Source organism: Deinococcus planocerae, assembly GCF_002869765.1.
Taxonomy (GTDB): Bacteria; Deinococcota; Deinococci; order Deinococcales; family Deinococcaceae; genus Deinococcus; species Deinococcus planocerae.
Genome location: NZ_PNOR01000033.1, coordinates 1 through 47301 on the forward strand (window position 1 = coordinate 1; position 47301 = coordinate 47301).

Here is a 47301-nt window from a genome sequence, read left to right on the forward strand (position 1 = left end):
CCGCGCCCCGGGCGCCCCCCCGCCGCCGCGCCCCCCACCTTCGGCCCACCCGGGCGTGGGCCGGAGGCGGACCGTCCCCCCGGCTCGCCCTCCGCGCGGGGAGTACGCTCGCGGACGGGCGCCGTGCTGTCCCGCGTCGCTCCCGCGCGTCCCTGCGCCGTGTTGCGCTTCGGGGGGCGGCCCTTAGGTCCCTTTTTCGGTCCGGTCATGGGGGAAGGATAGGGGAAGTGGTTCGTGGTCAGTGGAGACAGCAAGCAGGGGCGACAGCTTCAGCCATTGCCCCCACTCCCCACTTCCCACTGACCACTCACCGCTTACCTCGCCAGCCCCCGCACCACGCTCAGGTTCACGAAGCGGTTCAGGTCCGGCACGTCCCGCGCGAAGCCCGCCTCCTTGTTGAGCTGGGCGTACTCGGCGAGCGTCTTGAGGTTGATGTCCCAGGTGACCCGGGTCCGCGCCAGGGCCTTGAAGAGTTCGGCGGAGTTGGGCCGCTTGCCCGTGAACGCCTGAATCTGGTCGGCGATGGCCTTTTGCGCCCCCGCGTTGCTCTTGTTGATGAAGTTGATCGCGCCGAGGTGACCGCGCAGCAGGTCCCTCACGACCTCCGGGTTCTGCTCGGCGAAGCGGGTGTTCACCACGAACACGGTGGTCGTGTAGTTGCCGCCCTCCCAGATCGCCTTTTCGTTGGCGAGGAGTCTGGCGCCCTGCGTCTCCATGATCGCGCCCCACGGTTCCTGCACGAGGGCCGCGTCCACCTGCCTGCTGGCGAAGGCGGCGGGCATGTTCGCCGGGTCGATGGGCACGATGGTGACGGTGCCGCCCTCGTCGGTGGCCCTCAGGCCGTTGACGTGCAGGAGGTGGCGCAGGCTGATGTCTTGCGTCGAGCCGCGCGTGGGCACGGCGACCTTCTTGCCCGCCAGGCCCTTCACGTTACGGATGCCGCTGTCCCCCCGGCCCACGAGCACCGCGCCCGCGTTGGCCGCCCCCGCGTAGACCTGGATGGGCACCCCACGCATAAAGGCGTTCATCGCCGGGCCGGGGCCCACGTACGCCGCGTCGATGGCCCCCGCCGCGAACGCCTCGTTGATCTGCGAGCCGTTGGCGAACTCCTTGACCACGAGCTTGACGTTGCCGAGTTCCTTCTGAAAGAGGCCGCGCTGCACGCCGACCAGCCCCGCCGCGTGCGTCACGTTGGGGAAGACGCCCAGCCGGACTTCCTTGACCTGTTGCGCCTGCGCGCCGCCCAGTGCGAGGGCGAGCGTGGCGAGAGAGAGGAGGGTTCGCTTCATGGAGGTCAGTCTATCAAACAAATTGATCTATTTTGTAAACTGTATGGGCAAGCGGGCGGGGGAAGGGACCGGGGCGGGGTGAGCGTGAACCGGCCTTGAGCGAAATGGGAGACGACGCCCGCCCGCGCTTTTCGACAATGGGGCCGCAGAAGGGGGCCAATATGATCTCCAGAGCCGACGTGCGCCGCATCCAGGAGCTGCCCGACAACGCGATGGTCCTGATGGCCGTCGTCAACGACAATCCGGCCAACGTGGACAACGAGGGCGGGGCCCTTCAGACCCGCGTCAAGGGGGCGATGCAGGAGGCGGGCGTGCCCCCCACGGTGATGAAGCAGGTTCTCGACGACCTCTCGCAGCCCCGCACGCACCACGGCAAGAGCGCGCTGTATGTGGTGAGCGGCGACGGTGAAACGCTGGAGCGCTTCGACATCAACGCCGACCTGCCCGAACGCTTCCACTACGGGCGTCCCCTCAAATCTCTCGTGGCGAGCATCATGGACCTGCTGCCCACCGTGGCCGTCCTCGCGGTGGATCGAGAGTGGGCCCGCTTCTTCCTGCTGCGCCAGGGCGAACTCGCCGAGCTGCGGCGGCACGAGAACGTCCGCCTCGACGACGGTGAGCGGTGGGACACCTTGACCTCCAGTACCCGCCACGTCCCGGGGGCACCGGGAACCGGCGGCCAGGGCAGTGGCCCCCGCAGCGACAGCGGCACCGACCTCTTCGAGAGTCGCGAGGACGCCAACCAACAGCGTTTTTACAACCGCATGGCGGCGGAGCTGGGCGAGATGATGTCCCGGCGCGACATCAAAGCCCTGATCCTGGTGGGGCCGGTGCAGCGGGTGGCCGAGTTCAAGGCCGAGATTCCCGACAAGGCCCCCTACGAGGTGATCGGCGAGACCAACGTGGTGGGCGGCGCGGGCTGGGTGAACCCGGCGGAGATTCTGGAGAAGATCGGGCCCATCGTCGAGGGGTACCGCCAGAAGACGGAGGCCGCCCTCCTCGACCAGATTCAGGAGCAGGGCGTGATGGAGGTCGAGCGCGTGCTGGAGATGATCCAGGAGGCGCGCCTCTACCGGCTCGTGATCCCGGAGGACGGCTCGCAGATGAACCTCTACCGCAGCCACAACCGCGAGGTCCCCTACTTCACGAGCAGGAAGGATATGACCGAAAGCCCCCTCGACGGCAGCCTGATGGAGCGCGTCACGCTGGAGGAGGCGCTGCCCGACCTGATCGACCTCTACGGCATCGAGGTCAAGCGGGTGCACGGGGACCACGCCGAGCGGCTCGTGCGCGAGTTCGGCGGGTTGGCGGGGTTGCCCCGGTACTGAGCGAGGGGGATGGCGTGAAGACAGGTGCCGCCGTGACTCCTGGGGAGGGGGTGCGGCGTCTACGACGTTGAGACAGACGCCCAGACGGCTTTCCCCGGTCTACTGCCCTTGTCGGTTCTGAAGAGGCGGGGCCAGCACCACGGGCGGAATCCATCTCAGCCAGCGGCGCTCGCTATGCCAGCCCATACGGCCCGACCGTACACCGACGCGGGCATTCCCCGCCCTCTGCCGACGAACTGCAAGCTGAGACGCTAACCCCCGCCCAGCAGCCGCTTTAGCAGCATGAGTTGTCCCACGTGGTAGGCGTTGTGGTCCGCGACGAGCAGGAACTCGCGCAGCCACGTCTGCCCACCTCCTCCCGGTTTCGCACCGTTGGGCACGACGGCGAGGAGGTCGGTGGAGGGGTCGTCCAGCAGCGTCAGCAGCGCCGCCAGGTCTTCCTGGAAAGTCCGTGCCTCGGCGTGCCAGTCTTCGGGCGTCGCCTCGCGGGTGTTGTCGGGCCAGTAACCAGCGGGCCACTCCGGCTCCACGTACCCCTCGTCCCGCACGAAGTCGAGGATGTCGCGCTGGGTGAAGCGCAGGTGCCACAGGACCTCCCAGGCAGAGTAGGGCACTCCCTCCGGGCGGTCGTTGATGCGCCCCGGAGGAAAGCCTTCCAGCACGTCGTCGAGCAGGACGTGGGCCTGCCGCTCGGTGAGCAGCGCGCGAATGTGATTTCTCAGGGCCGCGTCCGCCGCCCCGGTCGTTTTGGTGGTCATGCCCGACTGTACTGCGCCCGTTGTCGTGTTCAGAGGTAGTCGAAGTACCGCTCGAACCAGGTCATCGGGTCGTTGAACGGACCTGAACACCTGCCATAGAAACCGTCATAAGGTCGGGCCAGTATCTCGGGTGGGATGACGTGGAAGCCGCCCTGCTCCACGAGGGGCAGAAGCTCAGGCTCCAACGGACTGCGGGTGGGCCGCCGCACTCCCTCACCCCACCAGAAGATCACCGCCATCCGCCCAAAGCTGGAGAAGCGAATTACGGCCTGGCATCCATCTTCGGTCTTGAGATAAAGGTCGGCGACACAACTCGCGTCCTGGTACTGATCGTCGTACTGCACGGGGACGCCCAATTGCTGCTCAATCCGGCGTGCGAGACTCCGCACCCCCACCAATAACGTCTCCCAATCCGTCTTAGAAAAACTGGGTGGGGCCTCCCACTCAGCGGGGTCGGGGCTGTCGTGTGCCATGAGCAAAGCGTGAATGTCCCCCGGCATGGGCAAACGGTATTCGCTTCCAGCGTCTTTTTCTTGCCCCGCGTACAATCCCCCCTGTGACGGTCGCCACCCCCAACCTCTCCAAACTGCTGCCGTCCGCGCCGGTCGGAAACGCCTTGCTCCTTCCGCAGGTGGCCCGCGCCGCCCTCTTCGCCGCTCACCCCGGGCCCGCCGTGCTGCTCACCACTCCCGACCGCGCCGGGCTCTACGCCTCGGCGGGCGTGCTGGGCGCCCCCGTGACCGTCAACCCCGGCCTGCGCGACTGGGGCGAGAAGCACGAGCACGTCGTCCTCGACGTGAACACGGCCCTCGACCTGTTCCCCGCGCACCCGGAGGACCACGCCGTCACCCTCACGGTGGGCCGTTCCTACCCGCGCGAGGAGTTGCTGGGCCGCCTGGAGAGGTTGGGCTACGAGCGCGGCGAGGAACCCGGCTTCGAGTTGCGCGGCGACACGCTGGAGTTGAGGCTGGAGCCAGGGGCGGGGGTGCCCCAGGACGCCGAAGCCCTCTGGATTCGCGCCGAGTTCTTCGGGGACGAGCTGGACACGTTGCGCCGCCTCGCCCCGGGGGAGCTGACGGGAGAGAAGATCAGGACCTTCACGCTGGAGCCCACCGCCGACTACCTGACGGAAGTGAAGTGGGACGCCACCCGCCTCGACCTCCTGCCGGGCCGGGTCTTCCTCGACGCGCCGGAGTTTTATGCCTCTGCCTTGGGGCCGCTCGCCGATACGCTCTGGCCCAGGTTACGTGACCGCGAAGTCACCTCTTTTGGCCGCTCTCCCTTGGAGCTGGCTGATTTCGACCTCGACCTGAAGGTGCTGCCCTTTTACCGCGCTCGCCTCTCCGACCTCGCGCGGGATGTGGACGACTGGCGGGGGGCGGGCTACCGCGTGCTCATCCTCGTGCGACATGACCGGACGGCGACGTATCTGGCGGAGAAGTTGCTCGAAACCCGCGAGGTGCCGTGGCTGACCATCCCGCGCGTCGAGGAGGGCGGCCTCGGCTTCCTGCGCGCGGGCGGCGAGGGCGGCTTCGCCATTCCCGAGCACCGCACCGTCGTCATCACGGAAGACCTGATCTACGGCTTCCAGGGCGGCTCGGCGCTGCGCGGCAAGAAGCTCGGCGGCAAGCCCGTCACCGATGCGCTGGGCCTCCACGTCGGCGACTACCTGATCCATCCCGAACACGGGATCGGGCAGTTTCAGGGGTTGGAGACGCGCACGGTCCTGGGCGTCACGCGCGACTACCTGAACCTCGAATACCGGAATGGCGCCCGCCTCGCCGTGCCCATCGAGCAACTGCCCGTGCTGCGCCGCCACCCCGGCACGACGGATGACCCGCCCGTGCTGTCGAGCTTCGACAAGAAGGACTGGGCGCGGGCCAAGGAGCGGGCGCGCAAGAACGCGGAGGAGGTGGCCGCCAAGCTCCTCGTGCAGTACGCCGCACGGCAGGTCACGCCCGGCAACGCCTTCCCCCCGCAGCCCGAGTGGGACGCGCAGGTCGAGAAGAACTTCGGATTTGAGCTGACCGCCGACCAGAAGACGGCGCTCAAGGAAACGATGCGCGACCTGGAAAAGCCGAACCCCGCCGACCGCCTGATCTCCGGCGACGTGGGCTTCGGCAAGACCGAGGTCGCCCTGCGCGCGGCGCACCGGATTGTCGGCCACGGCAGGCAGGTCGCCGTCCTCGTGCCCACGACCCTCCTCGCCGAGCAGCACACGTCTACGTTCGTCGAGCGCTTCAAGGAGCTGCCCGTCCGTGTCGAGGGCCTGAGCCGCTTCACCGGGGAGAAGCAGGCCCGCGCCATCCTCGCCGACCTCGCCCAGGGCAAGGTAGACATCATCATCGGCACCCACCGCCTGCTCTCGAACGACATTCAGTTTAAAGACCTCGGACTCATCATCGTGGACGAGGAGCACCGCTTCGGCGTGGGGCAGAAGGAGAAGCTGCGCGCCCTGCGCGGGCTCCCCCCCGTTCCCAAAGACGGCAAGATCGAGATTCCCGAGGGCGTGCGGGCCGTGGACACCCTGGCCCTCTCCGCCACGCCGATCCCGCGCACCCTCTACATGAGCATGGTGGGCCTGCGCGACATGAGCAGCATCCAGACGCCCCCCAAGGGCCGCAAGCCCATCCAGACGGTGCTCGCCCCCTACGACCCCGTGACCGTGCGCGACGCGATCCTCAGTGAAATCGAGCGCGGCGGCAAGGTCTTCTACATCCACGACCGCATCGCCTCCATCGGGGCGCGCAGCCTGTACCTGCGCAACCTCGTCCCGGAGGCGCGCATCGGCGTGGCGCACGGGCGGATGAACGAGGAGGAGCTGGAGGAGATCATGCTCGGCTTCGCGGGGGGGGCCTTCGACGTGCTGCTCTCCACCACCATCGTCGAGACGGGCCTGGACATCCCCGAGGCAAATACCATTCTGATCGAGCGGGCGGACCGCTTGGGCCTGGCGCAGCTCTACCAGCTTCGCGGACGGGTGGGACGGCGGCAGTCGGCGGCCTACGCCTATCTGTTCTACCCGCCGCGCATGACGGAAAACGCCCAGCGCCGGTTGTGGGCCATCGCCGACCTGCAAGACCTGGGAAGCGGGCACCTCCTCGCCGAGAAGGACATGGAGATTCGCGGGGTGGGCAACATCCTGGGGGAAGAGCAGCACGGGCACGTGCAGGCCGTCTCCATCGACGTGTACACCGAGCTGCTCGCCCAAGCCGTTGCCCGGTTGAAAGGGGAAAAGCTGGAGACGCCCGCGAGCGTCGCCATCGATCTCCCCATCAACGCCCGCCTCACGCCCGAATATTTCGACGGCAACGAGGAGGAGCGCATCGCCACCTACGGGCGGCTGTCGGAGGCGCGGACGCTTCAGGCCGTCAGCCGGGTCGAGCGCGACCTGCGCAAGAAGTACGGCCCGCCCACCCCCGAGGTCCAGAACTTCATCGACCTCGCCAAACTGCGCCTGACCGCCCTCGCCAAGCGGGTGCTGAGCATCGGCGAGACGATGACACATATTCAGGTCGCCTTCGCCTACAAGGGCCTGGACTACGACGCCCCCGGCCTGAAACGCTTCCCGCACAAGACGGAAGTGACAACTTTCCCGCCCGGCGTGAAGTTGGAGAAGCGGGGGATGAGGCCGGACGACTACGCGCGGGTGTTGATCGAGGTGCTGGGGTACTTTGGGTGAGGAACCCCTCCGCCCCCTTCGGGGGCACCTCCCCTTAAAAGGGAGGCTTTCGTGGGCCTCGTTCCTCCGGTGTCGTGCGTTCCAAGGCTCCCCTCTAAGGGGAGCTGTCGGCGTAGCCGACTGAGGGGTAGTCTTTTCCCATGCGCGACGCCTACACCCGGCGTCTGGCCCCCCGCGCCCGCGAACTCCGCAACAACCAGACCCCCGCCGAGCGCAAACTCTGGTTCGAGTTCCTCCGCACCCATCCGGTCAAGTTCCGGCGTCAGGTCCCGCTTCAAGGCTACATCCTAGATTTCTACTCACCTTCGCTAAAGCTGTGCATCGAACTCGATGGCCGCAGCCACGACGGTCGGGCGGTGGTGGAGTACGACGCCGAGCGGACGCGGCAACTCGCGGCGGCAGGCATCCAAATCGTGCGCTTCAGGAATGCGGAAGTGTTGGGGCAGTTTGAAGGCGTGTGCACGGGGATAGAGGCCCTTTGCCGAGGAGAAGCGCCGTTCTGAAGCCATAACAAAAACCGCCCACCCCACGGGCAGGCGGCTCCTGATTCCTTGTCCTTAAACGCTGATTTCCGCAAACCGCGCGTTCTCCCGGATGAAGTCCTTGCGGGGCGTCACGTCGGTGCCCATCAGGTCCTCGAAGATGCGGTTGGTGTCCATCAGGTCCTCGATGCTGACGCGCTTGAGGACGCGCGCCTCGGGATTCATCGTCGTCTCCCAGAGCTGCTCGGCGTTCATCTCGCCCAGGCCCTTGAAGCGCTGAATCTCGTACTTCTTGCCTTCCTTGTTCGCGCGGGCGACGTGCGCCTTCAGCTCCTCCTCCGTGTAGAGGTAGGTGCCCTTGTTGTTCTTCGTCTGCGCCCCCACCGTGATGCGGTACAGCGGCGGCTGCGCGATGTACAGGTGCCCCTGCTCGACGACGGGGCGCATGTAGCGGAAGAAGAAGGTCAAGAGAAGCGTCGTGATGTGCCCGCCGTCCATGTCGGCGTCGGTCATGATGATGATCTTGTGGTAGCGCAGGTTCGACAGGTCGAAGTGAACGTTGTCGCCCGTGCCCTCCACGCCCGCGCCGATGGCACCGATCAAGGAGCGAATCTCGGCATTCTTGAGAATCTTGTTCAGCTCGGCCTTCTCGACGTTGAGAATCTTGCCGCGCAGGGGCAGGATCGCCTGGAAGCGCCGCTCCCGCCCGCCCTTCGCCGAGCCGCCCGCCGAGTTCCCCTCCACGATGAACAGTTCGCTCTCGGAGGGGTCCTGCGAGGAGCAGTCCGCCAGCTTGCCGGGCAGGTCGTCATTCTCCAGCGGGTTGGAGCGCCGCACGATGTCGCGGGCCTTGCGCGCGGCCTCGCGGGCGCGGGCGGCCTCGGCGGCCTTCTCCACGATGGTGCGCCCGACCCTGGGATTCTCCTCCAGGAACTCCGCGAACTTCTCGCCCACGACGGCGTTCACGGCGGTCTGGGCCTCCGAGTTCAGCAGCTTGACCTTCGCCTGCGACTCGAACTGGGGGTCACCCAGCTTGACCGACACCACGCAGTAGATGCCCTCCAGCAGGTCGTCGCCGCCGGGCACCGGGTTCCCCGCCTTGATCAGGTTCTTGTCCTTGGCGTACTTGTTCAGGATGCGGGTGTACGCCGTCTTGAAGCCCGTCAGCGGCGTGCCGCCGTCGCGGGTGCGGATCATGTTCGCGTAGGTCAGGATGTTGTCGCTGGAGTACGTGTTCGCGTGGATGAACGCGACCTCGACCTCCACGTCGGAGTGCGTGCCGCGCATCACGATGGGCTGGTCGTACAGCAGCTTACCGTCGTCGATCACGAGCGCGCGGGCGAAGTTGGCGATGCCGCCCTTCTCATGGAAGGTCTCTTCCTTGACGTCGCCCGCGTGCAGCTCGGTCCGCTCGTCGCGGATGACGATCTTGAGGCCCGTCAGGTACGCCAGCTCGCGCAGGCGGCGGCGGATGCGGTCGTAGTCGAAGCGGTTCTCGAACTCGTGGAAGACGCCGGGGTCGGGGTGGAAGGTGACCCTGGTGGCCCACTGCACGTCCCCCGGCGTCTTGCCGAGGACTTCGAGGGGCACCGCGACCGCACCGCGCTCGAAGCGGATGTGGTGAAGTTTGCCGCCCTTGTTGACGGTCACGTCGAGGTAGGTGCTGAGCGCGTTCACCACGCTCGACCCCACCCCGTGCAGGCCGCCCGACACCTTGTACGCGCCGCCGCCGAACTTGCCGCCCGCGTGCAGCTCGGTGAAGATCACTTCGATGGCAGGGCGGCCCTCGGACTTCATCACGTCCACGGGGATGCCGCGCCCGTTGTCGGTGACGGTGGCGGAGCCGTCCGCGTGCATGATCACGTGGACCTCGTCGGCGAAACCGCCCAGGCCCTCGTCGATGGCGTTGTCGATGATCTCGGTCAGGAGCTGGTGGTAGCCGTCCACGCCCGTGCCGCCCTGCACGTACATGCCGGGCCGCTTGCGCACGGCCTCCAGGCCCTTGAGGATCGAGATGGAGCTGGCGTCGTAGTCGTGGGTCTGCGTCATGGTCCTCCTGGCGGCGCCCCGTGTCAGGGCGCGGCGGTCAAAGGGTCGATTCGGAAAAAACGGGCGCCAGGTGCGCCCCCGAAGGTCCTGACAGTATACCTCCCGGGTTGAAACGGGTCAAATATTTTACGTAAATGGCGTAATCGGGCGGTCCGAGTAGGGATCGGGCGGGTCAGGATGCAGGGCGTCCAGGTCGGGGAAAATCCCCGGGCGGGGTGGGAGGGGACGCCTGGGTTTGGCGTTCGGGGTCGCTCGGGGCACAATGGGCACCCGATGCGCCGCGTTTCCGTCCTCACCCTCCTGCTCGCGGGGGGCCTCGCCCACGCCGGGCCGAGCTGCACCCTGCCTGCCGGGCCGCTGCCGACCCAGACCCGCGCCGTGTTCATCCTCGACACGAGCGGGAGTATGCGCGGAATCGGGGACGGGAAGGCCGACATCTTCGGGCGGGTGAAGGCGGCGGTGAACCGGTATGTGCGGGGGGCGAGGCCCGATCAGGTCGAAGTCGTCACCTTCGACACCGGGCCGCGTCCGGCGCGAGGCTACACGCTGCCGGGGGAGGCCGCCCGCTGGAACGCCGACCTCGCCGCGCTGCGGGCGGACGGGCGCAACACGTACCTCTACCGGAGCGTGGCCCGGGCTCTGGCGCCGCTGACCGCCCGCGAGCGGTACGCGACGACCGTCTTTATCCTCACCGACGGCATCGACAACGACCCCGACGCGAGGCAGAACCCGGCCCGCGCCCTCGCCGCCTTCCGGGGACGGGGCCCCCTCGACACGCTGCACTACGTGGCCCTGGGGACCCAGATTCCCGCCGCCGCCCGCGCCGCGCTGGGAGCGAGCGGCTACGGGGACGGGCTGACGGTGCCGGTCGGGCAGGTGCCGGACCTGGGCCGCCTGGGAGGGGGGGTGCTCACGGTCCGAGACCCGCAGCAGGTGCCCGTTCCCTTTCCGGACGGGGCGGCCCTCACCCTCGCCGCGGGGGAGGCCGCAGACCGGGTGAGTCTCCCGGACGGACGGGTGACGGACGGCGCGGTGCGGTTGAACGTCGCAGGTCGTCTCCCGCCCGGCACGCCCGCTCTGCTCTGCGCGCAGACCGCCGGGGGGCAGGTGCGCCGGGTCCTCCTGCGCCTGAACGTGACTCCCGCGCCGGGGTTGACGTGGCTCAACCCCGGGGCCGACCGCACCCTCGCGCCCGGTGAGACGGTCACGCTGCGCTACCGGCTGGAGGAGGCCGCCGACGCCGCCCTGCGCCCCACGCCCGGCCTGAGGGGTGAGGTCGTGCGATTGCCGGGCGGGCGCGAACTCGGCGTGCGGCTGACGAACGTGGGGCTGGAGCCGGGACGTGAGGTCACGCCGGTCCTGACCTTCGCGGGGGGGCGCGGCGTTCCCCTGGCGGGCGTGACGGCAGCCGGGGGTGGGGGGGCAGCCCTTCCCCAGCCCACATCCCCGGCTCCGCCTTCCGGCCCGGCCTCCCCGAACAGCTCCGGTCCCCAGGGTCGGGGGCGCCTCCAGCCCTGGCTCCTCGCGGGGCTGCTCGGGCTGCTGGCGCTGGGTGGGCTCGCCCTGCTCCTGCTCGCCCGGCGCCGCCGTTCACATGCCCGCCCGCGCCGTCCGTCCCCGACCGCCGCGCGCCCTGTCCCAACTCCGGCTCCTCCCACCGTCGAGGGCCTCCAGTACCGCGAGGACCGCACGCTCGCCCTCGCCCACGCGGACGGGCTGGTCACGGGCGTCTCCACCCCGCTCGGCGGCCCCTTCGACCTCGGGCAGGTGGGGCGGGTGCCGCACCTCAGCGGGCTGCGGTTCGAACAGGCCCAGGGCGGCTTGCGGGTGCTGCGCGTGCCCGCCGACCTGGAGGTCAGCCAGGGGGCGAGGCTCCTGGAGGCGGGCGACGTGATCCGCCCCGGTACCCTGCTCGGCGTGGCGGTGGCGCGGCCCGCCCGCTCGCCGTGGCCGCCGCTGGGCACGCTGGTCGGGCTGGGGCTGCCGCTGCGGCTGCGCGCGGACGGGGGGACCCTGCACGTCGTCGGGCCGTACGGGGACCACGCCCTCACCCTGCCCCCCGGCGTCACCGACCTCGGGGAGGCGTTCGGGGCGCCCGTCCTGGCGGGGCTGAAGCTCACCCGCAGCGGCGCGCACATCCTGCTCGCCGACGTGCCCGCGTCCCTCGCGGTGCGGCGGGCGGCGGACGGTCTGCCCCTGCGGCCCGGCACCCACCTGCCCCCCGAGGCGCACCTCGACCTGCCGGGGGAGGGGTGAGACCAGATGGCGTTGAGTCGCAAGAATCGACCGAGCGGAGCGAGAAGTGAAAAAGACGGGATGGCGGAGGCGGACGAACTTCCGGTGCTTTCCCAGACGTTCGGGAACCGAAGCCGTCCCGGATGAGGGGCGCGTTACGCTGGGGCGCATGGACCTCCTGCGGCTGATTCACAACTACCAGTTCGGCAGCTCGCTCGCGCTGCTCTTTCCCACGCCCCTCGCGCTGGGCACGCTGGTCCTCTTTCTCTGGAGCCTGGGCCCGGCCTTGAGGGGCACGGTGCGGACGGGCTTTCTGGTGGCGCTGCGGGTGGTGTGGGTGCTGACGCTGCTCCCCGCCGTGACGGGCGTGATCCTCGCCGTGGGCGGCGCCAGGGTGCCTAGCGCCGTGAACGTGGGCGGCGGCCTGACGAAGTACGGCCTGCCCTACGACCCCTCCCGCGACCCGGAACACTGGATGTACACGGCCTTCGTGCTGCTCAGCCTGTACGTGATCGAGGTCCTCGTGAAGGGCCGCCTCGTCGAGCACCGCCGGGGCCTGCGGTTCCTGCCCGTCGTCACCCTCTTCCTGTACGGCTGCGCGTACATGGTGGGCCGCGTGGCCGTGCTTCCGGGCAGCACGCCGGGCACGTGAGGCAGCGGTCAGTTTTCAGCCGTCAGCAGGAGGAGCTTTCGCTCAGGCTTCCGGCTTTCTTGCTGACGGCTGACCACTGAGGGCTGACGGCTTATCCTCTCCCCATGATCGACATCTCCAGGCAACTCACCTCCGGGCACCCCACCTGGCCGGGCGATCCCCCCTTCGTGGTCGAGCCGATGGCGCAGATCGCCGGGGGAGACAGCGTGAACACGGCCCAGCTCCACGCGAGCACCCACACCGGCACCCACGTGGACGCCCCCTGGCACTACGACGACGCGGGCCTGCGGCTGGAGGAACTCGGCCTGGAGGCGTACGTGGGCCGCTGCCTCGTCGTCACGGCGCGCGGGCCCCTCGTCGGCCTGGAGGTGCTGGACGGCCTGCCCCAGGGCCTCCCGCCCCGCGTGCTCCTCCACACCGGCCAGCCCGCCCGCTGGGAGACCTTCCCGGAGGACTTCGCCGCCCTCGACCCGGCCCTGATCCACGAGCTCTACCGCCGGGGCGTGCAGCTCATCGGCACCGACAGCCCCAGCGTGGACCCCCTGACGAGCAAGACGCTCGACGCCCACGCCGCCTGCCGCGAGACCGGCATCCTGATTCTTGAGGGCCTGAACCTCAGCCACGTACCTGACGGCGAGTACGACCTGATGTGCCTGCCGCTGCCACTCAGCCGGGTGGACGGCGCCCCGGCCCGCGCCGTCCTCTTCCCTGCCGGGAGCCTGCCCGAGCCCCCTCCGGTGGGTGGGTGAGTCGAACCCGTCAACGGAGGAGCGTTGCCATCCTGAGCGCGAGCGTTGGGCCTCCCGCCACCCTTGGGAGGCCTCGCAGCTTTTCGAGTCAGTATGCCCACCTCTTTTTCGTCGAATGCCCCAAAGCGTTTGACACAAGGATGCGGTCATGTTGAGTGCAACGAAGCCTCCCGACGTCGCGTGCGAGACCCTTCGCTGACGCTCGGGGCGACAGGTCTTTTTCTGTCCACGGCTCTAGAACCCGAAGGCTCGCACGACCTCCGCCGGAGTCCGCTTAGGCCTCCCGCTGCCCGGGTCCACCCACACCCACTCGGTCTCGCACTCGGCGAGGCGGGTCTCCTGCCCGTCCTCGCCGAGGCGGTCGAGGGCGTAGGCGCGCACGCTCCGCACGCCCCCCGTCACGGTGAGCGCCGTGCGGACGCGCACCCGGTCCCCCAGGTACGCCGGGCGGTGGTAGACGATGGTGTGCTGCCGGGCGACGGGCACGGCCCCCAGGGCGATCAGGGCGTCCGTGCCCATCCCCAGCCGCAGGGCGTGGGCGCGGGCCACGCCTTCGCACCACGCGAGGTACACCGTGTTGTTGACGTGGTGGAGGTCGTCGAGGTCGCCGGGGCCCACCGTGACCTCCATCTCGTGCCGCCGGGCGTGCGGGAGCGAGTCCCACAGCACGTCCGCGTCCGGAATCTGGAGCCTCAAGGCTGGCCCGCCTCCGCCAGCCGGTCGACGGCGTGTGCCCCCTCGATGTCGAGGCCCGTCACGCCGCCCGCGTCGTAGGTGAAGTAGTTGACCCGCACCCGGCGGTAGGAGAGCCGGATGTCGGGGTGGTGCCCCTGCTCCTCGGCCAGCGCCGCCACCCGCACCACGAAGTCCACCCCCGCCTGGTACGTCTCGAAGGTGAAGTCGCGGTAGAGCTTGCCGTCGTCGCCCCACCAGCCCCGGGGCTTGAGGTCCTGCACGTCGCCGTCGGTCAGCTTGCGGTCCCGGTCGAAGGCCATGCGCGCGTCGTAGGGGTGGTAACTCATGCGGCCATGCTACGGGAGGGGGCGGGGGAGGGGGGGGGGGGGGGACGCGGTCGAAGCGTTCCGCCTTCTACGCGGAGCGGGGCTGGAGCACGGCTTAACGCAAGCTTAAGGTTGGCGGCGTCTCGGTTTTTCACGTCATATCTGCAACCTGGGATGGAGTAGAGCTTGTACCGTGAGCGGCGTATGAAAAAGGTTCCTGTTCTGCTGATGGTCGGTTCCGCCCTCCTGCTTGCGTCCTGTGACCGTAACAAGGCTCCTGCCGCCGTGGATGGCGTGTCCGGCACCGTTCTGGAGGGGGAATATCAGGTAGGAACGAACGACACGGCCACCTTGGTCACGTCATCCTGGAAGGGTGGCGCCGGTTCGGTCGTCGCCAGGCTCTCCAATGAGATCGGAACCGAGGTGGCGAGGACGGCCCTGACCGCCGACGGCAAGTTCAGCCTGACCCTGCCCCGTCCCACCGATGCCCAGCTCACCGCACTCGACCCGGGGGACCTGGGAGACCCGGCAGAAGCCTCCTGCCAGGGTACCGTCACAGTCAGCGACCGGGCCGCGCGTGGGACCGGGCTGGTGCTCAGCGTGGACGCGGATCAGGACGGCCTGATCAACCCGGAGACCGGAACAAGCAGCGTCAACGGCGACATTGTCGTGGGCACGTCCGCCTCGGGCGCCCTGATCTACGTGGACCGCGCCGTCACGATCAAGGGCACCCAGACCTGCACCGATAGCGGCCTGGCGGTGACCAGCGACGTGAACATGCCGCTAAGTCAGGGCTGGAACAAGGTCACGGTGACGACCAGACTGGAGATCAATCTCCAGACGGAGTCGGTCAAGGGCACGTTCACGATCCGCAGCGGTAGCTTCCCCACTGACAACTGGATCTACGTGAAGGAGAACTCCGCCGCTCCCCTGAGTGTCCAACGCCTGAACACCCTCAAGCGCTCTTTCTCCCTCTTCCGCTAACCTCCGCTTCCCAAGCCGCCCTGCCTCCCGCGCGGGGCGGTTTCCCTTGGCCCTCTGCCCGCCTGCGTGCCCGCGCCCCAATTGCGACCGCTGTTCCGCCGTGAACAGAACGGCGTGAGATATTCTCCATCCATGCCGGTGGGTGTGCCGCAGAGCGTGTTGAAGGGGACGGGATCGGGGGTGTTGCCGCCGATGCTCGAACAGTACGTGGCGCTGCGCGACAAGCACCCCGAGTTCCTCCTCCTGTTTCAGGTCGGGGACTTCTACGAGACCTTCGGGGAAGACGCCGAGCGCGCCTCCCGGCTGCTGCGCATCGCGCTGACGCACAAGAGCAGCCGGGACTTCTCGACCCCGATGGCGGGCGTGCCCGTGCGGGCGCTTGACCACAACGTCGAGCGGCTCCTCGCGGCGGGCGTGCGGGTGGCCGTCGCCGACCAGATCGAAGAACCGGGCTCGGGCCTGGTGGACCGCAAGGTGACGCAACTGCTGACGCCCGGCACCGTGACCGAGGAGCGGCACCTCACCGCCGACGAGAACTACCTCGCGGCGGTGGCGACCGGGGACGGCTACGCCCTCGCGCTCCTCGACGTGTCCACGGGCGAGTTCCGCTGCGCCGCCTTCCATACCCGCACCGCCCTCTACGACGAACTCGCCCGGCACCGGGCCCGCGAGGTGCTCCTCGCGCCGGAGCTGTCGGGGAACCCCGCGCTCCTCGCCGACTTCCAGACGCGCTTTCCGGTCATGCTCTCGCCCGCCAACTTCGACGAGGAGGCGACCCGGGCGGAGTTGAAGGAGACGCTGGGCGAGGTGCCCGGCTCGCTGACGAGCGCGGCCCTGGTGCGGGCGTGCGGGGCGGTGCTCGGGTACGCCCGCGTGACCCAGCAGGGGCGGCTGGAGATGGTGCGCCGGGTGGTGCGCTTCGAGCCCGGCGCCCACATGCGGCTGCCCGACGCGGCGGTGCGGGCGCTGGAGGTCTTCCAGGCGCAAGCTCCCCAGGGCATGACCCTGATGGACGTGCTGGGCGAGACCCGCACGGCGGGCGGACGGCGGCGGCTGCGGGCGTGGCTGCGCGCGCCCCTCCTCGACGAACTCAGCATCCGGGCGCGGCTCGACGCCGTGGAGACGCTGACCCGCGCCGCCGACCTGCGGGGGGCGCTGCGGGCGCTGCTCTACCGGGCGCACGACCTCGAACGCCTCGCCGCCCGCGTCTCCACCCAGCGGGCCACCCCGCGCGAGGTCGCTTCTCTGGCCCGCACCCTCGACCTGCTGCCCGAGGCGTCGCGGCTGCTAGAGGCGCAAGACGGCCTCCTCGGCGGCATTCGCGCCCGGCTGGGGGCTCTGCCCGACGTGGTGACGCTCATCCGCGCCGCGCTCGTGGACGACCCGCCCATCCGCATCGGGGACGGCGGGCTGATCCGCGACGGCTTTCACGCCGAACTCGACGGGTTCCGGAGCGAGGCGCTCGGGCACCGCGCCTGGCTCGCCGAGCTGGAGACGACCGAGCGGGCCCGCACGGGCATCGGCAGCCTGAAGGTGGGCTTCAATAACGTCTTCGGCTACTACCTGGAGGTGAGCGGCCCGAACCTCAGCAAGGTCCCCGCCGACTACCGTCAGATTGCCACCCTCAAGGACCGCGCCCGCTTCACCCGCCCCGACCTGCGCGAGCGTGAGCGCGAGATCGCCCGGCTGGAAACGGCGGCACAGCGGCTGGAGGTGGAGGTCTTCACCGACCTGCGCGCGGGCCTCGCCGCCCACGCGGACGCGTTGGCGGAGGCGGCGGGCGCGGTCGCCGAACTCGACGTAATTGCCGCCCTTGCGGAAATCGCCGTTGAGCGCGGCTGGGTGCGGCCCCAGACGGTCGCGGGAACGGAGGCGCGGCTGGTGCAGGCCCGCCACCCCGTCGTCGAGCGGGCGACCGGGGGACGCTTCGTGCCGAACGACGCGCACCTGAACGACAACCGGCACACCCTCCTCCTGACCGGGCCGAACATGGCGGGCAAGAGCACGTACCTGCGCACGGTCGCTCTTTGCGCCCTCCTGCATCAGGTCGGCTCCTTCGTGCCCGCCGACCACGCCGAACTGCCCGTGTACGACGCCATCCACACCCGCATCGGGGCGAGCGACGACCTCGCGGGTGGGCGCAGCACCTTCATGGTCGAGATGAGCGAGCTGGCGGGTATCCTCCACGGGGCCACCCACCGCAGCCTCGTCATCCTCGACGAGGTGGGGCGCGGCACCTCCACCCTCGACGGCCTCGCCATCGCCCAGGCGGCCCTCGAACACCTGCACGCCACCCGGGCGCACACCTTGTTTGCCACCCACTATTTCGAGCTGACCCGGCTGGAGGCCGACCACCCCGGCCTCGTCAACCTCCACGTCGCCGCCGAGGAGGACGCGGACGCCGGGGGCCTCACCTTCTACCATCAGGTCATCCCCGGCGCGGCCCGGCAGTCTTACGGGGTGGAGGTCGCGCGGCTGGCGGGCTTGCCCGCGCCCGTGACGACCCGCGCGGCCCGGCTGCTCACTGCCCTGAACACCGGGGGCGACGACCGCAAGCTCACCCGTGAACTCGCCACCCTCGACCTCAGCCGCCTGACGCCGATGCAGGCTCTGGAGATTCTGCACACCTGGCAGCGGGAGGCGCAACGGGCCGCCGAGGGCGAGGAGAAGGAGGTCAGGAGCCTGTGACCATCCGTGTCCTCCCCCCCCACGTCGCCCGGCTGATCGCCGCGGGCGAGGTCGTCTCCCGCCCGCTCGACGTGGTGCGCGAACTCGTGGAGAACGCGCTCGACGCGGGGGCCACGCGCGTCGAGGTCGAGGTGGAGGGGGGCGGCCTCCTGCTGACGCGGGTGCGGGACAACGGGGCGGGCATTCCGGCGGACGCGGTCTCTCTCGCGCCCGTGCGGCACGCGACGAGCAAGCTGGAGCCGGAGGCGGGGGCGGTCGAGCGCGTGACGACGCTGGGCTTTCGGGGCGAGGCCCTGTGGGCGGCGGCGCAGGCGGGGGACCTCCATCTGGTGACGCGCCCGGCGGCGCAGGTCGGCGCGGCGGAGGTGTTCGCCTCGGGCGAGGACGTGACTGTGCGCCGCACCTCCGCCCCGGCGGGGACGACGGTGACGGTGCGGGATCTCTTCGCCCGTCTGCCCGCCCGGCTGCGCACCCAGGCCCCGGCGGCGGTCGAGGCGCGCGAGATCACGGCGCTCGTGGGGCGCTACGTCCTGCACCACCCCGGCCTCCACTGGCGGCTGACGGTGGACGGGGAGCCCCGCCTCACCCACGCGCCCGCCGACCACCGGGGCGCGGTGGCGAGCGTGTACGGGCCGCTGAGCGCGAACCGGGTGTTGCGGGTGGATACCCCCGGTGTGTGCGGCGTCGTCTCCCGACCCGAACTCACCCGCGCCCGCCGCGACCGGATGCACTTCAGCATCAACGGTCGGCCCGTGCTGGCCCCGCCCGAGCTGGAACGGGCCGTGATCGAAGGCTTCGCCGAACTCATCCCCTCGGGCGTCGCGCCGCTGTGCGTTCTCGACCTCCGCATCGCCCCCGAGGACCACAACCCGAACGTCCACCCGGCCAAGCAGGTCGTCGCCCTCGCCGATCTCCCCGGCGTGGCGGCCCGGGTGCGGGAGGCGGTGACGGCGGCCCTGGCCGCGCATCCCCTCGCCCGGAGCGCGCCCAGCCTGATCGCTCCGTCCGAGCCGCAGGCCGCGCCCACCCGGGGCAACTTCCCAGAACTCACGCTCGTCGGTGTCTATCAGGAGCTGTACCTCCTCGCCCAGGGGGAGGGCGACCTGTGGGTCGTGGACGCACACGCGGCGCACGAACGCGCCCTCTACGAGCACTTCACCCGCGCGCTGGGCTCGGCGCCGCCCGTCGAACTCCCCGAACCCGAGCTGCTGCACCTGACACCCGAGCAGGTCGCCCGGTTGCACGAGCGTGGGGCCGAGTTGCGCGCCTGGGGACTCGTGATCGAGGACTTCGGGGCGGGCCTGGCGCGGCTGCGGGCCCTCCCCGCCGTCCTCGCCGCGCTGCCCGTGCCCCGGCTGCACGAGGAGATCGTGGAGGCCGCGCTGGGCGAGAATCCCGATTCCCGCCGTCACGTCCTCGCCCGGCTCGCCTGCCTGCCCGCGCTCAAGGCCGGGATGCTCGACGGAAACAGGGGAGAGGTCGTGCTGGCCTCCCTGAGCATCTGCGAGCAGCCCTGGTCGTGCCCGCACGGTCGGCCCACCACCCTGCGCCTCAGCGAGCGCGACCTCGCCCACGCCTTCGGGCGGCGGGGGGTGCGGGACGTGGCGCGGGGGCGGGACACGGGGAACGGGCAGCGGGTGGGGCCGTTCAGGGAGTAGGAAGAGGGGAGCGGTTGCGAGGTCTGGGAGGGGAACCCGGATGGTCGGTCCGCATGGCTGACGATGGCGGGACCCTCACCCGCGTCACGGCTCCCCGCGCTCCCCCTATCCTGTCCCCCATGCCTGTCGTCACCCGCATCGCCCCCAGCCCCACCGGAGACCCGCATGTGGGCACCGCCTACATCGGCCTGTTCAACTTCGCGCTCGCCCACCAAGCGCGCGACCGGGGCGAGAAGGGCAAGTTCATCCTCCGCATCGAGGACACCGACCGCAACCGCTACGTGCCCGACTCGGAACGCCGCATCTTCCAGATGATGCAGTGGCTCGGCCTGACCCCCGACGAGAGCCCCCTCCAGGGCGGCCCGAACGGTCCCTACCGCCAGAGCGAGCGCAACGACATCTACGGCGAATATGCGCGGCGGCTGGTCGAGTCCGGCCACGCCTACTACGCCTTCGAGACGCCCGAGGAACTCGCCGCCCTGCGCGAGGAGGCCCAGAAGGAAGGCCGCGTGATCGCCGTCCCCAGCCGCGACCTCGACCCGGTGGAGGCGCAAGGGAGGGTGGACGTGGGCGAGGCTGCCGTCATCCGCCTCAAGGTCCCGCGCGAGGGCGAGACGGTCGTGCACGACGCCCTGCGCCAGCCCATCGTCTTTCAGAACCGCGAGATCGACGACAAGGTGCTCCTCAAGGCCGACGGTTATCCCACCTATCACCTCGCCAACGTAGTGGACGACCGCCTGATGGGTGTCACCCACGTCATCCGCGCCGAGGAGTGGATCACCTCCACCCCCATCCACGTCCTGCTTTACGAGGCATTCGGCTGGCCGCGGCCCGTCTTCGCGCATATGCCCCTGCTGCGCAACGCCGACAAGTCCAAGATCAGCAAACGCAAGAACCCCACCTCCGTCGAGTGGTACATGGATCAGGGCTTCCTCCCCGAGGCCATGCTCAACTTCCTCGCCACGATGGGCTGGACCCACCCGGAGGGCCAGGAAATCTTCGACCTTGCCGAGTTCCAGCGCGTCTTCCGCCTGGAGGACGTGACGCTGGGCGGCCCCGTCTTCAGCCTCGACAAATTGAAGTGGATGAACGGCAAGTACCTGCGGGAAGTGCTGAGCGAGGAGGAGGTGGCGAAGCGGCTGCACGCTTACCTCGCCTCCCAGAAGCACGACCTCCCCGAAGACGATTACTTCCGCGCCGTCGTCCGCATGATGATTCCGCGCATGGACGTATTCTCGGAGTTCCTGGAGAAGACGCCCTACTTCTGGTCCGAGGACTACCCGGTGAACGAGAAGGCGCAGGGGCTCATCGAGGAGGGCCGCCCCTTCCTGAATGACCTCGCCGCCCGCCTGAAAAACCTCCCTACCTTCGACCAGGCCAACACCGAGGCCGGCCTGCGCTCTTTTGCGTCTGAGTTGGGCCTCAAGCCCGGCAAGGTGATGCAGCCCCTGCGCGCCGCCATCGCCGGGACGAGCGAGAGCCCCGGCATGTTCGAGATGTTGGAGGCGCTGGGAAGGGAGCGCGTGGTGGCGCGGGTGGAGCGGGCGGCACGGGGGTAAGGCTCCAAAGTCCCTCCCCCTTGAGGGGGGAGGTTAGGAGGGGGTGAACGGGCACGGGGTACCAGGGCCAATGGGAAGGGTGAAGTCATCTTCCTTGCGTTGTCGCCGGTCACACGCCCCCTCACCCCGGCCCTCTCCCACGAGGGGAGAGGGAGAACTGCGCTGCTTTTGCTCTCTAAAAACCGTCACCCTGGGCGACCTATAGAAGCAAGCCCAGCGGACGGTCCAGGCCACCACCACGCCTTGCTCGCGTAGCGAGACGGTGGGCAGACCAGACGGGCCGCAACAAGATCAAACCTTGCCAGCGGACGGCCCAGCCGTGTCGGCCAAGCCCACCTGAACCTGCCGAGCGCAGCGACCACTCCCCCTGCCCCCCCTGGGGGTAGGGGGCTGGGGGGTGGGGGCAAACCGGAGCAAGTTGCCCGGCCCCAAGACCCCACCAGAACACCTCTCTGCCCTCCGCCCGCCCCACCCCGTACAATGCCCCCAAACGACCGTTAGGAGGCAGGAAAGATGGAAGACCGCCGGATTCGGGTGCTGATCGCCAAACCGGGCATGGACGGCCACGACCGGGGCGCGAAGGTGGTGGCGCGCGCACTGCGGGACGCGGGAATGGAAGTGATCTACACCGGCCTGCGCCAGACCGCCGAGATGATCGTGAACGCTGCCGTTCAGGAGGACGTGGACGCCATCGGCCTGAGCGTGCTCTCGGGCGCCCACATGCACTACTTCCGCGAGGTGGTGGGGCTGTTGCGCGAGCGCGGCGCCGACGACATCCTCGTCTTCGGGGGCGGCATCATTCCCGATCAGGACTTGCCGAAGCTGGCGGAGCTGGGCGTTGGAAAGGTCTTCACCCCGGGTGCCAGCACCGAGGACGCCGCCGAATACCTGAAGGCCGCCGTCGCGCAGCGGTGGGCCTCGCAGGGTGCCTGACGTGAGCGAACCCGCCCGCGCCGAGACTCCGGCCCTCGCCCCCACCTTCTCGCTCGGGCGGCTCCTGCCCCTCTACCTGGCCCAGGCTCTCGCCACGGGGGCCACGACCGTCAGCACCATCCTCGCCTCGCTGGTGATGAGCAACCTGGGGCGTGAGAGCCTGTCGGGGCTGCCGAGCACGCTGATCTCCGCGTCGGCGGCCCTCTCGGCGGGGCTGTTCGGAGCGCTGATGCTGCGTTCGGGGCGGCGGGTGGGGTTGGGCGCGGCCTTCTCGCTGGGGGCGGGGGGGGCGGTGCTGGGCTTCCTGGGGGCCAGGGCGGCCCTCACGCCCGTCTTCCTGCTGGGGGCGGCGCTGATGGGCGCGGCGCAGGGCGGCTACCAGCAGGCCCGCTACGCCGCCGCCGAGAGCGTGCCCGAACAGAGGCGCGGCACGGCCCTGGGTGCCCTGATGCTGATGAGCGTCCTGGGCTCTTTTCTGATGACCGGCTTCTCCGGCGGCGTGGAGACCCTGGGAGAGCGTCTGGGCACCTCCGCCGAGGTCGCCGGGTGGCTCGTCGGCGGGGGGCTGCTGGGGGTGGCGGCCCTTCTGATCCTCGCCTGGACGCCCGCACGGGCTCCCGCACAGGTCGCGGCGAAGGTTCCGACCTCCGTCCGCGCCGCCTTCGGGGTGCCCGGCGTCCGCTCGACCGCTCTCGCGCTCGCCACCGCGCAGGGGCTGATGGTCACGCTGATGAGCCTGACCCCGCTGCGGGCGCACCACATGGGGGTGGATCACACGGGCGTGGCCGCGCTGATCTCCGGGCACATCGCGGGCATGTTCGCCTTCGGGTGGCTGACCGGCCCCCTGATCGACCGGCTGGGCGTGCGCTTCGGGTACGTGGGCGGCTCCATCCTCCTCGTGCTCGCCGCGCTCAGCGCCACGTTGCCCGGGGCCGCGTGGCTGGGCGTGTCCATGTTCGTCCTGGGGCTGGGGTGGAACCTCGCCTTCGTCTCCGGCAGCAAGGCCCTCGCCCGCCACCCCGCCGCGCAGGGCGTGACCGACGGCCTGGGCTACGTCGCCGCCGGGGCCGGAACCCTGATCGGCGGTCTGGTGATCGCCCACGCAGGCTTTCCCGTCCTCGCCCACGTTTGCGCCGTGCTGGCGCTGCTGCCGCTCGTGAGCGCGTGGAGGGTGGGTCGGCGGTAGCGGGGCCAGGGGTCAAAGCAAAGGGCGAGGGCCGCACTCCCGGGTGGGAAGGCAGCCCTCGCCTGGTGCGGTGGGCGGGTCAACTTGCCGGGGTAGGCTCCAGCACGGCGTCCATCAGGAGCTTGGTTCCCGTCACGCTGAGGAGCACGATGGACAGCACGCTGATGCCCAGGGCCAGGAACTCGGTGTCCAGGCCGCCCGTGTTGCGGTAGAGCAAGTTGCCGTCCACCACGTTCAGGTGCCAGGCCGCCATGCCGGTGTAGTGCATGGACACGATGGCCCCGCCCATGACCAGCCCCGCCGCCACCTTGAGCCCCGTCAGGGCCGCGCCGGAGAGCTTGCGCGCCCACGTGCTCGATACGAGGCGGAAGAGGTAGAACGCCGCCATGCTCGCCCCGACGGCGATGAGGACCGAGAGGACGAGGGGCACCGGGCGCACGGAGACGGCGGTGCCCGGCACCTGGAAGGCGAACATCCCCAGGTAGTGCATGAACACGATCCCGCTTCCGGCGACCAGCCCCGCCAGCAGCAGGCGGGCAAGGCGCAGCGGGCCCCCGTGCAGGATCAGCAGCGCCGGGTACATCAGGCCAATCGCCAGTACCCCCGACAGAACCGTCAGCGGCAGGTTGTAGGTGACGGTCGCCGAGACCTGATAGGCGAGCATCCCGACGAAGTGCATGGCCCAGATGCCGTACCCCAGCAGGGCGGCCTGCGCGAGCAGCCACGCCCGGCCCCGGTGCCCCTCGGCGGAGCGCTGGCCCGCGCGGGTGGCGACCTCCAGCGACACGTACGACGCCAGCGTGGCGATGACATACGACAAGACGACGTAAAAAACGCTCCAGCTATGCGACAGGGCTTGGTGCGTGTGGTCCATTCCTGGCCTCCTCTTTCTCGCCCCCACCGGAGCGGCTAGGCCGAGGGTAACCCCGACGGACACACGCGCCTCTTACAACGCCGGGGCCAGAGACCCGATGAACCATCCCAAAAGAACATGCCTGTGGTGTCCGGGCAGACACGCACAGGCACGGGCTTTGGCGGAACGGGAGAGATTCGAACTCTCGGTACGGTTGCCCGTACACACGCTTTCCAGGCGTGCCCCTTCAACCACTCGGGCACCGTTCCAGCGCAGAGCAATCTAGCGGAGGAAGGCGGGAAAATCAAACGGGCGCGGAGGGGGGGTGTCGGAAGCCGCCGCGTGTGCCGGAGGGCCGACCGTTCAGGCCAGCCGCGCCGGGACCGTTCGGCGCGTCTTTCGCCAGCATTTAACCGGGAAAGGGCACGTCGGGCTGGTCCCTATAGTGGGCAGATGGAAAACCTTCAGAAGCAGGTGCAGCGTTGGAAGATCATCGCTTTCGCCGGGCTCGCCTTCGGCGGCGGGATGTTCGTGCAGCAGTACGGCAACGCCAGCGCGCAGCGCGGGGCCGCCGCTCAGGTCGTGCGGCTGGACACCAGCAACTGCACCTTCGGTGTGGTGACGGGCAGCTCGCCCCGGCAGGTGCCCAACGGTGCTCTGCTCATGCAGGCTGTGCAGCAGGGGAGCAGCGCGGCCAATACGGCGTGGATTTATAACGTCTGCCGGTAGATCGCTGGGTAGGCAAAGCGGGGTCGAGAACGGAAGGGGAGATTGAAGAACGGCGCGGATGGTCATTGTAACCATCCGCGCCGTGCTGTCTTCAAGTGTGCCCACCTGTTGTTGCCCCTATACATGCTTTCCAGGCGTGCTTTTTCAACCACTCGGGCACCGTTCCAGCGGTGGACAGAGTAGCGGAGGAAGGGGGGAGCGCAAGGGGCGTCTTAGGAGGTAGAGCGTAGGAGTTAGATAGCTGGCTTTTGATTAATAATTCTCTTTATTAGTTCAACAATTTCACTAAAAACGTGTGGCTTATGCTTGACAAGCCAATCCGTTAAACTCAAAGAATGTGTCGTCTTTCTATACTCCTCGCGTCCTTCTGAGATTTGTGAAAACATAGACGACAATAATTTCGCAGCATCAACTCGATCTTTATATTCGTCGTTGCTGAGAGACGGTTTTTGATTGAAGTTCTTTATGTACCTCGCCCCATTGCTTTCAACCCATCCATTTAAAAAATCTTTAGTTACGTCCAAATCTATGAAGCCTTGCAGTGACATCATTAATTCCAATATAGCATCGAGGTCAAGCAAGTAATTCTCAAACTGCCTTTTTCCTATAAAATGTATTCTACCGTCGGATGCATTACTCAACTCCCTCATTTGTTGCTTCGTCTTTTCCTCCCTATCGAAAATGAAGCCAATCGGAATAGGTAGAAGCGCGTTGCTAGTCGTCAATTTTCTATATATTAGCGACACCAAACCGGCGTTCTTTTTGTTGCCGAAATCGTCAGTGTGAGCCACCGCAGCTATCGTTGTCCCTTCTAATAATGCATTATCCGATGCACCTAAGATAATTTTGAAGGCTTCCTCTTCAGTTGCTCCTTCCACCCATATAACTGAATCGGCGCCAAAAACATCAGAAAAACGAGCCCCTACTTCCAGCATACTCCTTCTTAAGCCACTCACGTCCCGATTTTTTAAAGTTTCGATCTGGCTTTGAGGTCTTTCCCATTTGACGAGATGAAGCATAGAGGGCTCGACTATTTTGATTATATCTGCTGAATGAGTAGTAATAATGTATTGATGTTGTGGATATAATTTTATTATTTCAAGCAGTTTCCTTGCCGCGCCAGGGTGCAAAAAATTTGTTGGCTCATCAATAACTATTACCTTTGAGATATAAGAGGTCAAAACTACATAAAGGATTGCAAGTACTTGACCAACCCCCGTACCACTTGCAGAGAGAGGAATTGATAAATCTTCTCGCTCAAGCTCTGGGTCTTCAATCCACGTTACTATTTCTAGCATTCCACCTTGAAGTTTAGAGGCCCGGACTCTAACGTCTGTTATCGACGGGAAAATCAGCTTAACGTAGTTTACCAGCTTTAAATATCGTACAGGATTGTTACCAGAAAGATTTGAAAGAACTTCAGGTAGATTGCTCGCATTATTTGCCAATACTGTTTGGCTACCAAAGGGCGAGTCGCTCACATTCAAGCGTTCTGCTTTGAATATATAAACTCTATTAAAAAGAGAGGGTAGTATCGCTGAAGTTATATCATCAGAATCACTTATTGAATATTTATTGGTATCAGCCAAACTAATAGATCCATCGTGTGGATTTACTTGTATTCTTGCTCCTTGTATACCGATACTTCCGGGCACTGCTTCATAACCGTGATGTCTAAGAATATCCACGGGCACGATGCGCGCATCCGAGACATCAAACTCTAAATCTATAAACTCCTTAGACACTAGTTGTTCATAAACGTCCAAACCGGTAAATCTAGCATTGTTAGTTGGGAGAGCTATATAAAACTGTGCTCCTCTATGTTGCCCTTCCACTACATCTCTTAATTCGGTCCCGGTAATTCTTAGCGAGGCCCTCAAAGATGATTTCGTCACGGGAGGAATATTTGGATTCGGAATGGAGACGGTACTCCTATGAGGAATGTTCTGTATATTGAACCCCAGAGTTTCTAACAGCGCTGTTTTACCAGCATTGTTTTGACCCACAATAATATTAAAACCCTCACTGAACTCGATCTCTCCTGAGTCGAGAAAACTTTTATAGTTGTACACGCGCACAGAATTTATTTTCATATATAAGTATACTAAACTAAAGTTTGAAGAAGGTGGCGTTGAGATGCCATTTCAGTTTAACGTTGGGTATAAAGTTCACGTATACGGGTCCTCCAAATACCGCCTCAGCACCCCCAGCGGCCCGTACGTTCCCGCTCTCAACTCCTCCTCCACCTTTCGCGCGTGGGTCCAGGCGGCCTCGGCGAGTTCCGGCGTCACCCCCCCGGCCCGCACCGCCTCCTCCAGCTCGTCGGCGTCGATGACGTGCGTCTCGGTCACCCGCCAGCCGGGCTGCCAGTCGGCTATCACGTCGAGGTAGAGGTCGTCGTGCCAGGGCAGACCGTCTTCGCCCAGCCCTTCACCCGCGTGGATGTCCACGTACAGTTGCTCGGGCCCCCCGGAAGGGTTGAGCATGACGGTCAGCGAATCACCCATGACGCCCTCGCCTCCGCCCGTCGGGTGGACACGCACCCAGCGGTAGCCCTGATCGAGAATGCGGATGGTGCGTTCCCCGAAAGGCACGTCCTTCGTGTTCACGACCTCGTAGGCGGTGAAGTCCACGATGACGAAGCCGGGAATGTAGGTGACCGTGTGCGTCCCCCGGGCCACACGCGGCCAGAGGCGGAGGTCGAAGACTTTGCGCTTCAAGCCGAGCCCACCGCCATCCCTTGCAGGGCGCGCAGCAGCAGTTCGCCCTCGGTCGCCTGCACCCGCGAGCGCAACGTCTCCACCGTGTCGCCGGGCCGCACGTCCACCCGCGACTGCGCCAGCACCGGCCCCTCGTCGATCCCCGCCGTGACGAGGTGAACGCTCGCCCCCGTCACGGCCTCCCCCGAGGCAAGAACCGCCGCGTGAACCCGGTCCCCGTACATGCCCCGCCCGCCGTGTCTCGGCAGCAGGCTGGGGTGGACGTTGAGCAGCCGCCCGGCGTAGGCCCCCAGCACGCGCGGCCCCAGTTCCCGCATGTACCCGCTCAGCACCACCGTATCCGCCCCCGCCCCCCGCAGGAAACCCAGGATCGCCCTGTCCAGCGCCTCCGGGTCCGGGTGCGTCGCCGTACTCAAGTGTGCGGTTTGAAGCCCCGCCTCCCGCGCCCATCCCAGCGCTGCCGAAGCGCTGTTGTTGCTGATCATCGCCACGGGCGTGGCAGCCAGCCGCCCGTCCCGGCACGCCCCCACCAGGAACCGCGCCGCGCTGCCGCCGTGGGAGGCGAGGAAGGCGAGGTTCACGGGTGGCGCTCCGCGCCGTCAGTGGGCAGTGGTGAGTGGTGAGTGGGAAAAGAGGGGGCCCACTCTGCTGGCGCACTCGGCACGACAAAGCTTGTCACCCTGAGCAAAGCGAAGGGTCCCCGGCATGGAAGGCGAGATGCTTTGCCGTGCTCAGCATGACAGCGTGTTTTTGCCCCGTCCACTAACCACTGCCCACTCACCACTACCCTCACTCCCCCAATTCCTGAAGCAGATACGCGCTCGTCAGAATCCCGTTGTGGTAATCCTCCAGCGCGAAGCTCTCGTTGGGCGAGTGCGGGGCGTCCTCGTTCAGCCCGAAATCCACGAGAAGGACGGGCGCACCCAGCAGTCGGCGGAAGTCGGCGACGATGGGGATGGAGCCCCCCGTGCGCGCGAAGGCGGCGGGCCTGCCGTACACCCTTTGCAGCGCCCGGTCGGCGGCCTTGATATACGGCGAGTCGAGGTCCACCTTCACGGGCTGGCCGCCGTGCAGGGCCCTCACCTCCACCTTCACCCCTTTGGGTGCGATGGTCGGCACGTACTCCTGCACCAGACGGGTGATGCGCTCAGGGTCCTGCCCGGGCACGAGGCGCATGGACACCTTGGCCCCGGCCTTCGCCGCGATCACCGTCTTGCTGCCCTCGCCCTGGTAGCCGCCCCAGATACCGTTCACGTCGAGGGTGGGCCGCGCCCACAGCCGCTCCAGGGTGGAGTACCCCTCCTCGCCGGGCAGGGCGGGCACGCCGATGGAGGCCGCGAACTCCTCGTCCGAGTGGGGGAGGCGGGCCCACATCTCGCGCTCCCCTTGGGTCAGCTCCTCCACCCCGTCGTAGAAGCCGGGAATGGTCACGCGCCCGTGTTCGTCCTTGAGCCCCGAGATGATCTCTGCCAGCGCGTTGATCGGGTTGGGCGCCGCCCCACCGTACGAGCCCGAGTGCAGGTCCCGGTTCGCCCCCTGCACGAGGATTTCCACGTAACTCAGCCCGCGCAGGCCGTAGGTCACGGTGGGCACGTCGGGCGCGAAGCGCGAGCCGTCGGAGATCAGGATCACGTCTGAGCGCAACTCGTCCGCGTGCGCCCCCAGGTAGGCGGCGAGGCTGGGGCTGCCGACCTCCTCCTCGCCCTCCAGGAGAAACTTGACGTTGACGGGCAACTCGCCCTGCGAGAGCAGGAGTTCGGCGCCCCGCACGTGCGCGTACGCCTGTCCCTTGTCGTCGGTGCTGCCCCGCGCGTAGATGCGCCCGTCCCTCACCGTGGGCTCGAAGGGCGGCGAGGTCCACTCCTCCACGGGCGCCTCGGGCTGCACGTCGTAGTGACCGTAGATCAACACCGTCGGCTTGCCCGGCGCCCTCAGCCGCTCGGCGTACACGACCGGGTGTCCGACCTTCCCGCCGTGCTCGGTGGCGTCCACCCGCGCCGCGAAGCCCAGGCTCTCCAGCTTGGCGCGCAGGAACTCGGCGGCCCGGTGCATGTCCTCCGCGTGCGTGGGGTCCGCACTCACGCTGGGAATCCGCAGCAGCTCGAACAGCTCCCGCTCGGCCTCCTCACGGTTCAGCAGGGCGGCGAGGTCCGTCTGGGATGTGGTCATGCCGGGATGATAGCGGCGGGGGTGGGGTGGGGGTGGGCAGAGGAGGGAAGCAGGCAGAGGTGGCGCTTTGAGCTCCTCCCCCTTGAGGGGAGAGGCTGGGACTCGCAGAGCTGCGCAGCAGCGGGGGTGAACCGCAGCGGCGTCCCAAGGCCACTGGAAGGGAGAAGCCATCTTCTCAGCGGCGGGCCTGGTCACACGCCCCCTCACCCGTTGCTTCGCAACGCCCTCTCCCGCAAGGGGAGAGGGAGCAAAACACCCACGGACCCCCGCTCAACGTCACCTTTCCCCACCTTCAAAAACCTTGCGGCGACTATACTCAAGCAAGGTATGGCCGCCGACTCCAAGCACCGCCCCGTGTACGTGATCTCGGTCGCGGCGGAACTCGTGGATATGCACCCGCAGACGTTGCGGCTGTATGAACGCAAGGGCCTGATTCGTCCCGGGCGCAGCAGCGGCAAGACGCGGCTGTACTCCGAGCGCGACATCGAGCACCTGCGCGAGATTCGCCGGCTGACTCAGGAACTCGGCGTCAACCTCGCCGGGGTCGAGGAGGTTATGCGGCTCCAGCACGAACTCGACGACCTCCAGGGTGAGTTCGAGGCCGAGATCGAACGCATCGAGGACGAGCTGCGCGTCCGGGCCTCCCAGCCGCAGGCCCTGCCTGCCCCGGACGGCAAGGCGGACCCCAGGGACCGCCCGGTGTACGTGATCTCCATCGCGGCGGAACTCGTGGACATGCACCCGCAGACGTTGCGGCTGTACGAGCGCAAGCAACTGATTCGCCCGGGCCGATCCAGCGGCAAGACACGGCTGTACTCCGAGCGCGACATCGAGCACCTGCGCGAAATCCGGCGGCTGACTCAGGAACTCGGCGTCAACCTCGCCGGGGTTGAGGAAATCATGCGCCTGCGCCACCAGCTCGACGCCTCGCGCTCGCACATGGAGGGCAACGTGCGCCGCCTCCAGCAGGACATTACCGAGCGGATGACGACGTGGCGGACGCTGCCTGCCCCCGAGCAGGCCGGAGAGCCGGAAGACGGGCAGAACGCGGACGACTCGGGTGAGATAGAGGAGCCGGAACGTGCGGCAGCAGGTCGGCGCGGGCGTCGCGGTCCTTGACGGGCGGGCCGGGGTCCTGCTCGTGCGCCGGGGCGACGATGGCCGCTGGGACCTCCCCGGCGGCGCGGTGAACGTGGGCGAGGAGGTGGAGGCTGCCGCCCGCCGTGAGGTGCAGGAGGAGACGGGTCTGACCCCGGGCCCCCTCAGCCTGCTCGGCGTCTTCAGCGGGGCGCGGCACCGCCACACTTATCCGGAGGGCAACGTCGTCGCCTGGGTCACCGTCCTTGACACCGCGTCCTCTCTAGGCGGGGTGCCGCGCGCAGGAGACGATGCCGCCGAGGTCGCCTGGTGGTCCCTCGCGGCCCTGCCGACGGACGTGAGTGAGGCGACCCGCGCTTACTTCGACGCCCTATCTGCCCAAGTCGGGGAGACGGCATGAGTCACCCCACCGACCTGTGGGTGGTCGGCGACGTTCACGGTGAGTGTGGCAAGCTGCGGACCCTCTTGCAGGGGGCGGACCTCATCTGCGCGGACGGCACCTGGACGGGTGGGGAGGCGCACCTCGCCTTTCTGGGTGACTACCTCGACCGGGGACCGGACGGCCTCGGCGTCGTGCGGCTGGTTCGCAGGCTGGAGGAGGAGGCGCCGCGTTCGGGCGGGCGCGTGACGGCCCTGCTCGGCAACCACGAGGTGATGTTCCTCGCCGCCGAGCACTTCCGCCGGGCCGACCCGGGGGACCGCTTCGGCTTTCAGGAGTACTGGGAGGCCAACGGCGGTCAGGTGCGGGACGCCGAGGGCCTCCACCCGGGCGACCTCGCCTGGCTCGCCGCGCGGCCTGCCCTCGCCCGGGTGGGCCGCTGGCTGCTCCTGCACGCCGACAGCCCGATGTACCTGCATCTGGGCGGCAGCGTGGAGGCCGTGAACGCCCGCGTCGCCGCCCTGCTGGCGAGCCACAGCCCCGAGGTCTGGGGCGGCTTCGCCAACGCCTTCGCCGACCGCCTCGCGTTCGTGGCTCCGGACGGAGAGGAGACGGCGCGCAGGCTCCTGGGCACCTTCGGGGGCGACCGCCTCGCCCACGGGCACACGCCCGTCTTCGTGCTCCTCGACGAGGACGGGCCGGACGAGGGGCTGCCCGCCGTGTACGCCGGGGGCCGGTGCGTGGCGCTCGACAGCGGCATGGCGTACCGGAAGGACGCGGGCTTCATCGCCCGGCTGGATGGCCGGGGCGTGGCCGAGGTCGTGGTCCTCTCGCAGGGCTGAGCCAAGGGAAGGGGGTGGACCGCCCCTCCTGGTCCACCCCTCCGCTCGGACGTGCCCGCTCAGGACTTGCGCTGGAGGTCGTCCTTGATCTCGGCCACGAGCTTTTCCCCGCCGCGCTGCACCTCGCCGCCCGCCGCGCGGACGGACGCGCCCGGCGACTGGCCCTGCATCACGTCGGAGGCGGCGGACTTCACGGCGTCGCCCGCGCGGGCGAGATTGCCCTCGGGGCCGGGGTTCACCCGCTTGATCAGGCCGTCGATCTGCTCTTTCACCGTGGGGTTGCTGCGGTACAGGGCGTACCCGCCGCCCACGAGGAGCACCAGCCCCCACGGAAAGCCGCCGCCCGAGGACTTCTGCTTCTTCAGGGCCGCCGTCAGGAGGCTGACCTCGCCCTGGAGGCTCTGGACCTCCTTTTGCTGCTTGGTGAGCGCGGCGGCCATCTCGGCGTGCTGCTTCATAACGGCCTTGGAAACCTGCTCCTCCATCTCGTGGCGGGCTTTCTGGGCGGCCTGCTTGAGGTCGGTCGTGGTGCGCGTGGCGGTGGTCATGTCGCTTTCCTCCTGGGAATTGAGCTGTGGACGCCTGCGGTGGCCCCTGTCGCGCTGCGGCCACCCTGGTCTCGTGAAGTCTGAGGGTCGGCTCTCCGAGGTTCTTGCGAGCGAGATAAAGGATTTTCCACAAATTCGGGTGCATGAAGGCTTCCTCAAAGTCCGGCGGCGCTGGGGGCGGGTCCGGGGCGTGGGGTTACACTCGGGCACGTGAAGACGCACAAGGTCGAGGTCGGGAACGTGACGCGCGAGCTGCCGGTCGTGCCGGTGGCGCCGGGGGTGAGCGTGGCCCTGTTCAACATGCTGGGGGACACGGAAGTGACCGAGGCCGCCGGACGCGAACTCGCCGCCCGCTTGCCGACAGACGTGGACGTGCTCGTGACGCCCGAGGTCAAGGCCCTGTCGCTGGCGCACGTGATCAGCCGGGAGAGCGGCAAGCCCTACATCGTGATCCGCAAGACGCAAAAGCCCTACATGGTGGACCCCATCGCCCGCGAGGTCGTGAGCATCACCACGGGCAAACCGCAACTGCTCGTGCTCGACGGCTTCGACGTGGAGAAGATCAGGGGCCGGAAGGTCGCCATCGTGGACGACGTGGTGTCCAGCGGCGGCACGCTGCACTCGCTGCGGCAGATCATCGAGGAGGTCGGCGGCGAGGTCGCGGCGGTCGTCGCCGTCTTCACCGAAGGGCAGGAGCGCCCCGAGGTCACGGCGCTGGGGCACCTGCCGCTGTTTTCTTGACCGCTGGCGGCGCCGGGTCCCAACCCGCTCCTCCTGACCGCGCGGCTGCGTCTGGAGCCCCAGCGCGTCGGGCACGCGCCCGAGATGGCGGCGGTCCTTGCGGCTGAGCGCGTCCACGAGTTCCTGCCCTCCTCGCCTCCTTCCGAGGTGGAGTTGCGCGCTCGCTTCGCCCGCCTGGAGTCGCGCTCCTCGCCCGACGGGGCGCAGGGGTGGCTCAATTGGGTCGTCCTTCCCCGTGGGGGAGGCCCCGCCCTGGGGACCGTGCAGGCCACGGTGCGCCCGGGGGAGGGGGAGGCGGACGTGGCTTACGTGTTCCGTCCCTCCGCCTGGGGTCGGGGGTACGCTTCGGAAGCGGTGCGGGCCCTGCTGGAGTTCCTGGCCGTGGTTCCGGGCGTGCGGGAGGCCGTGGCTCAGGTCGACACGTGCAACGCGGCCTCCATCCGCCTGCTCACGCGGCTGGGCTTCGTGCAGACGGGGTTCACTCCCCACGCGGACGAGTTCCGGGGGGTGCCCAGCGACGAATACACCTTTCGCCTGTTCCTGGATTCTTCGGGTAGGGTGGGCGGCATGGTCGAGTCTCCCTCCCAGGCCCCGCGCGTGACCGTTGGCGGCGTGACCCGTGAGCTTCCCACCGTCCGCGTCGGCAGCGTCGGGCGGGTGCCCCTGGTGGAATTTATCGGGGACAGCGAGTTCACCAAGGCCGCCGCCGCGGCGATGCTGCCCCTGATTCCGCCGGGCACCGAGGTCCTGCTCACGGTGGTCACGAACGCGCTGCCGCTCGCCCACGAACTCAGCGACCGCTCGGGCCTGCCCTACGTCGCCGTGCGCAAGAAACGCCGCACCTACATGCAAGACCCCCTGATCCAGAACGTGCCCAGCATGACCCTCGGCGTCTCGGAGACCCTCTGGCTCGACGGGCCGCACGCCGCGCGGCTCAGGGGCAAGCGCGTCGCCATCGTGCAGGACGTGATCGCCAGCGGGGGCACGGCGCAGGCCCTCGCCCGGCTCGTCGAGCGCGCCGGCGGCACCCTGGGCGGCTACGTCGCCGCCTTCAAGCAGGGGGACACGACCCTGCCCGTGGCGTACCTTCAGGAGTTGCCGACGAGTCTGTGAGGCGCGGCGAATCTTAAAGGGACGCTCAGGCCGCACTCCGGGAAGCGCTGCTAGCTTGGCAAGACAGAGGAGGGAATTCCCATGACCCAGAGCGACGACCAGCAGCTCCAGAACGTCCCGTCCGCCGACTCGTCCGTGAAGACCGAAGACGAGATCAGCAACGTGGACCTCCAGTTCATGGGCCGCACCGACGAGCACCGCGACGCCCTCAAGGACGCCCGCGCCGAAGCCCGCATCGCCGACGAGTTCGAGGACCGCGGCCTCGACAAGCAGGACGTGGCCTCCAGCGGCAGCATGATCACCTCCGACCCCGCCAGCACCACCCCCGGCGACGAGACCTCGGACGACACGAGCAACGGCTGAGGTCGTCTGGCCCCGGTGAGGGACCGGGGATACAGAAGGTCGAAGGCAGAAAGCAGAAGGCGCCCCCGCTCGGCCTTCTGCTTTCTGCCTTTTGCGACGTTCGCGGGAAGGTTACTTCCCCACGCAAAAGTTCCGGAACACCGCGTCCACCACGTCCTCGCCCACGTCGCGCCCGGTCAGCTCCGCGAGTGAGCGCAACGCCTCCTCCAGCTCGTACCCGGCCAGCTCGTCGGGGAGGAGGCGGGCCGCGCGAACGTGCTCCAGCGCCCGCCGCGCCGCGTCTGCCTGCCGCTCGGTCGTGAGCCACGCCTCGCCCCGCGCCGCGTCGCCGATCAGGGCCGCGTGGATGGCGTCTCGCAACCTGGGCAGGCCTTCTCCGGTCACCGCGCTCACGGCCAGCGTAGTGGGGTCGGTCCACGCGGCGGGGAGGTCGCTCTTCGTCCGCACGCGCAGCACCCGCGCCGCTTCGGGCAACTCGGCGGGCAGCGCCTCGCGGGACAGGCTGCCGTCCTCCAGCGCGAGCACGAGGTCGGCGGAGGTCGCGAGGCTCACCGCCTGACGGACCCCGGCGGCCTCCACCGCGTCCGCCGTCTCGCGGATGCCCGCCGTGTCCACCAGCGTGACGGGCACCCCGGCGAGGGAGAGCTGGGCCTCCAGGTAGTCGCGCGTGGTGCCCGGAATCGGCGTGACGATGGACCGCTCGTAGCCCAGCAGCGCGTTGAGGAGGCTGCTCTTGCCCGCGTTGGGAGGGCCGATCAGGGCGAGGCGAGCGCCCCGGGTGGCGACCTGACCGGCGCGCGCCGTCCCCACCAAGGCCTCCAATTCTGCCTCCGCTGCCCGGAGGGGCGCGTCCCGGTCCTCCTCGGGCACCCCCTCCTCCGGGTAGTCGAGGAGGGCCTGGATCGCCGCCAGTGTGCGCGTGACGTGAGCGGCCACCCCCTCCACCCGCTGCCCGAGCGCCCCCGCGAGGCCCAGGGACGCTTGCCGCCGCGCCGTGTCCGTCCCCGCGTTCACGAGCCCCAGCACCGCCTCCGCCTGCGCGAGGTCGAGCCTGCCCGCGAGGTACGCCCGCTGGGTGAACTCCCCGGGCCGGGCCGGACGCGCCCCGAGTTCGAGGACCCGCGCCAGGACGCGCCCCAGCACCGCCGGGCTCCCGTGCGTCTGGAGTTCGGCCACATCCTCGCCCGTGTAGCTGCGGGGGGCGCGGAAGACCAGACACAACCCCTCGTCGAGCACCTCGCCGTCGTCGGCCACGAGTTGCCCGAAGAGGAACCGCCCGCCCCCCGTCGCGCTGGGCCTGCGCCGCCCCCGGAACACGCCGTCCGCGACCCTCAGCGCCTCCGGCCCGCTCACCCGCACGATGCCCACGCCCGCGCTGCCGGGGGCGGTGGCGATGGCGGCGATGGTATCCGAGAGGCCGAGGCGGGTCACGGGGGCAGGGTAGCAGGGGAGGGCGAAGATGGGTGTTGAGACGTAACACGGTTCTCCCCAGGTGCCGACTCGCCCCTGTTACGTTATCCACGACTTATGGAGGAGATGCAAAGAGTGCTGTTGTCCTACCGGGAAGGCCAAGTGGCGAGGCAGTCGCCGCTGGGGCCGTTGTTTCACACGTTTTACGCTCCTGCTGAGCGTTCTGCCATTGTGCGTGTGTTCGAGCAAAGAGGGCTGCCAAAGGCCCTTGAAGATTTTTGGCTGAGAACGTCCGGTGCGCGTTTATACGAGGATGTTACCTACGGTCAATGGGGGTTAGTTCTCTATTCACCTGAGGAAGCGGGAGCGCGTTCGCAAGATGCAAAAGAAGAACGCCCAGAAGATTACCGTATCGGTGATCTGATCGTCGGTGAATTCCTGGGCGATTTGGATGTTCTTCTAATCGCAGCGGAGATGAGCAGTTTTAATTTTGGCGCTGTGTACGTTGCTTCGCCCCTTGATCCTCGTGCCGAGTGGCCCAAAGTCGGGGACAATCTGGGCGACTTTCTGGAAGAGTTTGCTCAGGTGAATGGCGAGAAGTTCTGGGAGGGTAACTGACTTACCCCCCTTTCTTCCACTTCCCCTTGCTGCGGTTGCCCGGCTTGTTGCCCACCGGGGCCGTCCTCGTCCTGATTCTCTCGTCGTCGTAGCGCAACATGACGGCGAGGCGGGCGCGGGACATGATGTGGTGCGGGTGCTTGGGCACGAAGGCCGTCACCACGTCGAGGTGCCCGCCCTGGCCGTGCTCGACGACGACGTGCAGGGGCAGCGCCACCCCGTGCGACTCGAAAGAGCCGCACACCAGCCAGCGGCGGTCTTCCGGGTACACGGCCCGCACCCGCCCGGCGACGAGTACGTGCACGATGTCTTGCTCCAGGAACCCCTCGGCGCGGGCGTGGCCGATGGCGTGAGGGCAGAGGTGGTAATTGCCGTCATACACGGCGTCGCGCAGCCGGGCGTGGGCGCGGGTCAGCGTGTGGTCGGTGGTGTCGATGCCCGCGAGGTCGGCCTCACGCTGGGGCTTGACTGGCTTGGCGCGCAGGTGTTCGGGCTTCGCGGGCGGCGGCGTGGGCGCGCGGCGGGCCTCCTTCTCGGCACGGGCGAGCTGCGCGCGCAGGGCGAGGAGGTCCGTGCCGGTCTTCGCCGGGCGGCGCAGGGTGGTGGGGCTGGACGCGGGTGCTCTGGGAGCGGATGCTTTCGTCACGGCGGGCCTCCCGTCTGGGCCACCTCCCCGCGGTTCTCCTCTTCGGGTGTCGGCTCCGTTCGGGGGAAAAGGCCGCCTCCTAAAAGAAAAGACCCCTCAAACACGGCTTCGTGTTCGTGGGGAGAGAGGCAGCGTACCCTGTTCAGGGCATGGGGCGAGTATAGCACGCCCCTCGGCGTACACGACGTGACGCGCCGTGCAGACGGGGAGGGACGCCCCTTCTTACGCTGACCGTGTTCGCCCGGCCTGTGCTCGCTGAAGGTGACCGCCCCCGGCCCCGCGCTCCCAGGAGGTGTCCTGCCATGATCCGACCGATGCAAGCGACCGACGCCCCCGACGTGCTCGCCCTGCTCTCCTGGATGGACGACGCGCCCGAGCGCGAGGTCTTCGCCCCCGATGCCCGCGACGCCGCGTCCCTGCACGACGAGTGCGAGGACCGGGTGTGCCTCGTGGCCGAGGGGATAGACGGCGTGGTGCAGGCTTACTGCGGGCTTGCCCCCTTCCGAGACGGGCTGGTGCTGGAGGGCCCGCTCGGCACGGGCGAGCTGCACGGGCTGCTCAGGCGGGCGGTGGAACGGGCGGACGGCCTGCCCGTCTACGCCTTCAGCGCCCGCGATAACCTTGCCGTGCGGGAGGCGCTGGAGGCGGCGGGCTTCGCGGCCATGCACACCACCGACTTCTACACGGGCCGCGCCGAGCACCTCGCCCGCTCGGCCCGCGTGCCCCCCGAGTACACCACCGAGACGGCCCTTTCTCCGCAGGAATACCGCTCGCTTTTCCGCGCCGCCGAGGACGGCTGGTCGGGACGACTCGACTGGACGGACGCCGAGTTGCGGGCACATTTTGTGCGCGACGACGTGCGGCTCGTGGCCTTGCGCCGGGGCGGGCGGGCGGTGGGGTTCGCCGAACTCGAACTCAACGCCGAGGCGGCCCGCGCCGACCTGACCTACGTGGCCGTCCACCCCGCCGACCGGGGGCAGGGGCTGGGGCGCGTCCTGCTGGGGCTCGCCGCTGCCGAGGCCACCGTGCACCCCGAGGTCCGCACCCTGCGCGCCCGCGCCCACGACCACGCCCGTCCGGCCCGCGCCCTGTACGCCCGCGCGGGCCTGACGCACTGCCGAAGCGTGGTGACCTACCTGCGCGACGACACGGAGGGAGAGCCGTAAGAGGTGCTGGGCCGGGCGCTGGGGTGGGTGGCGCTGTGGCTCGTGGCAAGGTGGGCCGCACAATCCCTGCGCCGTCCCCGCGCTAGCCTCCCCGGCATGGGGAAACGTGACCGCCACGCCGTCCGCACCGCCTACGTCACGCTGCGCGACCTGCCCGGCTCGCGGGTGATGTTCTGGGTGGTGGACGAGTGCCCGTACTGCGGCGCGCGGCACTTCCACCCCGCCGGAAACCTCCGCACCGCCGACCCCAGCGAACGCCTCGGGGAACAGCCCGCCATGTGCGACCCCGGCCTGACCTACGAGTTGAGCCTGCCGCCGAGTCCCAAGAAGAAAAATGGCAAGCAGGAGCGCCGCAAGGAAAGGCGCGAGGGCAAACGGGGCGGGCTGGACGACGAGTATTAGGACAGGCAAAGGGAAGCGGGCGCAGAGGCGAAGTGCTGCGCCCGCTCCTCCTTGTTCTGCGTTCTTATAGCCTTTGACAAGGGAAAAGTTGTCACCCTGAGAGAAGCGAAGGGACCACTGCCAGGAAGACGAGATGTTTCGCCTCGCTCAACATGACATCGTTTTCGTGTCAAACGTCTTCAGTGTTGATGCCCGCCCATCTCCATGCCCTCCGTTCCTCCCTGACTGCCCCCCGCCGGAGCTGGAAGGGGTTGCGCGTTCCGGTCGGCGAGAAGCTGCGTCATCAGGCGAATCTCGCCCCCCTGCGCCGCCTGAATCTGCCGGGCGAGGGCCTGAACCTCGGGCCGGACGCCGTTTTCCAGGGCGGGCTCGACCATTTCCAGGGCTCCCCGGTGGTGGCGGATCATCAGTTGCAGGAAGGTCTTCTCCGCCTCCGAGACGGGCTGGGTGTCTATGCTGCCCAGTTCGGCGGGGGTCGCCATGCCCATCATCCGGGCGTGTTCTGCCGTCATGCCCTGGCCGCCCCACGGCAGGCCCCACAGCGTCAGCCAGCCGCGCATCTGCCCGATCTGCTCCTGCTGCGAGAGCATGATGTCGAGCGCGAGCGCCCGGATCGTGCGGTCCTCGCTGCGGTCCCGGATGCGCGTCGCCAGGTCCACCGCCTGCGCGTGGTGCTGGATCATCTCGCGCACGAAGCGGACCTCGGTGCTGCCCTCGCGCGGAGGGGTGAGCCGGGGGCCGAGGGTCAGCCCACCGACGAGCGCGAGGACGGCGAGCACGAGCAGGGCGAGGAGGCCGGGGCGGCGTGTCATGGGGCGAGTATAGGAAGGGGAGGGGAGGCGCCGCGTCCCGAGTTCCACGCTCCACAATCCACCCTGCCGCGTCCTCTACACTGACGTGTTATGAGCTTCCCGGAAATCACGGTCATCGGCGCGGGGCTGGCGGGGTCGCAATCGGCCCTCGCGGCGGCCAGGGCAGGCGTGCGGGTGCGCCTCCATGAAATGCGGCCCGTCAAGATGACGCCCGCCCACCGTTCGGGGAACTTCGCGGAACTGGTCTGCTCCAACTCCCTGGGCGGCGAGGGCGAGATGCAGGCCAAGGGTCTCCTCCAGGCCGAACTCCGCAGCGTGGGCGGCGAGATCATCACCTCGGCGGACGCCTCCCGCCTCCCCGCCGGGAATGCGCTGGCCGTCGAGCGCGAGGAGTTCAGCGCCCGCGTCACCCGCGCCGTCCGCGAGCACCCCCTCATCGAGGTCGTGGAAGGTGAGGTCGAGCGGGTGCCCGAGGGGATCGCGGTCATCGCCTCCGGGCCGCTGACCTCCGACGCGCTGGCCCAGGACCTCGCCCGCCTGACCGGGAGCGAGCGGCTGAGCTTCTACGACGCCGCCGCGCCCGTGATCGCCTTCGAGAGCATTGACCTGGAAAAGGCGTGGCGGGCCGGACGTTACGACCAGAGTGCCGACTACATCAACTGCCCCTTCACCAAGGAGGAGTACCTCCGTTTCTTCGAGGCGCTGGAGCAGGCCCGCAGCCACACGCCGCACGACTGGGAGAAGCTCGAATTCTTCGAGGGCTGTATGCCCATCGAGGAGATCGCCCGCCGCGGCGTGGACACCCCCCGCTTCGGCCCGATGTCGCCCAAGGGCCTGGACGACCCCCGCACCGGACGCTGGCCCTACGCCGTCGCCCAACTGCGCCAGGAGGACCGCGAGGGGAGGTTGTGGTCCCTCGTCGGCTTCCAGACGGGGCTGAAGTGGGGTGACCAGAAGGCGGTCGTGCAACTCATCCCGGGTCTGGAGAACGCCGAGGTCGTCCGCTACGGGGTGATGCATCGCAACACGTACCTCAACGCGCCGGAGGTGTTGGACTCCACGCTGGCGCTCCGCGCCGATCCCACCAAGTTCGTCGCGGGGGTGCTGGCGGGCACCGAGGGCTATCTGGAATCGGCGGCGACGGGGTGGCTGGCCGGACTGAATGCCGCGCGGCTCGCCCTCGGTCATCAGCCTCTCACCCCGCCCGCCGAGTCCATGCTGGGCGGCCTGGTGCGCTACCTCGCCTCCGCCAACGCCAGGGGGTTCCAACCCATGAACGTGAACTGGGCGCTCGTCCCTGAAATCCCCGTTCCCGAAGGCCGCCGCAAGCTCGGCAAGCGGGAGAAACGCCCGGTGATGTTCCGCCGGGGCCTGGACGCCTTCATGGACTGGGCGGGAGAGGAGGCAGGGCTCAGCGTCACGCCGCCTCCCGAGCCCCAGCCTGCCCCCGAGGCCGAGGAACAGGCCGCGCCTGTCTTAAGGTAATGGGGGAAGTGAGGGGACCGTACGCCTTCCCCAGACGACCTGGCCCTCCCCGTCCGGCGACTTCGACAACGCGGCGGTAGACTCTTTCCCGATGGAGATCGGGGCGACCGTGGTGGGGCGCTACGTGCTGCGCGCCCTGGTGGGGGAAGGCGGCAGCGCGAAGGTGTACCGCGCCCTGGACACCCACCTCGACCGCGAGGTGGCCGTCAAGGTGCTCCACCCCCACACCTCCGACGCCGAACGCGCCCGCTTCCTGCGGGAGGTGCGGACCCTCGCGCGGCTGACCCACCCCGGGGTGGTGCCTGTCCTCGACCTGGGCGAGACGCGGGAGGAGAGCGGGGCGGAGCGGGTCTTTTTCACCATGCCGCTCCTGGCAGGCGGGCCGATCACCGCGCTGGGGCCGCTGGAGGACGCGCCCGGACCGCTGGCCCACTTTCTGACTGCCGCCGCCTTCGCCTCGCGGGCGCTGGCCCACATCCACGGCCACGGGATCGTCCACCGCGACCTGACGCCCGGCAACGTCCTGCTCGACGACGCCCGGCTGCCGCGCATCATGGACTTCGGGCTGGTGGCCCTCTCGGACCACACCCGGCACCTCACCCGCTCGGGGGTCACGTTGGGCACGCCCGCCTACATGGCCCCCGAGCAGGCGCGCGGGGTGGGGGTGGGGCCGCGCAGCGACCTGTACGCGCTCGGCGCCGTGCTGTACCGGGTGGCCTGCGGGAGCCCGCCCTTCGTGGGTGACAGCGACCAGAGCGTCCTCTACCAGCACGTGTACGAGCCGCCGCCCGATCCCCGGGAGCTGAACCCCGCCGTGCCCGACGCCGTCGCCCGCGTGCTGCTGGCCCTCCTCGCCAAGGGGCCGGAGGACCGCCCCGGAAGCGGCGAGGCGGTCACGCACCTGTGGGACCTCGCCCGGCGGGACGTGTGGACGCGGCACGCCCGGGGGCAGTACCGGGGAGGCCGCGCCCGCACCGGCGAGCACCCCGACGGCCCGGCCCGGGTGGAGGGATTGCGCGAGGCCTGGAGCGTGGCCCTTCCCGGCGAGGTGACCTGGCCCGCCGCCGTGGTGGGGGAGGGGGACCTCGTGGCGGTGGGGACGCGGGGGGGGCAGCTCGTCCTGACCCACGCCTCCGGGCGGCCCTACGCGACCTACGCGGCGCGCGACGAGGTGACGGCCCCGGCGACCTTCATCGGCGGGGCGGTGCTGTATGGGGGCTGGGACGGCACCCTGCGGCGGGTGCGGCTCGGGGACGGGGCGGAGGGCTGGCTCCACCAGGCGCGGGCCGAGTTCACGGGGGCGCCGACCCTTTGGGGCGAGCGGGTGCTCGCCACCAGCCGCGACGGGCACCTCCACGCCCTGCACGCGGCGAGCGGCGAACTCGCCTGGGCCTACCGGGCGGCGGGGCCGGTGGCGGCGAGCCCCGTCGTGTGGGCGGGGGCGGCGCTGCTGTGCGACGAGAACGGCTGGCTGCACGCCCTCGACGCGCGGGAGGGCACGCCGCTGTGGAAGGTGGAGGTCGGCACGGTCCACGCCACGCCCGCCCTCGCGCCGACCGGGCCGGGGGAGGCGACCCTGATCGTCCCCACCTGGCCCGGCGAGGTGCACGCCCTGAGCCTGAGCGCGGCGTCGGGGCGCGCGGCGCTCGCCCAGCCCGAGCCCACCCTCTGGACCTACGACGTGGAGGACGAGATCTGGGCCGCCCCGGCGGTGACCGGGAACCTCGCCGTCGTGGCCGGGTGGGGGGGCACGGTGCGGGCCCTGAGGCTGTCCGACGGTGAGGACGTGTGGGCGTTCGCGCTGGGGGGCCGCGTGACCGCCAGCCCCGTGGTGAGTGCCGGGCTCGTCTTCCTGGCCTCCGAGGAGGGCGAACTCGTCGCGCTCGACGTGCGGAGCGGAAAGGTGCGCTGGCGCCGCCAGGAGCGCGAGGGGGTGCAGGCCACGCCGCTCGCCGCCGGGGGGACGCTGTACGTGGCCTTCATGAACGGGACCCTGCGGGCCTACCGGGGGGGGCCGGAGGAGCACGGCACCGGAACCTGAGGGCTTCGCCGAACGACGAGCCCCCTGACGTTTGTCTCGGCAGGCGAGGGTAGACTTCTGGCAGGACGCCGCTCCCCACGCTCCGTCCATGCCACGGAGGAACCCATATGCCCAACATCGGACCCGGTGAACTCCTCGTCATTCTCCTGATCGCGCTGCTCGTCTTCGGCCCGAAGAAACTGCCCGACCTCGGCAAGAGCCTCGGCGCGGGCATCCGCGAGTTCCGCCGGGGCACCCAGGGCCTCAAGGAGGAGCTTGAGGGCAGCTTCCGCGAGACGCCCCCCGCCCCTCAGCCCGCCCCCGTGCAGACGGTGGTCGCCAGCGCCGCGCCCCAGCCCGTGCAGGCTGTCACCCCCCAGGCCGTGACGCCCCAGGCGGTGAAGCCCACCCCCGACGACCCCCAGCGGGGCTGACCCCCCACCACCCACCGCCGCCCTCCTGACCACCGGGGGCGGCGTTTCCGTTGCCCTGTACCCCCATCGTGGGGGGTCGAAAAGACGCTCCAGAACGCGAGTTTGCCCGACGGGGAGGGGACGCCCTTCGCTACACTGCGCCCGTGACCTTGCAAGAGATGACGGCACCCCAGGACGAGACCGGCGAGACGCGGCGTGTGGCGGGACACCTCCCGCCGAGGGGCTGATGCTCGCCCGCGCCCGCAGCGTCGCCCTGATCGGCGTGGACGCCGTGCCCGTCGAGGTCGAGGTCGATGTCTCCCCGGGCCTGCCCGCCTTCGCCATCGTTGGCCTTCCTGACCAGGCGGTCAGCGAGGCGCGTGAGCGGGTCCGGGCCGCCGTCCGCAACGCGGGGCTGCCTTTCCCGGCGGCCCGCATCACGGTCAATCTCGCGCCCGCCGACCTGCGCAAGGAGGGGCCGCTGTACGACCTGCCCATCGCGCTCGGGCTGCTCGCCGCGCAGGAGTTGCTGCCCGCCTCCGCGCTCGCGGGCGTGGTGAGCGCCGGGGAACTCGCCCTCGACGGGTCGCTGCGGCCCATCGCCGGGGCGGTGAACCTCGCCCTGCTCGCCGCGCAGGAACGCCTGCCCGCCCTGCTGCCCGCGGGCAACGCTTCCGAGGCGGCCCTGATCGACGGGGTGCGGGTGTACGGGGCGCGGACCCTGGAGGACGCGGTGCGCCACCTCACCGGCCAGACCCTCCTTCCCGAGGTCGCCCCGCCCGAGCCCGCCGCCTCGGAGGACACCCTCCTCGACCTCGCCGACCTCAAGGGGCAGACGGCGGCGAAGCGCGCGCTGGAGATCGCCGTCGCGGGTGGGCACAACCTGCTCCTCGTCGGCTCGCCGGGGAGCGGCAAGACCATGCTCGCCCGCCGCGCCCCTGGCCTGACCCCGCCCCTCACCCGTGCCGAGGCGCTGGAGGTCACCCGCATCCACTCCGCCGCCGGACTGCTCGCCGCCCGGGGAGGGCTCGTCGGGCAGGCGCCGTACAGAGCCCCGCACCACACCGTCTCGGACGCCGGGCTGATCGGGGGTGGCGGCGTGCCCAAGCCCGGCGAGGTGTCGCTCGCGCACCGGGGCGTCCTCTTCCTCGACGAATTTCCCGAGTTCTCCCGCAAGGCGCTCGAAACCCTGCGGCAGCCCCTGGAGGACGGGCACGTCACGATCAGCCGCGCCCGCGCGACCGTGAGCTACCCCGCCCGCTTCCAGCTCATCGCGGCCATGAACCCTTGCCCCTGCGGGCACCACGGCGACCCCGAGAAGGCCTGCAAGTGCACGCCGGTCGAGCACACCCGGTACGCCGGGCGCCTCAGCGGGCCGCTCCTCGACCGCATCGACCTGACGGTGAAGGTGCCGCGCCTGACGGTGGACGAGCTGAGCCGCGCCCCCGAGACGGAGGGTTCGGCCCAGGTCCGCGCCCGGGTGGCCCGCGCCCGAGAGGCGATGCTCGCCCGGCAGGGGGGCCGCAACAGCGACCTCGGCGGGCAGGCCCTGCGGCGTCACGCGGCGCTGCGGCCCGGCCCGGACGCCTTCCTGCGTGCCGCCGCCCGGCAGCTCAACCTGACGGGAAGGGGGTTCGACCGTGTTCTGCGCGTTTCCCGTACCGTGGCCGACCTCGCGGGCAGCGCCGACATCACCGAGGCGCACCTCGCGGAGGCGGTCACGTACCGCCCGCGTGAATTGGCCTAGGCCGCGTTCCGATGCGCCCGTGCTCGGCGGGCTTACCGTCAAGTTCTCGCCCCACGACCCGGACGCCGCACCGCCCGGACCTGCAAGCCGACACGCCCGCCCGGCCCACCTTTACGCGGCTGGCCTCCGGGCCGAGCCTCTTCCCGATGCGGATCGGCGTGTCCTCCCTGCCGGTGACCGGGGATCGAGGGCTCCCTGTTCATGAGCACCGGGTTCCTGACCGCCAGCACCCTAACCCTGAGCGACCGCCACGAGCACGAGAGGTTCGTCCACCGCCCGCGAAGTGCCCACGCCGAGCGGGTCCCGAGCAAGGACGGGAGCTGACAGCGAAGGGCCGACCCAGCACAGACGCGGCGGGTCGGCCCTCTAAGCGAGGGTGTCCGGTCAGACGGTTCCCCCACCGCTGTCGCGCTCTCCGGGCACGGTTCCGTCCGGGGTGATGTCGGGGTCAAGGACGGCGGGCACGGCGGTGGTGTTCGCGTTGGCGACGGCGGGCAGGGCGATCTGGTCGTTGTCCCAGAGTTCGCCGCTCGTCGCCGGAGGATTTTTCAGATTGCCGCCTTCCTGCTCGACCTCCTCGACGCTGCGGCCTAGGGGTGTGTCGCCGTACCGGTTCTCGCTGTCGGTCATGCTCTCTGCCCCCTCGTGGTGCCGGGCACGGCGCCCGGCGTCAGGCGCTTCCCTCGCTGCTGTCGCGGTTCTCGCGGGCCGTGCCGTCCTCGGCCCCGCCGGTGTTCGCGTCCGTGACCCGGTTCACGTCCACGACGCCGGGGATGACGGCGGTGCCCGCCGGGCCGCTCAGCACGGGGGCCGCCGGAACTCCGGCGAGCATGTCGTCGTCTCGGACCTGTTCGCCGGGGACGGCGGAGTTCACCCGGTTGCCCGCGTCTCCCTCGACCTCCTCGACGCTGCGGCCCAGGGGAGCGTCGCCGTACCGGTTCTCGTTGTCGGTCATGGCCCAGTGTGTGGGGGGCGGCGGGCCGGGCGCGTGAGTCGCGGCTTGGGGGCGCCTTCATGCCGGGGGGGCGGGCGAAGATGCAGAGGAAGGTGCGTGCGGGCGCGGTCGACCCGCTATGCTGCCCTTCAAGGTGAGGAGAGCTGAGCCATGAATGACCGCGTACAGTCGGCCCTCAAGGGGCTGGGCATCGGCGTGCCGCCCGTCGCGACGCTGGAACGTGAGGGGGCGTTTTTCGCCCTGCTGGACGACACCCTGATCTACCAGGACGCGGGCGGCACCCGCCGGGTCACCCTGCGCGACCTGACCCGCATCCACAGCGACGAGGAAGGCCTCCTGCGGGTCGAGACCCCCGCCGGAACCGCCCTGACCGCCAGCCTGCTCGGCTACGACCCCGCCCGCGTCCAGACCTTCTTCTCGGGGGTGCGCGACGCCACCGCCCGCGCCAAGCACCTCCCCACCTCGCCCCTCCCCGGCATGAGCGGGCAAAAGACTTTCGGCCCCCCGCCCGGGTCCCCCCCCGCCGCGGCCAAGGGGCCGCCTCCGGCTCCCTCCACCCCCGCCGCCGGACCCCCCCGCGAGGAGCCGAGGCCGAAGGTCCGCCTGGACGCCGCAAAGGTCCCGGCCCCCGGGAAGGAGGACCCGACCCCGCCCCGCGAGCGCCCCGCCCCGCCCGCCTCCCCCCGCGCGACCCAGTGGAAGCCGCCCGGCCAGAACGACCTCGGCGGCGAGACCGTGCGGGTGATCGGCCCGGCGGGGGGGGGCCAGACGCCCGCCCCCCCGCCCCCCGCGGCGAAGGCTACCCCGACGCCCGCGCCCACCCCCGTGACGCCCGCCCC

At 69.1% G+C, this 47301-nt stretch carries 44 protein-coding genes, 1 tRNA gene and 3 pseudogenes; 29 read left to right on the forward strand and 19 right to left on the reverse strand.

The window, feature by feature from the left end; translation table 11 throughout:
* Positions 1–209, reverse strand: a pseudogene (locus A7B18_RS22290) (hypothetical protein); the annotation flags it as partial.
* 105 nt (positions 210–314) lie between these two features.
* On the reverse strand, positions 315–1289 hold the full coding sequence (locus A7B18_RS16415) for an ABC transporter substrate-binding protein (RefSeq protein WP_102127784.1): 975 nt from the start codon (positions 1287–1289) through the stop codon (positions 315–317).
* 161 nt (positions 1290–1450) lie between these two features.
* On the opposite strand from A7B18_RS16415, the gene A7B18_RS16420 reads away from it, so the two are divergent.
* Entirely contained in the window at positions 1451–2617 is a 1167-nt protein-coding gene (locus tag A7B18_RS16420) for a VLRF1 family aeRF1-type release factor (RefSeq protein ID WP_102127785.1), read from the forward strand.
* Positions 2618–2868: 251 nt separating this feature from the next.
* Here A7B18_RS16420 and A7B18_RS16425 read toward each other — a convergent pair whose 3' ends face one another.
* The gene (locus A7B18_RS16425; RefSeq protein ID WP_102127786.1) at positions 2869–3375 is read right to left on the reverse strand and encodes a DinB family protein; all 507 of its coding nucleotides are present in this window, start codon (positions 3373–3375) and stop codon (positions 2869–2871) included.
* Between the two features lie 29 nt (positions 3376–3404).
* Positions 3405–3875, reverse strand: coding sequence for a hypothetical protein (locus A7B18_RS16430; protein WP_102127787.1), 471 nt, complete (start codon positions 3873–3875; stop codon positions 3405–3407).
* A gap of 56 nt (positions 3876–3931) precedes the next feature.
* Between A7B18_RS16430 and A7B18_RS16435 the strand changes: the two genes are divergently transcribed.
* Positions 3932–7057, forward strand: coding sequence for a DEAD/DEAH box helicase (locus tag A7B18_RS16435; RefSeq protein WP_102127788.1), 3126 nt, complete (start codon positions 3932–3934; stop codon positions 7055–7057).
* A 140-nt stretch (positions 7058–7197) separates the two neighbouring features.
* Positions 7198–7560, forward strand: a complete 363-nt coding sequence (locus tag A7B18_RS16440) for an endonuclease domain-containing protein (protein WP_102127789.1) — start codon at positions 7198–7200, stop codon at positions 7558–7560.
* 54 nt (positions 7561–7614) lie between these two features.
* Here the strand turns inward: A7B18_RS16440 and A7B18_RS16445 are convergent, their stop codons facing one another.
* On the reverse strand, positions 7615–9588 hold the full coding sequence (locus A7B18_RS16445; RefSeq protein WP_102127790.1) for a DNA topoisomerase subunit B: 1974 nt from the start codon (positions 9586–9588) through the stop codon (positions 7615–7617).
* Positions 9589–9861: 273 nt separating this feature from the next.
* Between A7B18_RS16445 and A7B18_RS16450 the strand changes: the two genes are divergently transcribed.
* The 3 genes from A7B18_RS16450 to A7B18_RS16460 all read left to right on the forward strand — a co-directional run bounded on the left by A7B18_RS16450 (position 9862) and on the right by A7B18_RS16460 (position 13224).
* A complete protein-coding gene (locus A7B18_RS16450; RefSeq protein ID WP_102127791.1) occupies positions 9862–11844 on the forward strand; it encodes a vWA domain-containing protein in 1983 nt (660 codons plus the stop codon).
* 148 nt (positions 11845–11992) lie between these two features.
* The gene (locus A7B18_RS16455) at positions 11993–12475 is read left to right on the forward strand and encodes a hypothetical protein (RefSeq protein ID WP_102127792.1); all 483 of its coding nucleotides are present in this window, start codon (positions 11993–11995) and stop codon (positions 12473–12475) included.
* A gap of 104 nt (positions 12476–12579) precedes the next feature.
* Positions 12580–13224, forward strand: a complete 645-nt coding sequence (locus A7B18_RS16460; protein ID WP_102127793.1) for a cyclase family protein — start codon at positions 12580–12582, stop codon at positions 13222–13224.
* A 234-nt stretch (positions 13225–13458) separates the two neighbouring features.
* On the opposite strand, the gene A7B18_RS16465 is transcribed toward A7B18_RS16460, so the two are convergent.
* Positions 13459–13920 (reverse strand): acyl-CoA thioesterase, encoded by a 462-nt coding sequence (locus A7B18_RS16465; protein WP_245872931.1) that lies wholly within the window; start codon positions 13918–13920, stop codon positions 13459–13461.
* On the reverse strand, positions 13917–14246 hold the full coding sequence (locus A7B18_RS16470; protein WP_102127794.1) for a 4a-hydroxytetrahydrobiopterin dehydratase: 330 nt from the start codon (positions 14244–14246) through the stop codon (positions 13917–13919). The genes A7B18_RS16465 and A7B18_RS16470 overlap by 4 nt, the downstream gene beginning before the upstream one ends.
* A 273-nt stretch (positions 14247–14519) precedes the next feature.
* Here A7B18_RS16470 and A7B18_RS16475 point away from each other — a divergent pair, with 273 nt between their 5' ends.
* From A7B18_RS16475 to A7B18_RS16500, 6 genes are all read left to right on the forward strand, one after another.
* Positions 14520–15209, forward strand: a complete 690-nt coding sequence (locus tag A7B18_RS16475; protein ID WP_102127795.1) for a hypothetical protein — start codon at positions 14520–14522, stop codon at positions 15207–15209.
* Positions 15210–15341: 132 nt separating this feature from the next.
* Positions 15342–17897: a DNA mismatch repair protein MutS gene (mutS, locus tag A7B18_RS16480; protein WP_102127796.1), complete on the forward strand. Its 2556-nt coding sequence runs from the start codon at positions 15342–15344 to the stop codon at positions 17895–17897.
* Positions 17894–19555 (forward strand): DNA mismatch repair endonuclease MutL, encoded by a 1662-nt coding sequence (gene mutL / locus A7B18_RS16485; protein WP_102127797.1) that lies wholly within the window; start codon positions 17894–17896, stop codon positions 19553–19555. The genes mutS and mutL overlap by 4 nt, the downstream gene beginning before the upstream one ends.
* Positions 19556–19674: 119 nt before the next feature.
* Complete coding sequence (gene gltX / locus A7B18_RS16490; RefSeq protein WP_102127823.1) at positions 19675–21114, forward strand: glutamate--tRNA ligase; 1440 nt, start codon at positions 19675–19677, stop codon at positions 21112–21114.
* A 513-nt stretch (positions 21115–21627) separates the two neighbouring features.
* Positions 21628–22047 carry a cobalamin B12-binding domain-containing protein gene (locus A7B18_RS16495; RefSeq protein ID WP_102127798.1) on the forward strand — a complete coding sequence of 140 codons (420 nt, stop codon included), beginning with the start codon at positions 21628–21630 and terminating at the stop codon, positions 22045–22047.
* A gap of 1 nt (position 22048) precedes the next feature.
* Positions 22049–23233 carry an MFS transporter gene (locus A7B18_RS16500; protein ID WP_180970203.1) on the forward strand — a complete coding sequence of 395 codons (1185 nt, stop codon included), beginning with the start codon at positions 22049–22051 and terminating at the stop codon, positions 23231–23233.
* 79 nt (positions 23234–23312) lie between these two features.
* Here A7B18_RS16500 and A7B18_RS16505 read toward each other — a convergent pair whose 3' ends face one another.
* Complete coding sequence (locus A7B18_RS16505) at positions 23313–24107, reverse strand: MHYT domain-containing protein (protein ID WP_102127799.1); 795 nt, start codon at positions 24105–24107, stop codon at positions 23313–23315.
* A 158-nt stretch (positions 24108–24265) separates the two neighbouring features.
* Positions 24266–24355 (reverse strand) — tRNA-Ser (locus A7B18_RS16510).
* Positions 24356–24539: 184 nt separating this feature from the next.
* Between A7B18_RS16510 and A7B18_RS16515 the strand changes: the two genes are divergently transcribed.
* Complete coding sequence (locus A7B18_RS16515; RefSeq protein ID WP_102127800.1) at positions 24540–24815, forward strand: hypothetical protein; 276 nt, start codon at positions 24540–24542, stop codon at positions 24813–24815.
* Between the two features lie 233 nt (positions 24816–25048).
* On the opposite strand, the gene A7B18_RS21550 is transcribed toward A7B18_RS16515, so the two are convergent.
* From A7B18_RS21550 to A7B18_RS16540, 4 genes are all read right to left on the reverse strand, one after another.
* Positions 25049–26908: an AAA family ATPase gene (locus A7B18_RS21550; RefSeq protein WP_146009568.1), complete on the reverse strand. Its 1860-nt coding sequence runs from the start codon at positions 26906–26908 to the stop codon at positions 25049–25051.
* A gap of 75 nt (positions 26909–26983) precedes the next feature.
* Positions 26984–27535, reverse strand: coding sequence for a DUF402 domain-containing protein (locus A7B18_RS16530; RefSeq protein ID WP_102127801.1), 552 nt, complete (start codon positions 27533–27535; stop codon positions 26984–26986).
* Positions 27532–28116 carry a phosphoribosylglycinamide formyltransferase gene (gene purN, locus A7B18_RS16535; protein WP_102127802.1) on the reverse strand — a complete coding sequence of 195 codons (585 nt, stop codon included), beginning with the start codon at positions 28114–28116 and terminating at the stop codon, positions 27532–27534. The genes A7B18_RS16530 and purN overlap by 4 nt, the downstream gene beginning before the upstream one ends.
* 208 nt (positions 28117–28324) lie before the next feature.
* Positions 28325–29704: a dipeptidase gene (locus tag A7B18_RS16540; RefSeq protein WP_102127803.1), complete on the reverse strand. Its 1380-nt coding sequence runs from the start codon at positions 29702–29704 to the stop codon at positions 28325–28327.
* Between the two features lie 327 nt (positions 29705–30031).
* Between A7B18_RS16540 and hspR the strand changes: the two genes are divergently transcribed.
* The 3 genes from hspR to A7B18_RS16555 are packed head-to-tail and all read left to right on the forward strand — an operon-like array spanning position 30032 to position 32023.
* Positions 30032–30823: a heat shock protein transcriptional repressor HspR, fused homodimer type gene (gene hspR / locus A7B18_RS16545; RefSeq protein WP_102127804.1), complete on the forward strand. Its 792-nt coding sequence runs from the start codon at positions 30032–30034 to the stop codon at positions 30821–30823.
* The gene (locus tag A7B18_RS16550; protein ID WP_102127805.1) at positions 30786–31202 is read left to right on the forward strand and encodes an NUDIX domain-containing protein; all 417 of its coding nucleotides are present in this window, start codon (positions 30786–30788) and stop codon (positions 31200–31202) included. Before hspR ends, A7B18_RS16550 begins: the two co-directional genes overlap by 38 nt.
* The gene (locus A7B18_RS16555) at positions 31199–32023 is read left to right on the forward strand and encodes a metallophosphoesterase (protein ID WP_102127806.1); all 825 of its coding nucleotides are present in this window, start codon (positions 31199–31201) and stop codon (positions 32021–32023) included. Before A7B18_RS16550 ends, A7B18_RS16555 begins: the two co-directional genes overlap by 4 nt.
* A gap of 59 nt (positions 32024–32082) precedes the next feature.
* Here A7B18_RS16555 and A7B18_RS16560 read toward each other — a convergent pair whose 3' ends face one another.
* Entirely contained in the window at positions 32083–32571 is a 489-nt protein-coding gene (locus tag A7B18_RS16560) for a hypothetical protein (RefSeq protein ID WP_102127807.1), read from the reverse strand.
* A gap of 210 nt (positions 32572–32781) precedes the next feature.
* On the opposite strand from A7B18_RS16560, the gene A7B18_RS16565 reads away from it, so the two are divergent.
* The 4 genes and pseudogenes from A7B18_RS16565 to A7B18_RS16575 all read left to right on the forward strand — a co-directional run bounded on the left by A7B18_RS16565 (position 32782) and on the right by A7B18_RS16575 (position 34788).
* Positions 32782–33312 carry a phosphoribosyltransferase family protein gene (locus A7B18_RS16565; RefSeq protein WP_102127808.1) on the forward strand — a complete coding sequence of 177 codons (531 nt, stop codon included), beginning with the start codon at positions 32782–32784 and terminating at the stop codon, positions 33310–33312.
* Positions 33313–33363: 51 nt separating this feature from the next.
* Positions 33364–33768 (forward strand): annotated as a pseudogene (locus A7B18_RS22055) (GNAT family N-acetyltransferase); the annotation flags it as partial.
* A 111-nt stretch (positions 33769–33879) separates the two neighbouring features.
* A complete protein-coding gene (locus A7B18_RS22060) occupies positions 33880–34425 on the forward strand; it encodes a phosphoribosyltransferase family protein (protein WP_180970205.1) in 546 nt (181 codons plus the stop codon).
* Positions 34426–34506: 81 nt separating this feature from the next.
* Positions 34507–34788: an M-like protein gene (locus A7B18_RS16575; protein WP_102127810.1), complete on the forward strand. Its 282-nt coding sequence runs from the start codon at positions 34507–34509 to the stop codon at positions 34786–34788.
* 111 nt (positions 34789–34899) lie between these two features.
* Here the strand turns inward: A7B18_RS16575 and mnmE are convergent, their stop codons facing one another.
* Positions 34900–36219, reverse strand: coding sequence for a tRNA uridine-5-carboxymethylaminomethyl(34) synthesis GTPase MnmE (gene mnmE, locus A7B18_RS16580; RefSeq protein WP_102127811.1), 1320 nt, complete (start codon positions 36217–36219; stop codon positions 34900–34902).
* Positions 36220–36315: 96 nt separating this feature from the next.
* Between mnmE and A7B18_RS21555 the strand changes: the two genes are divergently transcribed.
* Positions 36316–36816, forward strand: a complete 501-nt coding sequence (locus A7B18_RS21555; protein ID WP_180970204.1) for an SMI1/KNR4 family protein — start codon at positions 36316–36318, stop codon at positions 36814–36816.
* A gap of 1 nt (position 36817) precedes the next feature.
* Here the strand turns inward: A7B18_RS21555 and A7B18_RS16585 are convergent, their stop codons facing one another.
* The gene (locus A7B18_RS16585) at positions 36818–37414 is read right to left on the reverse strand and encodes a DUF4258 domain-containing protein (RefSeq protein ID WP_180970206.1); all 597 of its coding nucleotides are present in this window, start codon (positions 37412–37414) and stop codon (positions 36818–36820) included.
* 350 nt (positions 37415–37764) lie between these two features.
* Here A7B18_RS16585 and A7B18_RS16590 point away from each other — a divergent pair, with 350 nt between their 5' ends.
* Positions 37765–38628 carry a GNAT family N-acetyltransferase gene (locus A7B18_RS16590; RefSeq protein ID WP_102127813.1) on the forward strand — a complete coding sequence of 288 codons (864 nt, stop codon included), beginning with the start codon at positions 37765–37767 and terminating at the stop codon, positions 38626–38628.
* Between the two features lie 96 nt (positions 38629–38724).
* Positions 38725–39030 carry a hypothetical protein gene (locus tag A7B18_RS16595; protein ID WP_102127814.1) on the forward strand — a complete coding sequence of 102 codons (306 nt, stop codon included), beginning with the start codon at positions 38725–38727 and terminating at the stop codon, positions 39028–39030.
* Between the two features lie 179 nt (positions 39031–39209).
* Here the strand turns inward: A7B18_RS16595 and A7B18_RS16600 are convergent, their stop codons facing one another.
* Complete coding sequence (locus A7B18_RS16600) at positions 39210–39842, reverse strand: DUF305 domain-containing protein (protein ID WP_102127815.1); 633 nt, start codon at positions 39840–39842, stop codon at positions 39210–39212.
* 90 nt (positions 39843–39932) lie between these two features.
* On the opposite strand from A7B18_RS16600, the gene trmFO reads away from it, so the two are divergent.
* From trmFO to A7B18_RS22915, 5 genes are all read left to right on the forward strand, one after another.
* Entirely contained in the window at positions 39933–41327 is a 1395-nt protein-coding gene (trmFO, locus tag A7B18_RS16605; RefSeq protein ID WP_102127816.1) for a methylenetetrahydrofolate--tRNA-(uracil(54)-C(5))-methyltransferase (FADH(2)-oxidizing) TrmFO, read from the forward strand.
* A 91-nt stretch (positions 41328–41418) separates the two neighbouring features.
* Entirely contained in the window at positions 41419–43368 is a 1950-nt protein-coding gene (locus tag A7B18_RS16610; RefSeq protein ID WP_102127817.1) for a serine/threonine-protein kinase, read from the forward strand.
* A 107-nt stretch (positions 43369–43475) separates the two neighbouring features.
* Entirely contained in the window at positions 43476–43781 is a 306-nt protein-coding gene (gene tatA / locus A7B18_RS16615) for a twin-arginine translocase TatA/TatE family subunit (protein WP_102127818.1), read from the forward strand.
* A gap of 226 nt (positions 43782–44007) precedes the next feature.
* The gene (locus A7B18_RS16620; RefSeq protein ID WP_102127819.1) at positions 44008–45507 is read left to right on the forward strand and encodes a YifB family Mg chelatase-like AAA ATPase; all 1500 of its coding nucleotides are present in this window, start codon (positions 44008–44010) and stop codon (positions 45505–45507) included.
* A 201-nt stretch (positions 45508–45708) separates the two neighbouring features.
* Positions 45709–45831: a hypothetical protein gene (locus A7B18_RS22915; protein ID WP_281260167.1), complete on the forward strand. Its 123-nt coding sequence runs from the start codon at positions 45709–45711 to the stop codon at positions 45829–45831.
* A 60-nt stretch (positions 45832–45891) separates the two neighbouring features.
* Here the strand turns inward: A7B18_RS22915 and A7B18_RS16625 are convergent, their stop codons facing one another.
* Positions 45892–46137: a hypothetical protein gene (locus A7B18_RS16625; protein WP_102127820.1), complete on the reverse strand. Its 246-nt coding sequence runs from the start codon at positions 46135–46137 to the stop codon at positions 45892–45894.
* 40 nt (positions 46138–46177) lie between these two features.
* Positions 46178–46462, reverse strand: a complete 285-nt coding sequence (locus A7B18_RS16630) for a hypothetical protein (RefSeq protein ID WP_102127821.1) — start codon at positions 46460–46462, stop codon at positions 46178–46180.
* A gap of 150 nt (positions 46463–46612) precedes the next feature.
* Here A7B18_RS16630 and A7B18_RS16635 point away from each other — a divergent pair.
* Positions 46613–47301: pseudogene (locus A7B18_RS16635) on the forward strand (hypothetical protein); the annotation flags it as partial.

Bases quoted from the DNA above. Each gene is read 5' to 3' on its own strand.
- gltX (WP_102127823.1), top strand. From the start codon at position 19,675: ATGCCTGTCGTCACCCGCATCGCCCCCAGCCCCACCGGAGACCCGCAT.
- A7B18_RS16495 (WP_102127798.1), top strand. From the start codon at position 21,628: ATGGAAGACCGCCGGATTCGGGTGCTGATCGCCAAACCGGGCATGGAC.
- A7B18_RS16470 (WP_102127794.1), bottom strand. From the start codon at position 14,246: ATGAGTTACCACCCCTACGACGCGCGCATGGCCTTCGACCGGGACCGC.
- A7B18_RS16560 (WP_102127807.1), bottom strand. From the start codon at position 32,571: ATGACCACCGCCACGCGCACCACGACCGACCTCAAGCAGGCCGCCCAG.
- A7B18_RS16460 (WP_102127793.1), top strand. From the start codon at position 12,580: ATGATCGACATCTCCAGGCAACTCACCTCCGGGCACCCCACCTGGCCG.
- A7B18_RS16420 (WP_102127785.1), top strand. From the start codon at position 1,451: ATGATCTCCAGAGCCGACGTGCGCCGCATCCAGGAGCTGCCCGACAAC.
- A7B18_RS16425 (WP_102127786.1), bottom strand. From the start codon at position 3,375: ATGACCACCAAAACGACCGGGGCGGCGGACGCGGCCCTGAGAAATCAC.
- A7B18_RS16575 (WP_102127810.1), top strand. From the start codon at position 34,507: ATGACCCAGAGCGACGACCAGCAGCTCCAGAACGTCCCGTCCGCCGAC.
- A7B18_RS22060 (WP_180970205.1), top strand. From the start codon at position 33,880: ATGGTCGAGTCTCCCTCCCAGGCCCCGCGCGTGACCGTTGGCGGCGTG.
- A7B18_RS16630 (WP_102127821.1), bottom strand. From the start codon at position 46,462: ATGACCGACAACGAGAACCGGTACGGCGACGCTCCCCTGGGCCGCAGC.
- A7B18_RS16505 (WP_102127799.1), bottom strand. From the start codon at position 24,107: ATGGACCACACGCACCAAGCCCTGTCGCATAGCTGGAGCGTTTTTTAC.
- A7B18_RS21550 (WP_146009568.1), bottom strand. From the start codon at position 26,908: ATGAAAATAAATTCTGTGCGCGTGTACAACTATAAAAGTTTTCTCGAC.
- A7B18_RS16430 (WP_102127787.1), bottom strand. From the start codon at position 3,875: ATGCCGGGGGACATTCACGCTTTGCTCATGGCACACGACAGCCCCGAC.
- A7B18_RS16440 (WP_102127789.1), top strand. From the start codon at position 7,198: ATGCGCGACGCCTACACCCGGCGTCTGGCCCCCCGCGCCCGCGAACTC.
- A7B18_RS16595 (WP_102127814.1), top strand. From the start codon at position 38,725: ATGGGGAAACGTGACCGCCACGCCGTCCGCACCGCCTACGTCACGCTG.
- A7B18_RS16610 (WP_102127817.1), top strand. From the start codon at position 41,419: ATGGAGATCGGGGCGACCGTGGTGGGGCGCTACGTGCTGCGCGCCCTG.
- A7B18_RS16555 (WP_102127806.1), top strand. From the start codon at position 31,199: ATGAGTCACCCCACCGACCTGTGGGTGGTCGGCGACGTTCACGGTGAG.
- A7B18_RS22915 (WP_281260167.1), top strand. From the start codon at position 45,709: ATGAGCACCGGGTTCCTGACCGCCAGCACCCTAACCCTGAGCGACCGC.
- A7B18_RS16455 (WP_102127792.1), top strand. From the start codon at position 11,993: ATGGACCTCCTGCGGCTGATTCACAACTACCAGTTCGGCAGCTCGCTC.
- mutS (WP_102127796.1), top strand. From the start codon at position 15,342: ATGCCGGTGGGTGTGCCGCAGAGCGTGTTGAAGGGGACGGGATCGGGG.
- A7B18_RS21555 (WP_180970204.1), top strand. From the start codon at position 36,316: ATGGAGGAGATGCAAAGAGTGCTGTTGTCCTACCGGGAAGGCCAAGTG.
- hspR (WP_102127804.1), top strand. From the start codon at position 30,032: ATGGCCGCCGACTCCAAGCACCGCCCCGTGTACGTGATCTCGGTCGCG.
- A7B18_RS16600 (WP_102127815.1), bottom strand. From the start codon at position 39,842: ATGACACGCCGCCCCGGCCTCCTCGCCCTGCTCGTGCTCGCCGTCCTC.
- A7B18_RS16540 (WP_102127803.1), bottom strand. From the start codon at position 29,704: ATGACCACATCCCAGACGGACCTCGCCGCCCTGCTGAACCGTGAGGAG.
- A7B18_RS16625 (WP_102127820.1), bottom strand. From the start codon at position 46,137: ATGACCGACAGCGAGAACCGGTACGGCGACACACCCCTAGGCCGCAGC.
- trmFO (WP_102127816.1), top strand. From the start codon at position 39,933: ATGAGCTTCCCGGAAATCACGGTCATCGGCGCGGGGCTGGCGGGGTCG.
- A7B18_RS16620 (WP_102127819.1), top strand. From the start codon at position 44,008: ATGCTCGCCCGCGCCCGCAGCGTCGCCCTGATCGGCGTGGACGCCGTG.
- A7B18_RS16450 (WP_102127791.1), top strand. From the start codon at position 9,862: ATGCGCCGCGTTTCCGTCCTCACCCTCCTGCTCGCGGGGGGCCTCGCC.
- A7B18_RS16415 (WP_102127784.1), bottom strand. From the start codon at position 1,289: ATGAAGCGAACCCTCCTCTCTCTCGCCACGCTCGCCCTCGCACTGGGC.
- A7B18_RS16590 (WP_102127813.1), top strand. From the start codon at position 37,765: ATGATCCGACCGATGCAAGCGACCGACGCCCCCGACGTGCTCGCCCTG.
- tatA (WP_102127818.1), top strand. From the start codon at position 43,476: ATGCCCAACATCGGACCCGGTGAACTCCTCGTCATTCTCCTGATCGCG.
- A7B18_RS16515 (WP_102127800.1), top strand. From the start codon at position 24,540: ATGGAAAACCTTCAGAAGCAGGTGCAGCGTTGGAAGATCATCGCTTTC.
- A7B18_RS16445 (WP_102127790.1), bottom strand. From the start codon at position 9,588: ATGACGCAGACCCACGACTACGACGCCAGCTCCATCTCGATCCTCAAG.